Annotated in this window: 43 protein-coding genes; 6 read left to right on the top strand and 37 right to left on the bottom strand. The window is 58.5% G+C overall.

The genetic code is table 11. The features are described from left to right. Positions 1 to 213: 213 nt before the first annotated feature. Positions 214 to 945: an RNA polymerase sporulation sigma factor SigE gene (sigE, locus tag A6M21_RS09915; RefSeq protein ID WP_201721863.1), complete on the bottom strand. Its 732-nt coding sequence runs from the start codon at positions 943 to 945 to the stop codon at positions 214 to 216. Positions 946 to 977: 32 nt separating this feature from the next. Beyond that, entirely contained in the window at positions 978 to 1,892 is a 915-nt protein-coding gene (gene spoIIGA / locus A6M21_RS09920; protein WP_078060552.1) for a sigma-E processing peptidase SpoIIGA, read from the bottom strand. Between the two features lie 468 nt (positions 1,893 to 2,360). On the opposite strand from spoIIGA, the gene A6M21_RS17945 reads away from it, so the two are divergent. Beyond that, complete coding sequence (locus A6M21_RS17945; protein WP_066668295.1) at positions 2,361 to 2,543, top strand: hypothetical protein; 183 nt, start codon at positions 2,361 to 2,363, stop codon at positions 2,541 to 2,543. 109 nt (positions 2,544 to 2,652) lie between these two features. On the opposite strand, the gene A6M21_RS19275 is transcribed toward A6M21_RS17945, so the two are convergent. The 33 genes from A6M21_RS19275 to A6M21_RS10085 all read right to left on the bottom strand — a co-directional run bounded on the left by A6M21_RS19275 (position 2,653) and on the right by A6M21_RS10085 (position 39,620). Next, a complete protein-coding gene (locus A6M21_RS19275; RefSeq protein WP_282434540.1) occupies positions 2,653 to 2,775 on the bottom strand; it encodes a hypothetical protein in 123 nt (40 codons plus the stop codon). Between the two features lie 61 nt (positions 2,776 to 2,836). Next, the gene (gene ftsZ / locus A6M21_RS09930; RefSeq protein WP_066668297.1) at positions 2,837 to 3,886 is read right to left on the bottom strand and encodes a cell division protein FtsZ; all 1,050 of its coding nucleotides are present in this window, start codon (positions 3,884 to 3,886) and stop codon (positions 2,837 to 2,839) included. Between the two features lie 79 nt (positions 3,887 to 3,965). Continuing rightward, a complete protein-coding gene (ftsA, locus tag A6M21_RS09935; RefSeq protein WP_066668299.1) occupies positions 3,966 to 5,135 on the bottom strand; it encodes a cell division protein FtsA in 1,170 nt (389 codons plus the stop codon). A gap of 75 nt (positions 5,136 to 5,210) precedes the next feature. Further along, positions 5,211 to 5,552, bottom strand: coding sequence for a small basic family protein (locus A6M21_RS09940; protein WP_066668301.1), 342 nt, complete (start codon positions 5,550 to 5,552; stop codon positions 5,211 to 5,213). 23 nt (positions 5,553 to 5,575) lie between these two features. Next, positions 5,576 to 6,274: a DUF881 domain-containing protein gene (locus A6M21_RS09945; RefSeq protein ID WP_066668303.1), complete on the bottom strand. Its 699-nt coding sequence runs from the start codon at positions 6,272 to 6,274 to the stop codon at positions 5,576 to 5,578. Next, positions 6,271 to 6,993 (bottom strand): DUF881 domain-containing protein, encoded by a 723-nt coding sequence (locus A6M21_RS09950; RefSeq protein WP_066668305.1) that lies wholly within the window; start codon positions 6,991 to 6,993, stop codon positions 6,271 to 6,273. The genes A6M21_RS09945 and A6M21_RS09950 overlap by 4 nt, the downstream gene beginning before the upstream one ends. A gap of 16 nt (positions 6,994 to 7,009) precedes the next feature. Continuing rightward, positions 7,010 to 7,741: a cell division protein FtsQ/DivIB gene (locus A6M21_RS09955; protein ID WP_151191888.1), complete on the bottom strand. Its 732-nt coding sequence runs from the start codon at positions 7,739 to 7,741 to the stop codon at positions 7,010 to 7,012. A 255-nt stretch (positions 7,742 to 7,996) separates the two neighbouring features. Beyond that, positions 7,997 to 8,959 carry an ABC transporter ATP-binding protein gene (locus A6M21_RS09960; protein WP_066668307.1) on the bottom strand — a complete coding sequence of 321 codons (963 nt, stop codon included), beginning with the start codon at positions 8,957 to 8,959 and terminating at the stop codon, positions 7,997 to 7,999. A gap of 3 nt (positions 8,960 to 8,962) precedes the next feature. Beyond that, positions 8,963 to 9,961, bottom strand: a complete 999-nt coding sequence (locus tag A6M21_RS09965) for an ABC transporter ATP-binding protein (RefSeq protein WP_066668308.1) — start codon at positions 9,959 to 9,961, stop codon at positions 8,963 to 8,965. Between the two features lie 11 nt (positions 9,962 to 9,972). Then, positions 9,973 to 10,887: an ABC transporter permease gene (locus A6M21_RS09970; protein ID WP_066668310.1), complete on the bottom strand. Its 915-nt coding sequence runs from the start codon at positions 10,885 to 10,887 to the stop codon at positions 9,973 to 9,975. 4 nt (positions 10,888 to 10,891) lie between these two features. Then, on the bottom strand, positions 10,892 to 11,824 hold the full coding sequence (locus tag A6M21_RS09975; RefSeq protein WP_066668311.1) for an ABC transporter permease: 933 nt from the start codon (positions 11,822 to 11,824) through the stop codon (positions 10,892 to 10,894). 131 nt (positions 11,825 to 11,955) lie between these two features. Then, the gene (locus tag A6M21_RS09980) at positions 11,956 to 13,572 is read right to left on the bottom strand and encodes a peptide ABC transporter substrate-binding protein (protein ID WP_242868814.1); all 1,617 of its coding nucleotides are present in this window, start codon (positions 13,570 to 13,572) and stop codon (positions 11,956 to 11,958) included. 297 nt (positions 13,573 to 13,869) lie between these two features. Then, positions 13,870 to 15,123, bottom strand: coding sequence for a UDP-N-acetylglucosamine 1-carboxyvinyltransferase (murA, locus tag A6M21_RS09985; RefSeq protein ID WP_066668312.1), 1,254 nt, complete (start codon positions 15,121 to 15,123; stop codon positions 13,870 to 13,872). A 15-nt stretch (positions 15,124 to 15,138) separates the two neighbouring features. Further along, positions 15,139 to 16,050: a UDP-N-acetylmuramate dehydrogenase gene (murB, locus tag A6M21_RS09990; protein ID WP_066668313.1), complete on the bottom strand. Its 912-nt coding sequence runs from the start codon at positions 16,048 to 16,050 to the stop codon at positions 15,139 to 15,141. Next, entirely contained in the window at positions 16,047 to 17,429 is a 1,383-nt protein-coding gene (gene murC, locus A6M21_RS09995) for a UDP-N-acetylmuramate--L-alanine ligase (RefSeq protein WP_066668318.1), read from the bottom strand. Before murC ends, murB begins: the two co-directional genes overlap by 4 nt. 194 nt (positions 17,430 to 17,623) lie before the next feature. Then, entirely contained in the window at positions 17,624 to 18,733 is a 1,110-nt protein-coding gene (murG, locus tag A6M21_RS10000; protein WP_066668319.1) for an undecaprenyldiphospho-muramoylpentapeptide beta-N-acetylglucosaminyltransferase, read from the bottom strand. A 13-nt stretch (positions 18,734 to 18,746) separates the two neighbouring features. Next, positions 18,747 to 19,853 carry a putative lipid II flippase FtsW gene (ftsW, locus tag A6M21_RS10005; protein ID WP_066668320.1) on the bottom strand — a complete coding sequence of 369 codons (1,107 nt, stop codon included), beginning with the start codon at positions 19,851 to 19,853 and terminating at the stop codon, positions 18,747 to 18,749. A gap of 9 nt (positions 19,854 to 19,862) precedes the next feature. After that, a complete protein-coding gene (gene murD, locus A6M21_RS10010; RefSeq protein WP_078060555.1) occupies positions 19,863 to 21,215 on the bottom strand; it encodes a UDP-N-acetylmuramoyl-L-alanine--D-glutamate ligase in 1,353 nt (450 codons plus the stop codon). A 48-nt stretch (positions 21,216 to 21,263) separates the two neighbouring features. After that, positions 21,264 to 22,259 carry a phospho-N-acetylmuramoyl-pentapeptide-transferase gene (gene mraY / locus A6M21_RS10015; protein WP_066668406.1) on the bottom strand — a complete coding sequence of 332 codons (996 nt, stop codon included), beginning with the start codon at positions 22,257 to 22,259 and terminating at the stop codon, positions 21,264 to 21,266. A 139-nt stretch (positions 22,260 to 22,398) separates the two neighbouring features. Continuing rightward, positions 22,399 to 23,769 (bottom strand): UDP-N-acetylmuramoyl-tripeptide--D-alanyl-D-alanine ligase, encoded by a 1,371-nt coding sequence (locus A6M21_RS10020; protein ID WP_066668322.1) that lies wholly within the window; start codon positions 23,767 to 23,769, stop codon positions 22,399 to 22,401. Next, a complete protein-coding gene (locus tag A6M21_RS10025; protein ID WP_066668324.1) occupies positions 23,766 to 25,271 on the bottom strand; it encodes a UDP-N-acetylmuramoyl-L-alanyl-D-glutamate--2,6-diaminopimelate ligase in 1,506 nt (501 codons plus the stop codon). The genes A6M21_RS10020 and A6M21_RS10025 overlap by 4 nt, the downstream gene beginning before the upstream one ends. 194 nt (positions 25,272 to 25,465) lie before the next feature. Continuing rightward, a complete protein-coding gene (locus tag A6M21_RS10030; protein WP_066668328.1) occupies positions 25,466 to 27,637 on the bottom strand; it encodes a stage V sporulation protein D in 2,172 nt (723 codons plus the stop codon). A gap of 95 nt (positions 27,638 to 27,732) precedes the next feature. Then, positions 27,733 to 28,239 carry a cell division protein FtsL gene (locus A6M21_RS10035; protein ID WP_066668330.1) on the bottom strand — a complete coding sequence of 169 codons (507 nt, stop codon included), beginning with the start codon at positions 28,237 to 28,239 and terminating at the stop codon, positions 27,733 to 27,735. Between the two features lie 3 nt (positions 28,240 to 28,242). Further along, positions 28,243 to 29,226, bottom strand: a complete 984-nt coding sequence (gene rsmH / locus A6M21_RS10040) for a 16S rRNA (cytosine(1402)-N(4))-methyltransferase RsmH (RefSeq protein ID WP_066668408.1) — start codon at positions 29,224 to 29,226, stop codon at positions 28,243 to 28,245. Between the two features lie 84 nt (positions 29,227 to 29,310). Further along, positions 29,311 to 29,748, bottom strand: coding sequence for a division/cell wall cluster transcriptional repressor MraZ (gene mraZ / locus A6M21_RS10045; RefSeq protein WP_066668332.1), 438 nt, complete (start codon positions 29,746 to 29,748; stop codon positions 29,311 to 29,313). A 220-nt stretch (positions 29,749 to 29,968) separates the two neighbouring features. Beyond that, positions 29,969 to 30,772 (bottom strand): histidinol-phosphatase HisJ family protein, encoded by an 804-nt coding sequence (locus tag A6M21_RS10050; protein ID WP_066668335.1) that lies wholly within the window; start codon positions 30,770 to 30,772, stop codon positions 29,969 to 29,971. A gap of 1 nt (position 30,773) precedes the next feature. After that, entirely contained in the window at positions 30,774 to 31,850 is a 1,077-nt protein-coding gene (locus tag A6M21_RS10055; protein WP_066668337.1) for a uroporphyrinogen decarboxylase/cobalamine-independent methonine synthase family protein, read from the bottom strand. A gap of 26 nt (positions 31,851 to 31,876) precedes the next feature. Then, the gene (locus A6M21_RS10060; protein ID WP_242868815.1) at positions 31,877 to 32,044 is read right to left on the bottom strand and encodes a histidine kinase; all 168 of its coding nucleotides are present in this window, start codon (positions 32,042 to 32,044) and stop codon (positions 31,877 to 31,879) included. A gap of 17 nt (positions 32,045 to 32,061) precedes the next feature. After that, positions 32,062 to 34,119: a glycoside hydrolase family 15 protein gene (locus A6M21_RS10065; protein WP_066668411.1), complete on the bottom strand. Its 2,058-nt coding sequence runs from the start codon at positions 34,117 to 34,119 to the stop codon at positions 32,062 to 32,064. Between the two features lie 113 nt (positions 34,120 to 34,232). Further along, a complete protein-coding gene (locus A6M21_RS10070; RefSeq protein WP_078060556.1) occupies positions 34,233 to 37,028 on the bottom strand; it encodes a 1,4-alpha-glucan branching protein domain-containing protein in 2,796 nt (931 codons plus the stop codon). Positions 37,029 to 37,051: 23 nt separating this feature from the next. After that, positions 37,052 to 37,546 carry a DUF4912 domain-containing protein gene (locus A6M21_RS10075; protein WP_066668341.1) on the bottom strand — a complete coding sequence of 165 codons (495 nt, stop codon included), beginning with the start codon at positions 37,544 to 37,546 and terminating at the stop codon, positions 37,052 to 37,054. A gap of 358 nt (positions 37,547 to 37,904) precedes the next feature. Beyond that, positions 37,905 to 38,363, bottom strand: a complete 459-nt coding sequence (locus A6M21_RS10080) for a Fur family transcriptional regulator (RefSeq protein WP_066668343.1) — start codon at positions 38,361 to 38,363, stop codon at positions 37,905 to 37,907. Positions 38,364 to 38,435: 72 nt separating this feature from the next. Then, on the bottom strand, positions 38,436 to 39,620 hold the full coding sequence (locus A6M21_RS10085; RefSeq protein ID WP_161486047.1) for a D-alanyl-D-alanine carboxypeptidase family protein: 1,185 nt from the start codon (positions 39,618 to 39,620) through the stop codon (positions 38,436 to 38,438). Positions 39,621 to 39,820: 200 nt separating this feature from the next. Here A6M21_RS10085 and A6M21_RS18790 point away from each other — a divergent pair, with 200 nt between their 5' ends. From A6M21_RS18790 to A6M21_RS10100, 4 genes are all read left to right on the top strand, one after another. Continuing rightward, entirely contained in the window at positions 39,821 to 39,961 is a 141-nt protein-coding gene (locus A6M21_RS18790; protein WP_161486048.1) for a hypothetical protein, read from the top strand. A 146-nt stretch (positions 39,962 to 40,107) separates the two neighbouring features. Then, positions 40,108 to 41,289, top strand: a complete 1,182-nt coding sequence (locus A6M21_RS10090; RefSeq protein WP_066668347.1) for an MFS transporter — start codon at positions 40,108 to 40,110, stop codon at positions 41,287 to 41,289. Between the two features lie 17 nt (positions 41,290 to 41,306). Further along, on the top strand, positions 41,307 to 42,671 hold the full coding sequence (locus A6M21_RS10095) for a polysaccharide deacetylase family protein (protein WP_078060557.1): 1,365 nt from the start codon (positions 41,307 to 41,309) through the stop codon (positions 42,669 to 42,671). Positions 42,672 to 42,918: 247 nt separating this feature from the next. Continuing rightward, on the top strand, positions 42,919 to 44,469 hold the full coding sequence (locus A6M21_RS10100; protein ID WP_066668351.1) for a class I adenylate-forming enzyme family protein: 1,551 nt from the start codon (positions 42,919 to 42,921) through the stop codon (positions 44,467 to 44,469). 96 nt (positions 44,470 to 44,565) lie between these two features. On the opposite strand, the gene A6M21_RS10105 is transcribed toward A6M21_RS10100, so the two are convergent. Then, positions 44,566 to 45,711 carry a S1C family serine protease gene (locus A6M21_RS10105; protein ID WP_066668354.1) on the bottom strand — a complete coding sequence of 382 codons (1,146 nt, stop codon included), beginning with the start codon at positions 45,709 to 45,711 and terminating at the stop codon, positions 44,566 to 44,568. 213 nt (positions 45,712 to 45,924) lie between these two features. Continuing rightward, positions 45,925 to 47,106, bottom strand: coding sequence for a sulfate adenylyltransferase (gene sat, locus A6M21_RS10110; RefSeq protein ID WP_066668356.1), 1,182 nt, complete (start codon positions 47,104 to 47,106; stop codon positions 45,925 to 45,927). Between the two features lie 495 nt (positions 47,107 to 47,601). On the opposite strand from sat, the gene A6M21_RS10115 reads away from it, so the two are divergent. After that, positions 47,602 to 47,844: hypothetical protein (locus A6M21_RS10115; RefSeq protein WP_151191889.1), on the top strand; the 243-nt coding region annotated here is incomplete at its 3' end.

A 47,844-nucleotide genomic window follows, 5' to 3' on the forward strand; every position in this document is an offset into this window, starting at 1 on the left:
ATTGGCCTGCCGGCTTTATACATCTCCCCGGAAGCCGGCGGAAGGGTCTGAAGCGTACCCGTTCCGGCTGAAAAAATCTATTCCGGGGCAGTTCGCACACCGCCCCGGAATAGATTTGCCCGTCCGTTAATTCGCGGCCGGGCCGTTATCCGGTCACGTCCGGCGCCCGTGACACCACTGCCCTTCCGGGCGGTGCGCCGTTTTTGAACGCAGTTACTCCATGCGGTGAATCTCCTTCTTCAAACGCTTGATAATTCTTTTTTCCAGCCGGGAGATGTAGGACTGGGAAATACCCATCAAGTCGGCCACTTCCTTCTGTGTTTTTTCCACCCCGTTGACCAGGCCGAAACGCAGCTCCATTATTTTGCGCTCCCGTCCGTTCAGTTTCTGCAGGGCCAGGTAGAGCAGTTTTTTATCCACCTCGTCCTCAATATACTTGTAAATAATATCGTTGTCCGTACCCAGCACATCGGACAGCAGCAATTCGTTGCCATCCCAGTCGATATTCAACGGCTCGTCAAAAGACACCTCGGCCCTGGTCTTGCTGTTGCGCCGCAGATACATGAGAATTTCATTTTCAATGCACCGGGAGGCGTAGGTGGCCAGCTTGATTTTTTTGCCCGGGTCAAAGGTGTTCACCGCCTTGATCAGCCCGATGGTGCCGATGGAAACCAGATCTTCGATGCCCACACCGGTATTCTCAAACTTACGGGCGATGTAAACCACCAGGCGCAGGTTGCGCTCGATTAAAACCGTCCTGACAGCCCCGTCGCCGGCCTCCAGCTTGTCAATCAAATATGATTCCTCATCATTGCTCAACGGAGGCGGCAGGGCCTCGCTGCTGCCCACATAATGCACCGCCGGCCGGCAGCCGAGCCGGTCCAGCAACCGGATGGCCAGCAAACGCACCTGCCATTTGATTTGCCACATTTTTGGCAAGGTCATGTCGCCACCTCACTTTTATTTTTTTGACCGCATCAAGCCGCATCCATCAGAACCGGGGGCACCAATGCCCGGTAGGCGCTGCACTGATCCAGTTGCTGACGGTAAACACCCACCACCACCCGTTTTGCCTTGAAAACACGCCCGTCCCGGCAAATCTCCACCGCTTCCGGCCGCACCCCGACCAGCAGGCCGTTGTCCTGCCCCAGGGAACGGAACGGAATCAGGCGGAAACGACTGGCCCAACCGGTGGCACCCAGGCCGGCAAGCAGGGCAACCCCCTCCCCGCCTTTTTCCCAAACCTCCCGTACCGCTTCCGGAAAGGCATCCTTGAGCAGGTCGTATTCGACTACAATCACCGGCTCGCCGGTCAAAGGATCCGTCAGACTGTTTCCCGTATCCACCAGGGCATTGACCGTTACCCGCCGGCCGTTCAGTTCGATGGTCAAAGGCACCTGAAACGCTTTTCCATGACTGCTGCGGTTCAACCAGTGCTTCACCAGGCGGCAGGCACACATCCCGGCGAGCAAGGCCAGTAAAAGGCCGGGCCAGAAATAACGGTTGATGGTATCGGCCATATTTGTGCCTGCATCACCAAAGCCGCTTCCCGTGCGCAGAAAAAATATTATGCCGAACACCATGCCGCCCAGGGCAAAAGAAACCAGATAAAAGAGGCCCAGGCAGGCTGCCATCCGGCGCGGCGGAAGCGGGGCAAAGGCCCCCGCCACCATGAGCACGGAAACTAGTAACTTGACTGGCGGACTAAACAACTGGCCCAGTCCAGGCACAAACATGGCCAGTGAATACAGGCTGCCCGCCCCGGCCACGGCCAACAGGCGGGCGGTCCGTGCCGGCACCCGGCCCAACCGTCCGGTGGCCCGCAGAATGATGTAATTCATACACAGGTTTCCGGCTAGGACCTGATCTACGTAGACCACGTATCCGCTCATCAAACCCACTCCCGCCGGGATTCTAAAAACAGGCCGGCCCCGTTACCAGTGTATGGCCGAAGTAAATTCAATATGACAAGCACAAATGAAAAACCCGGTATCATTATACAATAATGGGATGGAAAAATTTGTCACGATAAATCCCCGGCACCGGATTTATTTTCCCAAAATTTCCCGCAAAAAACCGGGCTGGTTGCCCGCACCCGGTCATGGCGCCCAACACGTGAACATGGCTGCAGCAATGCGTCGCCTACCGTGCTGTTTTGGCCCACTGGCGGCCTATATCCTGCCTGACACGGGAGAATGAGCTATAATTATACTTGAAATAGCGACTGTTTTAGGAAAGGGTTTACGGAAGTGATCGACACGGGGGGGAAGTGCTCAAAGAGAAGGAACCGTTCCTGAAAGTCCATCCGGGAGGGTTTCGGCCTCACCGCCACTGAAGCCCTGTGGAAAGGGCGGCCGCTGGTGGTCACGCCCACCGGCGGACTGGCCTTCCAGGTACAGAAAGGGCGCACCGGCTTGCGTGCCGGCCCGGTGGAAGAACTGGCCGCCCGCATCGGGCAACTGCTGGACAACCCGTCCCTGGGGCGGCGGTTGGGCGCCGCCGTCTTATCCTGCCGGTATACCTGCATAACTGGCTGCATTTGAAACATTTTCCCCGGCCGGCATACCGCTTGACTACAACGCTCCGTGCCGGCCGGCAGGCCGGAAAAAATATGTAAAACGGGCTTTTTAGCCCGTTTCTTAACATTTCCCGCTACTTGTTTTCCGGTCCTTTTTCCGGATCCACCAACCGCTGCGTACCCCTGATCCGGTTCAGATCTTTCTTGCGGTTGCCCTTTATTTCCGGCATTTTGCCTTTTTTGTTTTTGCCCTGCACGGCAATCCCTCCCGGAGAACATTATGATTCCGGGTGCCCTTCCTTATACGTGAAAGCTGCATCAACGGCGGCGTAAAAAGGCTGGAATATCCAGGTCGTCATGGCTGGCAAACGGTTTTATCTCCAACTCGCCCTTGACCCGTTCCTTTTTGGCCACTTTCTGATCAAAGCCGGTGGCGATCACCGTGACCCGGACCTCATCTTCCATTCTTTCGTCAATCACGGCGCCGAAAATGATGTTTGCCTCCGAATCTGCGGCCTGGGAAATGATCTCGGCCGCCTCGTTCACCTCAAACAAACTGAGCGAAGCACCGCCGGTAATGTTCAGTAAAACGCCCCGCGCCCCTTCGATGGATGTTTCCAGCAAAGGGCTGGAAATGGCCATCCGGGCCGCTTCGGAGGACCGGTTTTCACCGCTGGCCAGGCCGATCCCCATCAATGCGGAGCCTGTTTCTTTCATGATTGTCTTTACATCGGCAAAATCCAGGTTGATCAACCCGGGCACGGCAATCAGATCGGATATGCCCTGTACGCCCTGGCGCAGAACATCGTCGGCAATGCGAAACGCTTCCACAATGGAGGTATGTTTGTCAATCACCTGCAGCAGGCGGTCGTTGGGAATGGTGATCAAGGTATCGACCTTCCCTTTCAGGTTTTGAATTCCTTGCTCTGCCTGATTCATCCGCTTGCGGCCTTCGAAGGTGAACGGCCTGGTGACCACCCCCACCGTCAAGGCGCCCAGTTCCTTGGCCACTTCCGCCACCACCGGCGCCGCACCGGTGCCGGTGCCGCCGCCCATACCGGCGGTGACAAAGACCATATCCGAACCTTTCAGGGTCTGAATGATCTCGTCGCGGCTTTCTTCCGCCGCCTTCTGACCGATTTCCGGGTTGGCCCCGGCCCCCAGGCCCTTGGTCAACTTGGCTCCGATTTGAATCTTCTGGGTGGTTTGGGAAAGTTGCAGCGCCTGTGCATCGGTGTTCACCGAAATGAATTCCACACCTTTCAATCCGGCGCTGATCATCCGGTTCACGGCGTTATTGCCGCCGCCGCCCACTCCAATCACCTTTATGCTGGCAAACTGGTCCATGTCAATTTCAAAATCGAGCATTTACATCCTCCTCCGTGGATTCCAGGTTTTTATTTTCAGTCGTCAGCACCGGTTATTGTGGGCCACCCACGGTATATGATTATTTGCGAAAAACACTTTTTCGTTCCGGTTCACTATCCGCCGCCCCGGCCGCCCCGCACGGAACGCTAAAACGCAAACGGCGGGCATACGCAGCCAATCCCCATGACGCCGCAAGGTCCGGACTATTCCACGGCGGGGGGCAATCGGGTACACCAACCCGCACCGGCATGTCCAACACCCGGGAAGCCATTTCCGGCAGACCTTCCAAAAGGACGCCGCCACCGGTCAGCACTACGCCGGCCGTCAGGGTTCGTCCGGCAGACAAGCGCAATATAGTTTGTTTGACTATGTCCAAAATTTCCTGCACCCGCAACTGGATAATTTCTGCAATTTCATGCGCAGCAACCGGCTGCTGACCGGGTAACTTCACCTTTTCCGGGCCGGCGGACAAACCGGCCCGATGCTTGATTTCCCCGGCCATGGCCAGGGAAACACGCAGCCCGATGGCCAGATCGCTGGTGATGTGCTCCCCGCCAACGGGCAATACTTCCTGATCCCAAAAACCGCCGTCACAGAACAAGGTCACCCCGGTAGTGCCGCCGCCCAGATCGACCAGCGCCACCCCGAGCTCTTTTTCCACACCCTTCAATACTGCTTCCCCGGCTGCCAGGCTGTTCAAACAAAGCTCCGCCACCCGGACCCCGGCGCACTTGAGGGCCAGTAACAACTGACCGACCAACCGGCTATCCACGGTAAGCACGCAGGCGGCCACACCCAGGTGCACGGCCGGCTTGCCCAGGGGGTTTTTAATCCCCGGCACGCCGTCCAGGATAAAATCAACCGGCACCACATGCAAGACCTGCCGCCCGGCCGGCAATTCCACCCGGCGCGCCAGATTGAGCAGATGATTAATGTCGCCGGGCATAATTGTCCTTCTTAATGTTATATCGGCCCGGCGCCGGATTACATTTATCCCATAGCCGGAAAAACCGGCACAAACGGTATCGATGCGTACACCGGCTGCTTCAGCGGCTGCATCTACGGCGCGGCGAATGGAGCGGGCCGCCGCCTCATGATCAACAACCAGCCCCTTGCGTATCCCCAGGGAGGGACAGCGCCCGATCCCGACAGGCAGATCCAGGGCGCGTTCCACACCCGGGACTGCCGTCACCATACCGGACGTCCCGATATCCAGGCCGGAAACCACAGCCTTACCTTTTCTGGCCAAGTAAGGATACCCCCTGGTTGTGCTAGCTTAAATTGTAAGTTCAACGTCTGGGGCGAATTTCCCTTTATTTTAAAACTATTTTTTTAATAAATGACGCCTGATAATGGCCAAATTTTGAAATAACCGCACGCCGAAGGCCACCACCGCCGCGAGATAAAGATCGATGCCCAACCGCTCGCCGATAAAGGCCAGTCCGGCCGCCAGCAGCGCATTGCTGAAAAAGCCGGAAATAAATACGCCATTGTCAAAGTTATCCTCCATAGCCGCCCGGATGCCTCCGAAAACGGAGTCCAACGCCGCCAGCGCGGCCACCGAAAGATACTTGGCGTAGGCCTGGGGCAAAATCAACGGCACTTGCAGGCCGATTAACACTCCCAGCGCAAGGGCGACAACAGCCACCCAAATTCCTGCCCACACATCAGGTCACCCTTTCCACTTTTTTAAGCCGGTTTGGCATAACGGAAGTTCAGCTGGCCGGCAAAGCCGGGTACGGTCAACTGATTCAATTTTTGAATCTTGATCTGTACTCCCAGATCTCGCAGGATTTCATCAATACCGCCCGGGATCTCAAGGGTACTTTTCAAATCATCCGGCTTGCCGATGGCCAGGATATGATAGGGCGGCACCACCCGGGTCAGATTGATGTCGATAAAGGGAGCCGCCAGACGGATTTCCGTAGTCGACACAATGCGCTGCCCGTTGATCGACAACGCCTCCGCCCCGGCGCTGCGCAGTTCATTGACCAGCCGCAGCAGGTCTTCATCCCGGATCACAAACAGGCTGGCCGGGCCGCCCGACCCCACCGTTTGGGGCGGATTGTCCAGGGTTACCTCGATGCCCGGCCCGGTCACGGCCACCAGCCCGGCCGCCAGGCGGGACTTGTCCAGTTCGTCCTCCATCGCCGCCACCGCTTCCGGCTGCCCCTTGGTGGACTGCTGTAGCTTGTTGTTCAAGTCATTAACATCAGACCGTAATTTTTCGTTATCTTTTTCCAGTTGGTGCAGTTCGACCAGCAGTTCCTGGGAGCGGCCGGCGGGCACACCCTGCCCGGCGGAGTTGTTGGCCCGAAATTGTATGGCGATCATCAGCCCGAGCACCAGAGCCACCAGCGAAACGGAAACAAACACCGAGCGTTTCATGCGCCGCCTCCTTCCCGGACAGCCGCCGGCCTGGCATAATCAAAGCTGATACTGCCGTTATAGGCGGGTATGTTCAATTGGGCCAGCTTTTTAATCGATACTTGAATGCCCCAAAACCGCAGTTGTTCCACCACCCCGCCGCGCATCTGCAGGGCGTTGATCATCGTGTCGGGGTTGCCGATGGCGGCAATGACGAAAGGCGGCGTCAAACGGTGACTTTGATTGGTCAAAATGGTCGGTCCGATGCAGCGTACCTCACTGGTGGCCAGCAAGCGCTGCCCGTTGATGGATACGGCTTCCGCCCCGGCCGCTTTCAATTCGTTGATCACCTTCAAGACATCCTCGTCGTGCAACACATACAGATTGGGGTTCTCCCCGGGCTGTACCGTCAGATTACTGTCGTTCAGGCTCACTTCCACGCCCGGGCCGGTTGCCGCCACCGTACCGGCCAGCAGGCGCGCTTTGTTTATTTCCGTTTTCAACGTATCCACCTGCGGTCCGGAGGCCACCCGGTTCAAACGCGCACGCAGCTGATCGGCCTGCTGCTGCAATTGATCCCGCTCCCGGCGGGCCTGGTTCACCTGGGCGGCCAGACTCTGCGTCTGCTGTACTGGTGGTGTCTGCTCAATGTCCCTGGTTAAGCGGAACTGCACCGCCAGCATGATCCCCATTACCAAACCGACCAGCGCCAACCCCCAGTGGAAACCGCGAATTTTCAAGCAGAGCGCCTCCAGTTCAACTTGAATATTTCACCACCGGCATGCCAGGGTACGACAGATCGATGTAATCAATTTTCCGTCCGTCTTTGCGCACCTTGTTCAGCACCTGCAGCAGCACCGCCCCTTTGCCGGCCATGTCGCCGGAGGTGCCCAGGCGGCATTGCACCCCGTCCAGGGTGTAAAGGATCACCTGTCCCTGCGCCGTCCGGTGCACCTCGGACAATTGCCGGACCAGTGACGGCGGCAGCTGCCGGATCGCTTTCAGTACGGCGGGCAGTTGGGCGCCTTGCACCACCTGGCCCGGCGGCGGCACACGCACATTGATCCCGGTAATCAGCGGCAGATTGCCGCTAACGCTGCCGTTCTGCAGGCACACGCCATCCCCGTCCACCTGCACAAATCCGCTGCCCCACGGCAACAGCGCCACCGGCTGCCTTTCGGTCACCCGGATCACAACCCGGCCGGGCAACTGACGTGACAACTGCACATCCTTCAACAGGGGCAATGCCTTTAAACCCTGAGCCGCCTGACCAAGGTTGATTTTGAAAATGTTTGTGCCGGCGGTAATTCCGGACGCCTTGATTATTTTGTCCGCACTCATATAATGATTACCCTGCACTGTTATTTCCCGGACATCAAACAGGGGTGAACCAAGCAGGATAAAGACACTCAGCAAAACGAGCAACACAAAAAAAATGCTTTCCCCGAGGTTGATGCGCGTCCGGCGCAGACCCGGTGTTCCGGCCAACAGCACCACTTCCAGATTTATTGTGCCCTTGCATGCACCGCAATTATTGTGCCCTTACCCGCACCGCGGAATTTATCCCGGCATTTTGCCGCTTTCCCTGAATCTACTCACCATACCAAATATTATAACAACCGGGCCGGCTTTGTCCACCGTCAAGCGCAAAATCAGCGGCAAAAAAAGGCGCCCGGTCAATTTCGAACGCCCCTGCACAAAAAACAATGCATTTCTATCACCTTGATTTCACCGGGTGAAACCTTATTCCGGCCGGTGGCAGGCCACCAGGTGCCCGCTGTTTTTCTCCACCAGCGGCGGTGCTTCCCGCCGGCAGGTTTCCGCCGCCTGCGGGCAGCGGCCGGCAAAGGCGCAGCCGGGCGGAGGGTTAATCGGACTCGGTATTTCACCCGCCAGCACAATCCGCTGCCGGGCGGCTTCCGCTTCCGGATCGGCCACCGGAATGGCCGACATCAGCGCCCTGGTGTACGGATGCCGGGGATTGGTATATAGCTCATGGCTTTCGGCCAGTTCCACCACCCGCCCCAGGTACATCACGGCCACCCGGTCGCTGATATACTTGACCATGGACAGATCGTGGGCAATGAACAAATAGGTCAGCCCCAGGCGGGACTGCAGGTCCCGCAGCAGGTTTACCACCTGCGCCTGGATGGAAACATCAAGAGCGGAAATGGGTTCGTCGCAGACGATCAGATCCGGTTCCACCGCCAGCGCCCGGGCAATACCCACCCGCTGCCGCTGGCCGCCGCTGAATTCATGCGGAAACCGCCCGGCGTGCTCCGGGTTCAGCCCGGCCATGACCAGCAGCTGTTCGATGCGGGCGCGGCGGGCCTGACCGCGGGCCAAGCCGTGGATGTCCAGCGCCTCGCCCACTATTTCCCCCACCGTCATGCGCGGATTCAACGAGGCATAAGGATCCTGAAAGATCATCTGCATGCGCCGGAACAGGGCGCGGTTTTCCGTCCGGCTGCAATGATGAATGTCAATGCCGTCGAACAACACCCGCCCGCCGGTAGGGTGGTAAAGGCGTAAAGCAGTGCGGCCGAGGGTGCTTTTGCCGCAGCCGGTTTCTCCCACCAGTCCGAGTGTTTCACCACGGTAAAGCTTGAGGCTCACCCCGTCCACGGCCTTCAAAACTTGCCCGCCACCCAGATAGAAGTATTTTTTCAAGTCCGCCAATTCTAAAATGACATCATCCGGTTGCAAGTTTTACCCCACCCTTCTGCGGTTTTGCGCTTGGGGATGCAACAACCAGCAGGCTGCGCTGTGCCCGGAGGCGGCTTCCACCATGGCCGGTTCCTGGCGGGCGCAAACCTGCATGGCCTCGCTGCAGCGCGGCCAGAAGGCGCATCCCGGCGGCGGATTGAGCAGATCCGGCGGCCGTCCGGCAATCGGCGTCAGGGGTTGCCTGGCGCGATCATTGATCCGCGGCACCGACCCAAGCAGGCCGCGGGTGTAAGGGTGCAGCGGGGAGCGGAACAATTCCCGTGCCGTACCGGATTCAACAATCTTGCCGGCGTACATGACCATCACCCGCCGGGCGAAACCGGCCACCACAGCCAGATCATGCGTGATCAGAATGACTGCGGTACCCAGCTTCTGACGTAAATCCTGCATCAGCTCCATGATCTGCGCCTGAATGGTCACATCCAGCGCCGTGGTCGGTTCGTCCGCAATGAGCAACCGGGGACCGCAGGCCAGAGCCATGGCGATCATCACCCGCTGGCGCATGCCGCCGCTGAACTCGTACGGGTACTGGCGCAGCCGCCGCTCGGGCTGGTGGATGCCCGCCAGGCGCAGCATTTCCACCGCCCGCGCTGTCATTTCCTGCCGGGTCATCCGGCTGTGCCGGCGCAGCACCTCCATGATCTGATTGCCGGTAGTCATAGTGGGATTTAAAGAAGTCATCGGATCCTGAAAAATCATCCCGATTTCATTACCCCGGATTTTTTCCATTTCCCGTTCGGACTTTTTGACCAGATTCTGCCCGGCAAAATTAATCGTGCCTTTGACGATTTTTCCCTGGGGAGAGGGGAGCAGCCGCATGATCGACTGGGCGGTGATGCTTTTGCCGCACCCCGACTCGCCGACCAGCGCCACCGCCTCCCCCCGCGCCAGGGAAAGATTCACCCCGCGCACGGCCTGCACCACACCGGCGTAGGTGGTGAAATGCACATGCAAATCACGGATTTCAAGCAAATTTTCCATAGGATTACCTCCTACCGGCGCAGCCGCGGATCCAGGGCGTCCCGCAATCCGTCGCCAAGAAAGTTAAAGGCCAGCATGGTCAGGCTGATGAACAGCGCCGGGAAGAAAAGCTCCCAAGGATAGGAGCTCAGCCCCTGAATGCCGTCGTTGGCCAGCGAGCCCCAACTGGCCATGGGCGCGCTCACGCCCAGGCCGAGAAAGCTCAGAAAGGCCTCGGTAAAAATGGCGTTGGGAATGAGCAGGGTCATGGTCACGATAATCGGACCCATGGTGTTCGGAATCAAATGACGGGTCAGGATGCGCCAGGTGCCGGCCCCCAGGGTGCGGGCGGCCAGCACGTATTCCTGCTCTTTCAGGGACAGCACCTGACCGCGGACGATACGGGCCATGTCCAGCCAGTAGGTGACCCCGAGGGCGATTAAAATGGTTTTCAGCCCCGGCTGCATGAGCACCATCAGCAAAATCACATAGAGCATGAAAGGAATGCCGTAGAGCACCTCCACAATGCGCATCATCACATCGTCCACCCGCCCGCCCAGATACCCGGACAGGCCGCCGTAAAGCACGCCGATCACCAGGCAGATGACACTGGTCACCACTCCGATGGTCAGGGAAATGCGGGCGCCGATCCAGACCCGGGTGAAAAGGTCGCGACCCAGCGAATCGGTGCCGAACCAGTAAGAACCGTTGGGAGGCAAGTTGGTCAGGGACAAATTCTGCTCGGCGTAGCCGTGACCGGACAGATACGGCCCGACGACGGCCATCAGCGCCAGAACGATGATCAGCGCCAATCCGGACATGGCCAGCTTGTTTTGCTTCAAACGGCGCCAGACGTCACTCCAGTATCCTACCGGCGGGCGTCCTAGTTCCTCCCCGGCCAGATCCGGCGTTTCCAGCGGCGCAAATAATTCCGGTTGCGTTTGCACGGCATCAAACCTCCTTGCGGCCGGCCAGCTTGACCCGCGGGTCGATGAATACGTAGGCCAGGTCGACCAGGAAATTCATCAGCATCAAAAACGCACTGTAAAAAATGGTTACCCCCAGAATGACCGTATAATCCCGGTCGGTGATGCTCATCACATAATAACGTCCCAGACCCGGAATGGCGAAAATATTCTCCACCACAAAGCTGCCGGTGAAAATACCGGCCACCAGCGGCCCCAGGTAGGTAACAACCGGGGTGATCGCATTGCGCACGGCGTGGCGCCAGACCACCAGACGCTCGGGCAATCCCTTGGCGCGTGCCGTGCGCATGTAGTCCTGCTGCAAAACTTCCAGCATGCTCGAGCGCATCAGCCGGGCGACAAAGGCCATGGGCAGGGCAGACAGGGCCAGGGCGGGCATGATCGCCTGCTGCGGGCTGCCCCACATGGCCGGCGGCAGCCAGCCGAGCCGGTAGGCGAAAACATACATCAGCAGGCCGGCCAGAATAAAGCTGGGCACGGAAAAGCCGATCGTGGTCAGCGCCATGGCCAGGTAATCCTGCCAGCTGTTGCGGCGCAGGGCCGAAACGATTCCCGCCGGTATGCCGATCAACAGGGCGATCGCAATGGCCACCGCCCCCAAAGCGGCCGAAACGGGAAAGCCGTCCCGGATAATGCCGTTGACCGTGCGGTCCTGATACTTGAAGGATGGTCCCAGGTCACCGTGCAGCAGGCTGCCCAGATAATCGGTGTACTGCCTCCACAACGGCTCATTCATATGATAATGAGCCATAATATTTTTTAGGATCTCCGGCGGCAGCGGCTTTTCAGTGGCGAAAGGACCGCCCGGGACGACATGCATAATGATGAAAGTCAGGGTGATGATCAGCCACAGGGCGATCAGCATGGCCACCAGCCGGCGGAGTAAATATTTGGTCAAAAGCAAAACCTCCCAAATTTAACCGGTGACGGGTTTACCATCAAAGAGGGTATACGGCGCTTACCCGTATACCCCCTACACCTTTTTCACTTCAACCCCGTACTGTCGAAGTTACTATTGCGCCGGGCAAATTATTGTACGTAAGCCCATTTGAACTCGGCTTCCACATTGAAGGGCGGAATGATTACGCCTTTTAGATTGGGCTTGATCAACACCGGCTGGGTATAAAAGTAAATGGGCATGATCGGCATCCGGTCCATCAGAAGCTTTTCCGCATTATGCATATCGGCCATGCGTGCCTTTGGATTACCGGCATCGGTGGTCTTGGCTTTGGTGATCAGTGTGTCGTAGCCCTTGTTGCTCCAGCCGGTCTCGTTGTTACCACCGTTGGTGACAAACATGTCCGCGAAGGTCATCGGGTCCAGGTAATCCGGCACCCAGCCGGCCCGGGCGATATCGTAATTCAGCTTCTGCATGTCGTTCAGGTAGGTCTGCCACTCCTCGTTATGCAGCTGCACGTTGATGTTCAGGTTTTTCTTCCACATAGCCTGGATGGCCTCGGCGATGGCCTTGTGCTGGTCGTTGGTATTATACATGATCGAAACATCCGGGAAACCCCTGCCGTCCGGGTAGCCTGCCCCGGCCAGCAGTTTTTTGGCCCCGGCCACATCCTCCTGGAAGTAGTTGCCGCCGTTCTGCCGGAAATCCTTACCGTCGGCATCCTTGAAGCCGGGGGGAATGAGGGCGTAAGCCGGCAGCTGACCACCCCTGGCTACATCCCGCACAATGGCTTGCCGGTCGATGGCCAGGGCCAGCGCGCGGCGCACCCGGGGATCGTTGAAGGGTTTCTTGGTTACATTAAAGCGGTAAAAGTAGGTAGCGGCCTGGGGCATGATCTTGAAGTCTGGGTTGTTCTTCAAACCGGGAATTTCCTGCACCGGCACATTATACTGGAAATCGATCTGACCGGTTTTGAACATATTGTAGCCGGTGGTGTTGTTGTCCACCAGGTAGAAATCAAGTTTGGCCAGTTTGACATTGGCGGCATCCCAGTAGTTGGGGTTTTTCACGCATTTGATCACCTGGTTGTGATCCCAGGAAACCATCTTGTACGGCCCGTCGCCAATATAGTTGGCCGGTGAGGCGGCCCAGTCCGGATGTTCCTTGACCACTTTGCTGTCTATGGGCATCAGTGTCTCGAAGGAGGTCAGGCCCAGGAACTGCGGCGCCGGCGCTTTGAGCACCACCTGCAGGGTATGGTCGTCAACGGCCCTGACGGCCACGTCTTTCGCGCTGCCGGTGCCCTTGTTGTACTCCTCCGCCCCTTTGATATACCATAACTGGTAAGCATATTCGGATTGCGTATTCGGGTTCAGCGCCCGCAGCCAGCCATCCACAAAATCGCGGGCGGTTAACGGGTCACCGTTGCTCCACTTGGCGTCCCGCAGCTTGAATGTGTATGTCTTTCCATCCGGGGAAATTGTCCAGCTTTCGGCAATACCCGGACCGGGCTTGTTGTCGGCGCCGTATCTGGTCAGGCCCTCAAACATGGCGTTGATGATGGTGGCATCCGGTATGCCGGTGGCCTTGGCCGGGTCCAGTGTCTGGGGCTCCGCTCCGACATTGAAACGGATGATCTGGTTTGAGGCGCCTTGTGTTCCCCCCTGCCCGCCGCAACCGGCCACCATCATCGCCAGTACGGCCAGCAGCCCGGCCAGCAGGAAAAATTTTTTTGATTTAAAAAACACTTTTCCACTCCTCCTTGATTGACTGTCTGGTTCTTTTGCGCATGACAAAATTGCCCGGGCGGACTTCCCGCCGTCCCCTCGCTTAGGGGGATGCCGCCCCGCCCGGCACACGCGCCTGGCATTTTTCTTTGTTGTACTGGGCCATCACCACCCGGTTGTATTGCGACTATTCAGCCAATACGGAATAACCAGTTTTATTTTCGCACAATGAGCGGTCCGGCTCAATTTTATCTCTTTTTTCTCTCGGACAATTTCTCCTCCGCTGCTTGTCCATCCCATAACTAAAAAAGAGCCACATTAACTGTGCACTCTCATTACTTTGGCCCCCAGGCCGCATAATTTCTGTTCAAACCGTTCGTAACCCCGGTCGATGTGTTCCAACCCCTCCAGCACCGTGCCGTTTTCCGCCGCCAGCGCCGCCAGCACCAGCGCCGCCCCGGCACGCAGGTCGGTGGCCTCCACCGGCGCTCCGGACAGTCTGGCCACCCCTTTGACAATGGCCGTCTGTCCTTCCACCCGGATGTCGGCGCCCATGCGCCGCAATTCACTGACGTGCTTATAGCGGTTTTCAAACACCGTTTCGGTAATTACACTGGTGCCTTCGGCCATGGCGGCCAGGGCCATCATCTGTGGCTGCATGTCGGTGGGAAAGCCCGGATAGGGCATGGTTTTGATATCCACCGCCCGGGGGCGCCCCCTGGCCAACACACGCAGGGAGTCGTCATTTGCCCGCACCTCCACGCCCGCTTCCCGCAGCTTGGCCGTTAAAGGCTCCAGATGTTCGGGGATGATGTTGGTCACCGTCACGTCCCCGCCGGTAACGGCGGCCGCCACCAGGTAGGTGCCGGCCTCGATGCGGTCGGGAATGACCACGTGCTCCACCGAATAGAGTTTTTTCACTCCTTCCACGCGGATCACATCGGTGCCGGCGCCTTTGACGCGCGCCCCCATGCGGTTGAGAAAATTTTGCAGATCCACAACTTCCGGTTCCTTGGCCGCATTGCGGATTACCGTTGTACCATCGGCCAGCACCGCAGCCATCATAATGTTCTCGGTAGCACCCACGCTGGGCATATCCAGGTGTATGTCGACACCCTGCAAGCGGCCTGCCGATGCCGAGATGAAGCCGAATTTCTCCTCAATGACGGCGCCCAGGGCGCGCAGTCCCTTTAAATGCAGGTTCATCGGCCGGGAACCGATATTGCAGCCCCCGGGAGAGGAAATCCTGGCCCGGTGAAAACGTCCCAGCAGCGCGCCCAATACCAGGTTGGACGCACGCATGCGCCGCATCAAGTCCTCACTGACTTCAGTATACTGTATACTAGAGGCGTCCACCCGGATCACGGTGCCCTCCCGTTCCACCCGCGCCCCCAGGTAAACCAGCACGTCGCACATGGTGGCTATGTCCTGCAGCCGGGGCACCTCCCGGATCACGCTGGTTCCGGCATGTAAAAGACAGGCGGCCAAAATGGGCAGGGCCGCATTTTTGCTGCCGCTTGCCCGCAGGCTGCCCTGCAGGCGGTTGCCGCCCACGATCATCAATTTTTCCATGCGATCACCTCCGCCTCAATCCTCGCCCAGAATCTGAACCTCCAACGTCAGGGTTGCACCAAAGCGGTCGTAAACCAGATCCTGCACCCGGCGGATCAGGTCGAGCACATCGCGGGCGGTAGCCGCACCCAGATTAATGATAAAGTTGCCGTGCAGCGTCGATACCTGGGCGTCACCACTGCGCATCCCCTTGGCCCCGGCCTGTTCAATCAACTGACCGGCCGCCCGCCCGGGCGGGTTTCTAAACACACTGCCGGCGCTGGGCCGGGTCAGGGGTTGGGTGGCCCGGCGTTTGGCCTGATAACCTTCCATTTCACGGCGGATTGCAGCCGGATCCTGCAACCCGCCCCGGCAGGTTGCTTCCAGCACAATCAGGGGAGCGCCCTTCAAGCAACTGGTGCGGTAGCCGAAATCAAGCGCCGCCGCCGGCAGGCGCGTACAGCAGCCGCTATAATCCATGACCAGCACTTCCTGCACCACATCCCGCATGGATGAACCATGTGCGCCGGCGTTCATCACCACGGCACCGCCCACGGTACCGGGGATACCGGCGGCAAAAGCCAGCCCGCCGACGCCGGCGTCCCGGGCGGCGGCGGCCAGGGCGCCCAGCGCGGCCCCGGCCCCGGCTGTGACAACCGCTCCCGTAATCTTGATGCCACCCAGACCGCGGCCAATTTTGACCACCACGCCCCGGATGCCTCCGTCACGCACCAATAGGTTGGAGCCGTTGCCAATGATCAGCGGCGTCAATTTCCATGCCTGCAGCAGGGCGATCAAAGCGGTCAGCCCGTCCACACCGTCCGGCTCGACCAAAATATCCGCCGGGCCGCCGATGCGCCAGGTGGTATGTCGGCTCATCGGTTCGTCCAAAAACACCCGCCCGGGCAAAATGGCGTTCAAAGCCGAAAAAAGCTCCGCCTTGCTCACACCGTTTTCTCCCGCAGGCGCCGGACCAGATCCGTGCCTACCGTCCAGATGTTGCCGGCGCCCATGGTCAACACCAGATCGCCGGGCTGCATGTTTTCCGCCAGGTAATCAACTATTTCCCGGCGGGTGGGGAAATAAACCACCCGCCGGCCATCGTGCCTTTCAATGGCGTCAATGATCAATTGCGCCGAAACGCCTTCGATCGGTGTTTCCCCGGCACTGTAAATTTCGTTGACAATGACCAGGTCCGCCTGACTAAAGGCGTCCCCGAACCGCTCTTTCAATAACGCTGTACGCGTGTAGCGGTGGGGCTGAAAGACGGCCACCAGCCGGCCCGGATGCATCAGTCGGGCCGCAGCCAGAGTGGCCTTGATTTCACTGGGATGATGCGCGTAATCATCATAAACCTGAATACCCCGCGCCTCGCCCAGTAACTGGAAGCGGCGACCGGCCCCCCGGAAGTCTTTCAAAGCCCCGGTGATTTGTGAAAATTCCAGGCCCAGCCAGCGGGACATGGCCACCACCGCCAGCGCGTTCAGTAAATTATGCCGTCCGGGCACCTGCAGCGCCAGCCGGCCCAGAGAGCGGCCCCGGTAAAACACTTCACCGGATGAATGATGACCTTCAAATATCATTTCGCCCAGTGTGTAATCGGCATTCGCCGCAGCCAGGCCGTATGTGCACAACGGTCCGGAAAAACCGGCCACCACTTTTTGTACGCCGGGATCGTCCAGACAGACCACCGCCAGGCCGCCGGGCGGCACTTTGTCCAAAAACTGACGGAACGCCTTTTTAATTTGTTCCACCGAGCCGTAATGATCCAGATGATCGTCTTCAACGTTGGTCACAATCACAGCCAACGGGGACAGCTTTAAAAATGAACCGTCGCTTTCATCGGCCTCGGCCACCAGGTATTCTCCCCGGCCCAATTTGGCGTTGCCGCCAATATCGTTCAATTCACCTCCGATAACAATGGTCGGGTCAAGGCCGTTTTTCTCCAAAACCAGCGACAGCATGGAAGTGGTAGTTGTTTTACCGTGCGCCCCGGCTACGGCGATACCTTTTTGCCGGTGCATCAACCAGGCCAGCAGGTCGCTGCGGTGGATCACGGGTAGATGTTTTACCTGCGCCGCTTCCAGTTCCGGGTTGCCGTTTTTGATCGCCGTTGATACCACCAGCATCCGGGCGCCGTTGATATTTCCGGCGGCGTGGCCGACATAACAGATTGCTCCCATGGTTTCAAGCCGCCGGGTGATTTCGGTGGCATTCAAATCCGAACCACTCACCCGGTGCCCCAGTTCAAGCAGGATCTTGGCCAGGCCGCTCATCCCCGTCCCACCGATACCTACAAAATGTACTTGTTCAGGTATTGCCTGCAAGGGCTCTCATCTCCTTCCTGCACCGGACCGCAAACACTGAAGGGAACCTTCCGCCGGGATATCATATACTATGCCCGGCCGGGAAAAGGTGTTACCCCCGGCAAACGTCCGGCAGACCCGGCTAACCGGGCAAACTTGATGACTTGTCCACCGGCCTTGCGGACGGCGCCGGCAGGCCGGTGCCCCCGGCGGCGTCAGCTCAACAATTGATCGATCAGGCCGGTAATATCGGCCAGCGCGCCGGGGCGGCCCATTTTTTTACTCGCTCCGGCCATCGCCTGCAAGCGCCGCTCATCGGCCAGCAATTGCTCAACTTCCGTGGCCAGTACGGACCCGGAAAGCTCCGCGTCCCGGATGACGATTGCGGCGCCCTGCCTTTCCAGCGCCCGGGCGTTGAATTCCTGGTGATTGCCGGTGGCGTGGGGATAGGGCACCAGCACACTGGGCAGGCCGGCCACAGTCAGTTCGGCAATGGTGGCCGCGCCGGCCCGGCAGATCACCAGGTCGGCCGCCGCCAGCGCCGCCGGCATTTCATATAAATAGGGTATAATGCTAATATTTCCACTTTGTGGGGCGCGTAAACCAGATCGGGACAGTGCCGCCATGAAAGAATCATACTGCGCCGGACCGGTAACGTGGATGAAACAGACCCCGGGGCGGCCGGCAAAGCGGGGCAGCACACCGGCCATGGCCCCGTTGATGGTCCGCGCCCCCTGACTGCCGCCGAAGCAGAGCACCAGCTTTCCCGTCACCGGCAGGCCGAGCGTCCGGCGCGCCTCTTCCCGGCTGAAGGCCAGTATTTCCGGGCGCACCGGCAGCCCGGTCAGGACCACCCGGTCACGGCGGGGGAAATACCTGACGGCGTCGGCAAAAGTTACCGCCACCCGGCTGACAAAACGGGACAGCAAACGGTTGGTCACCCCGGGCAGGGCGTTTTGTTCGTGAATCAGGGTGGGGATGCCGGTCAAAGCCGCCGCCAGCACCACCGGCCCGCAAACATAACCGCCGGTACCCACCACGGCGTCCGGACCGAAGCCTGCCAGGATGCGCCGGGCGCGGACCACCCCCCGGGCGGCCTGCCAGACGGCCGTCACATTGCGCACCGCAAGGCGGCGCTGCAGCCCCGCCAACGGAATGGATTGAAAAGGCAACCCGGCCCGGGCGGCCAGCCCGGCTTCCAGACCGCCCGTTTTACCCACGTAAAGTATCTCCGCGCCGGGATATTTATCCTGCAACCCCCGGGCGATGGCCAGGGCGGGATAAATATGCCCCCCCGTGCCGCCGCCGGTAACGACAAAACGCAATCCCCTCACCTCGTCATTTGGGTGTGATATAGCGGGAAATGTTCAAGAGTATGCCCACCCCCATCAACGTGAAAACCAGTGATGTTCCCCCGAAGCTGATAAACGGCAGTGTGATTCCCGTCACCGGCAGGGTGCTGGTGACCACACCGATGTTGATAATCGCCTGAATGGCCACACCGGCCACAATGCCGGCCGCCAGAATGCTGCCGAACGGGTCCGGGGAAGTGATGGCCACTTTCAGTCCGCGCCAGATAAAGAGGACAAAGAGTAAAATGACAAAACAGGCGCCGATGAAACCCAGTTCCTCGCCGATCACGGCAAAAATGAAATCGGTCTGCCGTTCCGGCAGGAACAGATATTTGGAATGACGTCCGTGACCCAGCCCGGCACCCAGAAAGCCGCCCGAACCAAGCGACATCAGCGAATTCAAAATGTGCCAGCCGGTTCCGGAGGGATCCTTTTCCGGATCCAGAAAGGCCAGAAAACGCCGCATGCGGTAGGGCTCATGCCAGATGGCCAGGCCGACCGCGCCCACACCCAGTACACCCATTACAGCCAGACTGCCCATTGGAGCACCGGCGGCAAAAAGCATCACCACGATGGTTCCGGCCAAAGTCACCGCCGTACCCAGATCCGGCTGCTTTAAAATCAATCCGGCCGCCAGGGCCATAATCACCAGGTAGGGCAGCATCCCCTTGCGGAAACTCTGCGCCTGTTCCGGACGGCGGGAGAGACCGTAAGCCGTAAAGACCACCAGGCACAGTTTGGCAAATTCCGACGGCTGGAAGCTCAACGGACCCAAATTCAGCCAGCGCTGCGCGCCCAGTTTGGCCACCCCGATGCCGGGTACAAGTACCGCGGCCAAAAGGGCGAAGGCCAGTATGAGCAGCCATCCGGCCCATTTTTTGAGCCGCCAGTAGTCAAAATTCATCATAAAAAACATGATCGCCAGGCCGATCGCCGCCCAGACAAGCTGACGCACGAGAAAGTAGTAAGTATTGTTGAACAGGCGAAATGCATAGTAGCTACTTGAGCTGAACACCATGACGATACCCACGCTCAACAACATGAGCACGGACAGGAAAAGAACAAAATCGGGTGACCGCCTCCGTAGCTGCATGATCTTCGCCTACCCCCTCATGGACAACACAATCTCCCGGAACAGATCTCCCCGTTCCTCGTAACTCTTGAACATATCCCAACTGGCGCAGGCGGGGGACAACAAAACCACATCCCCCGGCCGGGCCTCGTTCCGGGCCATGAAAACCGCCTGGCGGAAATCCCCGGCTTTCAGCACCCGGGTGATGCCCGCCGCCCGGGCGGCCGTCTCCAGTTCGCCGGCGCACTGGCCGAGCACCACCATGGCGCGTACTTTTTCCTTCGCCCGCTGGACAAAGGCGGTGAAATCGTTGCCCTTGTTTTTACCTCCGGCCAGTAAAACAACCGGTTGCGTATATGATTCGAGCGCCTTGATACTGGCATCCGGATTAGTTCCCTTGGAGTCGTTTACATACATTACGCCATCAATTTCAGCCACCGGTTCCAGCCGGTGGGGCACACCGGGGAACTGGCGCAGGGTATCCGCCAACAGCCGTTCCGGTACGCCCCTTTCCAGGGCGCAGGCCACAGCGGCCAGGGCGTTCTCCAGATTGTGCGCTCCCGGCAGGCGCAGATCGTTGACCGGCATTACCGGAGTGCTGTGACTGTTCATTTTTGCCATGATCTGGCCGCCCTGGATAAACACCCCTGATTTAAGCGTATGCACCCGGCTGAAAAATATGACCCGTCCGGGACAGTTGGCGGCCAGTTCCCTGACCGGAGGATCGTCGTAATTGAGCACGGCACAGTCCTTTGGACCTTGATTGGCAAAGATGCGCGCCTTGGCTGCGGTGTAACCGGCCATGTCGCCGTGACGGTCGAGGTGGTCCGGGGTAATGTTCAGTATGGCCGCCACCTGCGGGTGGAAATGAACAGTGGTTTCCAGCTGGAAGCTGGAAACCTCGGCCACAATCAAATCGGACGGGCCGAAATTTTCCACTTCCGCCACCAGCGGATTGCCGATATTCCCGGCTACCAGGGTACGCACGCCGGCATGCTTGAAGATTTCCCCGAGCAGGCTGGTGGTGGTGGTTTTCCCGTTGGTACCGGTAATGGCCACCAGCGGCGCCCGGCAAAAACGCCAGGCCAGCTCCAGTTCCCCGATCACCGGCACACCCCGCTCCCGTGCCCGGGCCACCGGGGCCATGCTCAGCGGCACGCCGGGACTGACCACCACCAGATCAAAACCATCCGGAGCCGGATAGCGGCCCAGACTCAGGCGCACCCCGGCTGCGGACAGGATCTTCAAATCACCGCCCAGGGCTGTTTCATCCTTGTTGTCCGTAAGTGTGACCGCCGCCCCTTTGGTCTTTAAAAAGCGGGCCACGGCCAGGCCGCTCCGGCCCGCCCCGATCACCAGTGTCTTAACCTGTTCCAGTTGCACCAAAGTAACCTTCTTTCCATAATTATCGGCTGTCACCGGCCGGCGTGATCAGCCCAGCCGGTACAGGCCGGCCAGGCCCAGGGCAGCGAAAAGCAGGGCAGCCGCCCAAAAAGTGAAAACCACCCGGTTCTCGCTCCAGCCGGCGAGTTCAAAATGGTGATGTAACGGGCTCATGCGAAAGATACGCCGGCCGAAAAGCTGGAATGAAATCACCTGCAAGATGACCGACAAGGCTTCCAACACATAAATGCCACCGGTAATCACCAGGAACAATTCACTTCTGGTCAACACCGCTGCCGCCCCCAGGGCGCCGCCCAGGGCCAGGGAACCGGTGTCACCCATAAATACGCGTGCCGGATGATGATTGTAGACCAGGAAACCCAGGCACCCCCCGGCCACCGCGGCCAGCACGGCGGCCACACCGGCCTCGCCCGTCAGCAGGGCGAGGCAAACCATGGCTGCAGCGGCCACCGCCGTCACACCGGCAGCCAGTCCGTCCAGTCCGTCGGTAAGGTTTACGGCATTGGCCGTACCGGTCACCACCAGCACGGCAAAGATGATATAGCCCCAAACTCCCAGTTCAATGGTCAGCCCGCCGGGAACGGAAAAGCCGCTGAACGGCAGCACTATGTCGGTGCCCCGGCCCAGGCAGGAAACGGCCAGAACTGCCAGCAGCGCGCTCAAGAGCACCTGGCCGAGCATTTTTTCACGCGCCTTCAAGCCAAGCGGCCGTTTTAAGACTACTTTAATCAGATCGTCCAACAGGCCGATGACACCAAAACCTACGGTCACTCCAAGCATGAGCAGTGTTTCCGCGGAACGGCCGGCCAGCCAGAGCCCGGCCACAGTGATGCCGGCCAGGAACATCACCCCGCCCATGGTCGGTGTACCCGTCTTTTGCAAATGGGAAGCCGGACCGTCGTCACGCACCTGCTGGCCGAACTTCAGCCGGTGCAGGACCGGAATGGCCAGCGGACCGAGCAGCACGGTAACCCCTAAAGAAAGCAACAAAGTTTCACCCAGCACGAGCCAGACTCCATCCATCATCACCAGGCCGCTTGCCGGCCAGCCCCCTTTCGTACTACTGCACAGCCGTGTTGCTCATACTTTACCGGCGCTACCGGAGCGGTTGCCACGGAAGCCGCCGCGCCAAAACAGAGCGGCGGTGAAACGCGCCGCCGTTTCAGCTTGCGCTGGTGATCCCGCGGACGATTTCTTCCATCTGCATGCCCCGGGAGCCCTTGATCAACACGGCGTCACCCTCCGTCAACAATCCGCGCAACAGTGCCACCGCCGCCGCATTGGACGGACAAAGGCTGAGCCGGCCGGCCGGCAGCCCGGCGGTCAGAGCGCCCTCGACTATATGGCGGGCCAGTTCGCCCACCGCCACCAGATAATCCGCCCGCGAAGCGGCAACCGCCCCGGTTTCCCGGTGCCCGGGTACGGCCCGCCCGCCCAGTTCGAGCATATCCCCCAGCACCGCCACCCGGCGGCGGGCGGGTGTTTCCGCCAGTACGTCCAGAGCGGCCAGGGCGGAGGCGGGGTTGGCGTTATAAGCATCATTAATGATCGTCATACCCCGGTGCCGGATTATTTCCAGCCGCATCTCCCCGCCGGCGGCCCGGGCCAGCCCATCCGCCACAACGGCCGGAGGCAAACCGAGCATCCAGCCCGCCCCGGCGGCCGCCAGGGCATTCTCCACATTATGCCGGCCGGGCAGGGGGAGATAGACCTCCACCTGTGCACCGGCCAGCAACAGGGTAAAGCGGCTGCCCGTCCCCTCCGCGCGGACGTCCACGGCCCTGATGTCGGCACCGGGCGCGGTGCCGAAAAACAACACCTTCCCCCGGCAGCGGGCGGCTTCCCGCTCAATGAAAGGGCTTTCCCGGTGCAGCAGGGCGAAGCCGTCCGCCGGCACGGCATCCAAAATCTCCCCTTTGGCCCGGGCGATATTGTCCACCGAACCCAGCCGCTCAAAATGCGCCTCACCGATATTGGTGATTACCGCCGCCGTGGGCCGGGCCACCCGGCACAGGGCGGCAATCTCCCCCGGTCCGCGCATGGCCATTTCCAGCACCACCGCATCGCAGCCGCCGTCCATCTCCAGCAGGGTCAGGGGCAGGCCGATTTCATTATTCCGGTTGCCTGTGGTTTTCAGGGTGCTGAACCGTCCGGACAGCACCGCTGTAATCATATCCTTGGTGCTTGTTTTACCGGTGCTGCCGGTAACGCCGATCACCGGCACCCGGTAATTATCCCGGTTGTAACGGGCCAGTTGCTGCAGGGCGGCCAGGGTGTCAGCCACCTGGATCACGGCCGCCGGTCCGGCGATTTCCACCGGACGATCCACCACCACCCCGCACGCGCCGGAATCCACCGCCTGTTGAACAAACTGATGGGCGTCGTAACGTTCCCCGCGCAGGGCGAAAAACAACTGGCCGGGCGTAAGCCGCCTGGTATCCGTACATACGGAGGCCACTTCCCGGCCGGCATCCCCCCGGCACAACCTCCCGCCCGCGGCCCGGGCCGCCTCGCCCAGGCTCATTTTTTTCATATCCGCCCATTCCTTCCCCGGGCGCGCATAATCTGCTCCAGCGCCCGCATCGCTTCCTGCCGGTCGTCAAAAGGATGTTTTTCGGTACCGATGATCTGGTAGTCCTCATGTCCTTTGCCGGCGATAACCACCGTATCGCCCGGTTCAGCCGCCGCAACGGCGTAAAAAATGGCCTCGCGCCGGTCCGGGACAATCCGGTAGCTATTCTTGTCCAGCACCCGGGACAGGCCTTCCTCCACATCTGCTATTATGCGCAGGGGGTCCTCCGTGCGCGGATTGTCGGAAGTAAGCACCGGCAAATCGCTCAAGCGGGCGGCAATCTCCCCCATCAATGGACGCTTGCCCCGGTCCCGGTCGCCGCCGCAGCCGAAAAGAGTGATCAGCCGGCCGCCTGTAATCTGCCGGGCTGTTTTGAGCACGTTTTCCAGCCCGTCCGGAGTATGGGCATAATCCACCACCACGGCAAAATCCTGCCCCCGGTCCACCAGTTCGAAACGGCCCGGCACTCCGGACACTTCCTGCAATCCGGTGATAACATGTTCCAGGGGGATGCCCAGCGCCCCACCGGCCGCCAGGGCGGCCAGGGCGTTATAAACATTAAACAGACCGGTCAACTTCAGCCGCACTTCTCCCCGCCCCCAGGGGCTGGTCACATGAAAATGCACCCCCCGCGGGGTAACTTGAATTTTTTCCGCCCGCACGTCGGCCGGACCATGCATACCGTAGGTCGTCACCGCCGCCCGGGTAACGTTGATGATCCGCTCCGCCCGGGGATCGTCCCGGTTGATTACCGCCGTCCCGGGCCGTCCGCCGTCCGCTGCGCCCAGGGAGGCAAACAGGCGGGACTTGGCGGCCAGATAATCATCCATGTCATGGTGGAAATCCAAATGATCCTGGGTGATGTTGGTAAATATACCCAAATCAAAATCGCAACCGGCCACCCGGTTCAGGGCCAGGGCGTGCGAACTGACTTCCATCACGGCCAGCGCCACTTTTTCGGCCACCATTTCCGCCAGCAACTGTTGCAGGTCCAAGGACTCCGGAGTGGTATGCTCCACGGGCAGCACCCGGTCGCCGATACGGTTGGCGATAGTACCGATCAAGCCCACTTTCAGTCCGGTGGCGCGTCCGATGGCCGCCAGCAGGTGGGAGGTGGTGGTCTTGCCGTTGGTTCCGGTTACGCCGGCCATTTTCAATTGCCGGGACGGATAGCCGTAATACCGCGCCGCCAGCAGGCCCAAAGCCAGGCGGGAATCGGCCACCCGCACCCAGGCCGCGGGGGCGGGAACTGCCACCGGCTTTTGTATCACCACTGCCGCCGCGCCGGCAGCCACAGCCTGCTCGATGAACCGGTGCCCGTCGGTTTGGAAACCCTCAATGGCCACAAACAAAAAACCCGGCCTGACCCGCCGGGAATCATAAGCGATACCCGGCACCGGGATGTCCTGGCGTCCACCGCAGGCCAAAATTTTTTGTCCCTCGACCAGTTTACTGAGTAACAACCCAAATCCTCCTTACGGATGAGCACAAGCAAAACCGGCTGCGGTCATCCCTCTAAATCGTTATACTATCACCAGTGCAACGGCAATGCAATAAGCAAGCGGGGCGGTAAAAACAGACAACAGGCTGTTTTTACCGCATTGTATTATATTACCTGGATCATAGTATGACCCTATTTTAATCAAACTTTACCATCTTATGGCTTTTCTACAAAATCCTGCCGGGATGGAACGGCCATGGCCGGCGGGGCCGGTCCGGGCGCGGGCCGGAATTCCACCTGCACGGCGCTGCCGCTCCTGATCCGGGTTCCCGGTTGTGGTTGCTGGCTTGCCGCCACCCCCAAACCGGTGGATTGCAGGTATAATCCCATGCCGTCCAGCAAACCGGCCGCTTCGGGCAGGGTCAGTCCGCTCAAATTGGGCACGGTCACCAGGCCGGCGGCTTCCGGCGGCGGCTGCATATTCAACACCACCGTACTGCCGCTGTTCACCACCGCCCCGGCCATGGGCGTCTGCCGGTAAATCAGCGGTCCCTCTCCCACCACCTGAAAGGCCAGACCGGCCTCACGCAATATTTTTTGACCACTTTCCAGCGGGAAGTTGACCACGTTGGGCACCGTCACCTTGACCTTTGGTTCTTCGTAAACAAAGGGAGCGGGCGGCTTTTGCACAGCCGGATCTTCCGGCACACCCAGGTAATGCAGAACATCTTTGGCCACGGCGGCAAATACCGGCGCCGCCACCTGACTGCCGTAATAGTTGCCCCCTTGCGGTTCGGCCACCATGACCAGGGCGGCCAGACGCGGATTGCCGGCCGGGGCGAAACCGGTAAAAGAGGCCACGTATTTGCCGCTCACATATCCGCCGCCCGCACCGACCACCTGGGCGGTACCGGTTTTACCGGCCACCCGGTACCCCTCCACAAAAGCGTTCCGTCCGGTCCCCTTGGCCACCACGTTTTCCAGCAGCCGGCAAACCTCCTGCGCCGCCTGCGGGGACAGCACCCGGCGTTCCACCTCCGGCGCAAATGTTCTGATTACATGGCCGCCGGGATCGCGAATCTCCTTGACCAGATGCGGCCGGAGCAGTGTGCCGCCGTTAGCCACCGCCGAAGCTGCCGTGAGCAACTGGATCGGGGTGACGGCAATGGACTGTCCGATGGCCATGGTGGCCAGGTTCAAGTTGGTGGCCTTCTTCTCCGGAATAATGATCCCGCCGGCCTCACCGGGCAGGTCAATGCCGGTCGGACGGCCGAAGCCAAATTCCTGGATATAGCGGTAGAAGCGGGGTATGCCCAGACGCAGGCCCACCTCGACGAACCCCGGGTTGCAGGAGTTCATGACCACCTGCTCAAAGGTTTCACTGCCGTGACCACCGTCCGCCCAACACCGGATGTAGCGGTCGGCCACTTTGATGTAACCCGGATCGTAAAACTGATCCGTCGGCTTGACCACGCCTTCCGCAATGGCCGCGGCAGTGGTGACAATCTTGAAAGTGGAACCCGGTTCGTAGTTGTACCAGATGGCCGGGTTGCGGTCCCAGACACTGCGGGGGGCTTCCGCCCAGTCATTGGAGTTGAAGGTGGGCCGGCTGCCCATGGCCAGGATTTCACCGGTTTTGGGATCCATGACGATGATCACGGCCAGCCTGGGCTGGTATTTGGCCACCACCAGATCCAGTTCCCGCTCCACAATTTGTTGAATGGTCTTATCCAGGGTAAGTACCAGGCTGTCCCCCTGCCGGGGCGGTACGTACTTTTGCATCGGATCGTCAATTTGCCGGCCGCTGGCATCCTGTTCCACCATAATCCGGCCGTTTGTGCCCTGCAGTTCGTGGTCGTAAGTCTTTTCCAGGCCCATCAGGCCCTGGTTGTCTATGCCGGTGAATCCCAGCAGGTGCGGGGCCAAAGTTGGATAGGGATAAAAGCGCTTGCTCTCTTCAACGAAATGGATGCCCGGCAGGTTTAACGCCTTGATTTTTTTCACCGTGCCGTCATCAAGTTTGCGGGCCAGCCATTCATAACAGGATTTGCGGCTGAGTATGCTGAACAAGCGTTCTTTGTCCATACCAATCAACGGGGCCAGTTGGTCCGCCTCCGTCCGTGGCTCTTTAACCAGATAGGGAATGGCGTACAGGGAGGAAACGCTGACACTGGTCACCAGTTCGGTGCCGTTGCGGTCGTAAATATTCCCCCGCCTGGCCTCCACCGGGATGTCCCGCATGCGCGCCTCTTCAGCTTTCTTCTGCCAGGCGTCCCCCATGACAAATTGTATCCAGACCAGGCGGACAACCATCCCGGCCAGGGCGAGGGCAAAAAGCATAAAAAGCCAGGTCAGCCTTTTGCGGGTGAGTACGTTGGTAGTACGCATGGTACGCTCCTCCAACCTTTACCACCCGTGAAAAAGGCGCTGCCCTGGCCGGGGAAGACACCATTTTCCGGACGTGCCGGATTGTATTCAACTATTTAACCCGGGCGCGTCCTTCCCTCGCGATGGCCGACCAGTTCCGCCAACGCCTGCAATACCCAGTTGCGATCCTTTGCCGCCGGCACACGTACCACACCGGCCGGCTTCGTCCGGGACGGCGCGGCAGCGGCGCTGCCGGATGGCTGCGGGGTGGCTTGTACCAGCACCACGTTTTTGTTATCGGGCTTGACCATACCCAGGCGGGTGGTGGCCACCTGCTCAATTCGCTGCAGGGAAGATAGCCCGGCCACCTGTTCGGAAAGCTCCCGGGTTTCTACATTCAGGTCGCCCAAATTTTTCTGCAGGCTGACTATCTGACACCCCGTAGTCATGATCTGGGCATGCAAATAGCAAACAGCGATACCGGTAAGAAAGGCCAGCAGGACAAGGCCGGTCAGGGCCAACTGCCTGCGGCGCGGCAGGGTATTGGGCCGGGGGTCCGGAACCGGACGGCGCTTTTCCCCGGGTGGACTTTGATGATAGGGTTGTTCCCTTGCTACAATCAAAGCTTATGCACCTCCCGGCTGGTTTAGAACAAGCCCTGTTTTTTCCGCCGCCCGCAGCCTGGCGCTCCTGGCCCGGGGATTATCCGCCGTTTCTTTTGCCGACGGTTCCGCCGGATACGGGACGACCAGCCGCAGTACGGGGACGCGGCCACAGACGCAGACCGGGAATTGCGGCGGGCAAATACAGGGCGAAGACAGTTCCCGGAACAATTTTTTCACCACACGGTCTTCCAGCGAGTGAAAGGTGATGACGCAAATGCGGCCGCCCGGCCGCAAGAATCCAACCGCTTCCCGCAGGGCGCCCGGCAGTATTTCCAGTTCCCTGTTCACTGCGATGCGCAGCGCCTGAAAGGTGCGCCGCGCCGGATGGGGACCGGTACGCCGCGCGGCGGCCGGGACGGCTTTTTTGATCAGCGCAACCAGATCGAAAGTGGTTTTTAGGGGCCGGTACCGCCTTTCCCGGACGATAAACGAAGCAATGCGGGAGGCCCAGCGCTCCTCGCCGTAATCCCTGATTACAGCGGCCAATTCCCTTTCCGGCAGTGTATTGACCAGCTCTCCGGCCGTAACCCCGCCTCCGGGATCCATACGCATATCCAGCGGGCCGTCATGCAAGTAACTGAACCCCCGTCCGGCCCGGTCCAGTTGTGGTGAACTGACGCCCAGATCGTAAAGCAGGCCGTCGACCTGCTCCACTCCCAAACCAGTGAGCACCCGGGGCAAATTGACGAAATTTTCTCTAAACAGGTTGAGCCGGCGGGCATAGGGCGCCAGGCGATCCGCAGCCGCCGCCAGGGCGTCCGGATCCTGATCCAGTCCGATCAACCATCCGTCCGGACCGGTACGGCGCAAAATGGCCAGGCTGTGCCCGGCCCCGCCCACGGTGCAGTCCACATAAACACCGCCGCTTTTCAGGTTCAATGCGGCCAGCACTTCTTCCAGCAACACCGGCTGGTGTGCAAAACCATTGCCTGCCGGAGAACCCATGCCATCCAAGTCCACCGGATACATCTCCTTTGATCCGGTCCGCCTGTACCTGTCCGTTACCTGTCCGGAAGGGAACAGGTCATTTTAGATGCCCAGGTCGAAGTCCACAATCTTTTCGGCAATCTGCTCGACCGAACCGGCCGCCCGGTCGTTATAATCACGCCAGCGCCCGGCGGACCAGATCTCCACCCGGGAGGACACGCCGATAACCACCACATCTTTTTCCAGGGCAGCATATTCCCGCAGGTTGCCTGGAATAAGTATTCTGCCCTGCTTATCCACTTCACATTCACACGCGCCGGCAAAGAAAAAACGCACAAAGGCCCGGGCATCAGCCCTGGTGAAGGGCAAGGAGCGCATTTTGCTTTCCAGTGCCGTCCATTCCTGAGGGGGATAGGCAAACAGGCACCCGTCCAAGCCCTTTGTCAATACAAATTTGTCGCCCAGGCCTTCGCGGAAGCGGGCTGGTATAATCAATCTTCCTTTGGCATCAATGGTATGCTGGAATTCTCCCATAAACAACGGCGGTCACCCCACTGCAATCCACGATGCCTCCACTTTAAACCACTTTCACCCACTTTATTCGCGACCGGGAAGAAAATTCCTGCCGGTAAATAAAAAAAATTCCGGGCCGCACCCGGATTTTCAATTCAGATGTTCGTTTCCGGACCTTCGCGTGTCGCCCCTCCGGTACGGCCATCTCCCTTCGGCGCGCCACTTTCACACAAACGTCTTTAAGCGGTTATATTTTAATCATCCGGCGCCGGCGGCCTTTAAACACCGCCACCTCCCGGTAACCGGCCTGTTGCAGCCAGGACAGCGCCGCAGCCATTCCCCGCCCCACCTGCTGCGGCTGGTGGGCGTCGGAACCGGTGGTCGCCGGTACCCCGTACCGCCGGCAGATTTCAAGCATTTTCAGTGCCGGATAGATTTCCCGTGCCGGCGCCGCCAGGCCCGCGGTATTCACTTCCAGGCAGATGCCGCTGTCAGCCAGTACACGGGCTGTTTCTTCATACAGAGGGGTCAAATCAAGCTGTGGCCGGCAACCGAATTTTTTAATCAAATCCGGATGGGCCAGCACATCGAACAGGCCGCTGGCGGCGGCACGCTGCAGCAGGGCAAAATATTGCCGGTAAAGTTCATCCACGTCCCTTCGGGCGTATTCGTCCACCAGCGCCGGATTGTCAAAACCCCACCCGTCCAGGTAGTGTACCGAACCGATGACATAATCAAAGGGGTATCCGGACAGCAAACCGGCCAGTTGTCCTTCAAAACCCGGTATGTAGTCGGCTTCAATGCCGAGGGCGAGATCCAGGGCCGGGTTTTCATCCTGCAGTTGCCGCACCCGGAGCACATAACGGGGCAGTTCCTCCGGGTCCATGGCCAGGCCGCGGTCACGCTGTTCCGGCGGCAGCCAGTAGATGGGGATGTGGTCGGCAAAGCCGCCATGCGTAATCCCCGCCCGCCGGGCGGCGGCCACGAATTCCTCCATCCGTCCGCCAGCGTGGCCGCAACGGCGGGTATGCCAGTGCAGATCGGGTAGCAACCTAAATTTCCCCTTTCTGAACCTTATGTGCCACTTCCCGGTTGAGCGCATAGATACGACCGGCCAGTTCCCCGGGCAAAAGGCCGGTGCCGCAGGCCGGTGTGATTATAGCCTGGCGTTGCAGCAACCCGCGGTCCACCCCCCGCCGGCACAGCCCGTCCCAGTACCCGGACAGCCTTTTTAGCAAGCTGTTTGCGTCCTCGCAGTATGCTTCTTCGGCCGTGGGCACCACTCCCCAGGCCAGCACGCCGCCCTGCTGTAAAAAGGCATTCAATTCCCGCGCGTAGGGGAACAGTGAAGCACCGAAGTTATAGGCATCCAGGTTGATAATATCCAAATCGCATCCGGTGAGCAAGGACCAGTCTACAGCCGCGCACGAATGCACACCGGTCAGGGCGCCGGCCCGGCGGACGGCCTCAAAGACGGCATTCAAATCATCCCGGATCATCTGCCGGGTCACAGTAATGTAATTGGACTGGCCGTAAACACTCACCGCCGGTTCATCCACAAAGATAATCGCCGGCCGGCCCGCGCCGGCCAGGGTTTTGGCCTGCCACAGGGCGTGCATGGCCAGTGTTTTAACCACCAGTTCGCGGAGTTGCTCTTCGTAATAGGCCAGCCGGCCGGCGCGGTTTTTTAACTGAAAGGCAATGGTCAACGGACCGGCCAGGTGCCCTTTGAAATAGTGTGCTTCCCCGGTTCCGTGACTGCGTATATAGTCCAGGAAGGCATAAAAGCCCGCCGCCGCCTCCCGGGGAAAGGCAAAGGCCTGCAGCGCCTTCTCATCGCCGGCTTCGGCCGCCAGATAGGTGGTGTAAAAATCCGTCAACCGTTCCGGCCAGGCGGGATGGCTGTCATCAAAAAAGGCGCGCCCGTCTTCAATACTCAACAGTCCGGCGGCCAGCAGCGGGTTGAGGAACTGAAAAACAAACCCTTCCCGGCCGCCCCGCCGGGGCAGTTGCGGCCAGTGGGGGATTTGCGGCAGATGGCTGAAGATCAGCGGCAGCGCCTGTCCCGGTTCGAGATAGGGCAGGCTGCCGATGCCGGTGGCCAGACCGCCGGGAGCAAAACCGGCCATCAAAATCACTCCTTCCCGGAAAAATATTACTTCGCCCGTGGCGTTCCTTCCGCCTCCGCCTGCAACCGCTCGAGGGCTTCCTCCAGCTCTTCCAGTTCCTGCAGCATGTGCGGCCTTACCGAGTGGGCCGGCAAACGCCGGCGCAAGTCGGCAATGCGCTGCTCCAGTGTCCTGATTTCCTCTTCCCGGGTCATTTTGCCCATCCCCCTTGTTAATAAACCTGGCGGTTGACTGGGTTGTCAATCACCGCACAAACATCGCCCGTCAGTTCACGATATTTTTCCAGATATTCAACCACTGCGATTACAAAACTGCCGTGTGACCAGGTCAACGGCGCAACCGAGAGCGGCTCCCCCGTTTCCGGATGCACCTGTTCGGGCATGACGCCGGTATCCAGGGCATAAACCGCGGCCCAATGAATCAGGGCCAGGGCCGGTTTCAGTTCATCCACCGCACCGGCCACCGCAATGTACCAGCGGGCCAGCCAAAGGGTGGAAATAATCCAGGGATTGCCGGGAATGCGCTCAATATCGTCGCTGCGCCGGAAATAATAGTCGTTCTTGTAGCGGGCCAGCCCGCCGATACCCGTTTTGATCCACAATCCCTGTTCAATGGCCCGGACTGTCGCCTTCACCCGGGGATCGCCGGCCGGCAACAGGCCGAAAAGGAAAACGCCCATGGTGCTGCTTTCCAGAGTATCGTCACGGCGCAAATTCCAGTCTTCCCTTTCCACCAGTTCACCCTGTTCATTGCTCCGGCGCAGGTCCACATCTTTACTTTCCGAGATCAACCCGCGCACAAAACGGCCCAACTTGTGGCTGTAAAAATGCTCCTCCACTCCCGTCTTGATTTGTTCAGCCCGGGCGCGGTAGCCGTTGGCCCGTCCAAATTCACAAAACAAGTCAGCGAAAGCGGCGGCCACCGTCAGGCTTCCGTAAACGGCCGCCGCCGTAAAAGTGAAGATGCCCCATCTTTCTTCCCACAAATCATAACTTTCCAGGGGCAGGTTGAGCTGATCGTCGATGTAACCGGACATGAAATCGGCCATCGGCCGCACCAGGCTGCGGTAGTAATCGTGGGCAAACTCCAGGTCCTGGTAATACTGGTAGTATTCCCAAAGCGCCAGCAGCACCAGTGCCGTTTCATCCTCCTGAATGGGCAACTGCCTCCCTTTCAGCCAGGGATGCCAACTGGAACCAACCGTGCCGTCGGGATTGTATTTATGTAAAAGATAGCCGCCATCGGTAAGCACATTGGCGCAAAAGGCAAAAAACTCCTTGACCATGTGGCCGTAGCCGGCACGGATCAATGCCCGCGCCACCAGCGCCCCGTCCCGCGGCCACAGGTAGCAATAATGATCCCGGTTGGTTTGCATAATATCACTGTCGGCGGCGGCAATGATGGCCCCGTGATGATCCACGTGCGTACGAATAATCAGCAGGCTGCGGCGGTATATTTCCGCCACCCGCGGCGGCAGATCGGCAAAATCCGCCGGCACCCGGGCAAGCCAGTGACGCCAGTAGGCGTCGATCCGGTACAACAGGTTTTCCGGGCCGTTTTGCAACACCTGGGAGTTCAGCTGACGCACTTCCTGCAAATTGTGCCCGGCGGCAATCCAGTAAAAGATCTCCTTTTCCTCGCCGGCAGCCAGGCAAAGCTTGAAGCCGATGGTGCTGTCCACCGACCCCTGGGCAATCGGATTGCCGGTCAAATCGCCGTCCTCGGCATCCCGCCAGGTGCCCTCGGCGCCGGCAAAGCGCTTGATGCCGGTGGCGAACATGTCAAAACGGTTTTGACCGCAAAGACCGTTAACCATAAAATAACGGTTCTTTTTATAATGATAAATGGTATGGGTCTGGGGATCGTACAGGGCGGTATCCCCCACCTCAGTCTCGTCAATGGAAAAATCCTGGGTGAAAAATACCCGGATTTCCCGTTTCCGCGCGGCACAATTTTTTACCTTCAACCGCTTCAAATAAATGTTATCGTGATAGTGCACACCATCCCGGCTCTCCAGTTCGATTTCCAATCCTTCGTGCCGGGCCGGCGTAAGCGCAATCAAAGAATCTTCCATGTATCCCGGGTGCTTCTGCCAGGCCGGTTCGTTCAACCAGCTGAATTTACCCTCCACCCAGAAACCCATCCGGTTTCTGTAGCCCATGATATGATTCCATTGTCCGACATATGGATAATAAAAGTCCCGCATGCTCAAGTTGGGACCGAAAGTGACCAGAATATTGCCGTTCCCGGCAACCAGCGGCCGTGTCATATAATCCCCCCGTTTACATTTTAACATTTTTTTCGACCCGGCGAAATATAAAATAAAGCCGCCGCTACCGGACAGTGTCCGGTCCCGGCGGCACACGCATTTCAACCGGCCATTCAGCGCTCACCGGCCTCACGGTAAACATCCCTGGTTTCCGTGGCGATGTAATACCAGTCATAGCGGGTGATAATTTTACGCCAGGCCTTCTGGCACAGCTCCTGCGCCAGAAGCGGATTGGCCAGCAACTCGGCGGTGTAATGACCCAGCATGCCGGCGTTTTCCGGCGGCACCTTGAAACCATCCACACCGTGCTCCACTATATCCTGCAAACCGCCGGTGTCGGTCACGATCACCGGCACCCGGGCGGCCATGGCTTCCAAGGCTACAATCCCGAACGGTTCATACAAACTGGGGAAAACAGCCACCCGGGCTTGCTCCAGCAAACGGTTGCGCCCCAAATCGTCAACAAACCCGGCGAAGGACACCCGGCCTTCAAGCGCCAATTCCTGCACGCGCCCCTGCAGGTGGTCCTGGTAGGGTCCCCGTCCGGCCACCACCAGCCTGGCCCCGGGCACCCGTGAAAGGACGGCGGGAAACGACTCCAGCAGGACCTGTACCCCCTTTTCCGGTACCAGACGCCCCATAAACAATACGGTGGGGACTCCGCCGCGGGTGTCCAGATCCGCGCAATCCGGCTCCCGGCTGCGCCCGGCGAGCAAGTTGGCCGGGTCGACGCCGTTTGGAATAACACGCACTTTGCCATCCGGCAGGCCGAACAGGCCGGTTACCTCTTCAGCCATATAGTTGCTGCAGCAGATCACCCGCACCGCTTCGTTGGTCAACTGCGCTTCCCGGGAGTGGATGTGGCGCTGCAGGGCGGTGTGAATGCCGTGGTTGCGCCCGTGTTCCGTGGCGTGAATAGTGGCCACCAAAGGCACGCCGTACCGGTCCCGGATCTGCAGGCCGGCCTCCCCGACCAGCCAGTCGTGGGCATGCACCAGATCCGGACGTCCCCATTGCTCCGTCACCCGGTCCGACAACGCACTCATTCCCCGGTTCATCTGCCCCACCCAGGTTAGAAAGTCAGCGGCCGTAAGCTGTTCCGGGGCCAGACGGTGCACATGCACCCCCTGTTGCAGGGAATAGGCGTCTTCCCCCGGCACCGGACAGGTAATCACATGCACCTCGTCACCATGACGGATCAGTGCCCGGGAAAGGTCGTAAACATGCCTGGCCAGGCCGCCCACCGTCCCCGGGGGATATTCCCAGGACAGCATGAGGATCCGGAAATGTGCGCGGCCGGCGCCGTAATCCCGGTAGCGTCCCTGCCGGTGCCGGCTGTAGATCGAAAAATCCAACCCGGGGAAAATATTGTCCGCATGTTCCAGTTCGTTTAAAAAGACTTCTTCAATGTTCCCCTGCTCAATCTGATCAGCCAACCGGTTAAACCGGTACACATGCTCACGGATCCTTTTTTCCGCATACTGCACCACTGTACCGACCTTGATAATAAAAGCCCAGTCGCTGCTCTGGGCCAGCAGGAGTTCCCGGGCGGCCTGGTTTAAGGCACGGCGTTTCAAGCCCTGCGCCCCGGCATGCAAATCGGCCAGGTCGACCATCCGGCCCTCGGCATGATGCAGGTGCCGGTAGATCCAGTCATTTCCGGGGTTCAGCCAGACCAGGCTGTACCCGCCCTCCCCCCAACTGCTCATCGGCAGTTCCACAGCCTGCAACTCGCGGTGCTTTTGCAGGTATTCGCCGGGAGTGGTCATGCGCACCGTATCCTGTTCGGCGTATATCTTGCGGCACAATTGATCAACCCATTGCGGCCCCTCATACCACCAGTGGCCGAAGAGTTCCGCGTCGTAAGGGGCCACCACCACCGGCGGCAGGGACATGTGCCGGGAATGAAAGGCAACCTGCTGCCGGCGGTTGAAAAGGAAGTTGGCCGCGTGTTCGGCCGACCGCCGGGCGGCCGCTTCCGGCCGGTAAATTTCCTTGTGCGGACCCGGTCCGGTGATCCGGTAATACTTGAAACCGGTATCCACCCGGATATTACCGGACGGCAAAAATGGTTTCAAATAGTCCAGCTCGAGATCATAACCAATATCCCGGTAAAATTCCCGGTAGTCATAATCACCGGGGTAGCCGGCCTGCCTGTCCCAAACCTGGCGTGAACTCTCCGGATCCCGGGCGAAAACAGCCACTCCCGAGCGACAGGCCGCGGGCGCCAGCACCCCGTTCACAGGTGCCGGGTCGGCATGCAGCAAACCATGGGTGTCCACGAAGAAGTAGTGCACGCCAAATTCCTTCAGCAATTGATCCACCCCGGAGGTATAACCGCATTCCGGAAGCCACATACCGGCCGGGGGACGGCCGAAATGCCGGGTGAAATAGTCAACTGCCGTGCCAATCTGGGCACGCATGGCCTCTTTGGTCCGCATCAGGGGCAGGTAGCCGTGGGTGGCGCCGCAAGTAATCAGTTCCAACTTGCCCAACGCCTGCAGGGCGCTGAAGGCCTGAATCAAGTTGCAATCATACTTTTCCGCGAACATCCGCCGGGCGCCCTTTAATTTTCCCAGGTAAAACAGGGCCAGGGAACGCAATTCCGCATCCTGCGCGGTACGCTGGTATTCAGATTCACCCAGGCGGATCATGGTATCCAGGTAATCCAGGTAACGCCGCTGCAACAAAGGATCGGTAAACATGGTTAAAAGCGGCGGGGACAGGGAGAAGGTCAACCGGAAATCCACCCCGTCCCCGACCAGACCTTCAAATACTTCAATCAGCGGCAGATAACATTCGGTCACCGCCTCAAAAAACCAGCGTTCCTCCAGATAGTCCGGACGCTCCGGATGACGTACGAAAGGCAGGTGCGCATGCATGACCAGGGCCAAATAACCGGTAGACAATGTGCTGCTCCTCCGTTCATTAGTTAGTTATGCTCCTGCCGCCGGTAAAAATCGATCGACCCGGGCAGTTGTCCGGTTGCAGTTTCCTGTGCCGGCGCCGCGGCGACAGTCAGATCCACGGCGACCAGTGCATGTTCACCGGGGCGGGAAGACAACCCGACCCGCGGTGTCTGCACCCGGTTGGAACGCAAAATAGGATAAAAAACGTGATCAGAACCGTAATAACCCAGTTCGCTGCAATAACTGCGGCCTGGTGACAAATCGCAAAAGTACCAGTCGCTGGTAAAAGGGGGCAAATTGATTTCCGTCCACAGCTTTCCCTGCCCGTCCAGCCAGCAACCGGGGCCGTTTCCGTTTATTTCGTAAAGCCTGAGGTGCAGGCCGCCATATCCGGCCACGGCAAGCCACTGCCCGTTGGACAGTTCCCAATAAGCAAAAATTACCTCCGGGTTTTGTACCAGTAATACCAGCGTGTTTTCCTGGTAAGCGCCCGGCAGGCACACATTTTCAGTGATCATTTATGACACCCCCCACTAATATATAACATGGCACAAAGTCTGCAATGGCGGGATGTTAACCCGCCAAAAAGCCAAATATGTTATATAATTCACAATATATAATGGCACATTAACCACAATAGTATTGATTATTACTGTTTTGAGCAAAAAATACCCACTCGTATTTCATGTGTTTTCTCCTTCTGCTTTTTTCGCAACATTTCGACCTTACAACTGCTCATCGTCCAGGTGATACCAGTAAGTCCAGCTAATGTTATCTTATCACAAATCATTCTAAACTAAAATTAATTTTATGTAAAGATTTTCACATTATTTTTAATAAATAAAATACCGGCCTGCCAGATAAAGTCAGCCGGTTTTAAGGCTGTTTATTTTTTTGCTGCTTGCAATCACGGCAATAACCAAAAAATTTAAGCTCGTGATCTGTGATGGTAAAGTCATAGGCACTGGTAACCCGGGATTCCAACTCCTCCAGCAGATCCTCGTTTACTTCGATAATTTTACCGCAACCGGTGCAAATCAGGTGATGGTGGTGGTGGCCTTCCCCCGGCTCCCCTCCGAACTCATAACGTTTGCGGCCGTCACCGAAATCAATGCTGTGGATTACGTCCAGATCCTGAAATATTTCCAGCGTACGGTAGACAGTGGCCAAACCAACATCGGGCACCCTCCGCTTGACCAGGTTGTAAACTTCTTCCGCACTCAGATGCTTGTCCTTGTTTTGCAGAATAACCCGGAGAATATGCTCCCTGCGGGGGGTTAACTTATAATCGCCGGCCCGGAGTTTCTGCTCCACCTCGCAAATAATTTTATTCAAGCGGCACACCCCGCAAAACTACTTTTCCGTAAGTATAGTGAACTTATGGCAAAATGTCAAACATTAAAACCATCAGCGTAAATATCTCGGCAGGCGCACGCGGGAACGCCGGCGGCCCAAAACACGCAGGCGTAAAACAAGCAAGACAATCGCCGTACCCGCCGCCCAGACCGGCCAGCGCGTTTCCACCCTGCGGTTTACGGCCTGTCCGGTCACCAGGTCCACCCGTCCCAATTCCCGGCCGTGCGCCAAAAAGATCAACTGGCCCACTTTTTGTCCCGCCGCCAGCGGCGCCTGCATATTTTGCTCCATAACCACTTTTTGTTCCACCTGCCCCTGTTCTTGCCCTCCGGCAGGAAAATCATAGTAAAACGGGGCGGCGGTAAGAACCGGCGCCGGTCCGGCGCCATAAGGTACGGACAGGGAGGTGATTCTTTGCCCCCGGCCGGCCAGTTGTTTAAGCTGAAAAGAAGAAAAACCATAGTTGAACAGGGCTTCGGTATCACTGTATATGGCCGCGCCCTGACTGTCCAGCACCACGGTAATCAATTCCCGCCCGTTCCGCTGCGCGGCGGCCGCCAGGCACTGACCGGCTTCCACCGTATAGCCCGGCTTAACCCCGATGGTTCCGTCGTACAGGTGCAGCAACTTGTTATGGTTCCAGAGGTATTCCTGCGGCGGCCCCTTGCTGCGATCGGCATCCGCGCGGGAAATGTTCCGGTGGCTGGTATCCACGATTTTCCTGAATTCGGCGTTCTGCATGGCATAACGGGTAATGACGGCCAAATCCCGCGCGGTGGTGAAATGCTGCGGATCCGGCATGCCGTCCGGATTGACGAAATGGCTTTCCCGGGCGCCGATCTGCCGGGCTTTTTCATTCATCAGGGCGGCAAAACCGGGCACCGAACCGGCAATATGATCGGCGATGGTTACCGCCGCATCATTGGCGGAGGAAAGAAGCATGGCATAAAGCAGGTCCTTGAGGGTCAGCCTTTCCCCTTCCTGCAGGCCGATGGCCGACCCGCCCGCTGTTACAGCCTCGCGGGGTACCGTAACCTGATCACTGAGTTTGCCCCGTTCAAGAGCAATGACAGCGGTTAAAATTTTGGTTGTGCTGGCGGGGAACATGTGCGCGTCGGGGTTTTTAGCGTAAAGCACCTGCCCGTTTTGCGCGTCGATCATGATGGCCGACTTGCCGGTTATCTGCGGTCCGGATGACGCTTGCACGGGTACGGCCGGAACAAACAAAAAAGACAAAACTAACGCCAGCATAAGGCCTGTCCAATATGGGCGCATGATTACCTCCTGCTCAAGGGCTAACTTATTTTATCATAAAATGCCATTTTACAGTAGACCCAAGTTGTCGTTAAATAATTCCAGACCAACCGCTTTCCCGCTGCAGTATTTTTTTCTGTTTGGGGGCAAAATAGCATAAATTTTAAAGGAGGCTGGTTTTTATGGACGCTAAAACCCAGGGTATGGAAGTGGCCCGTTTGACCGATCCCCAACTCAGTCAGTTGCAGGAAGCAGAAAAAAAGCTGAACGCCGGCCATCAGGCACACGAAATTTACCTGCTTGCACTTACCAGACAACCATAGAACAAGAACCTGCCACGGTCCGGCTGGTGCAAACCCAACCGGGCCGTTTTGTGTTCGCCCGGCCCGGAGGCTTTTCCCGAACTTTTCTTTTCCGTCTGTTTTGCGGTATAATAAAATTGCAAAAATAAAGGGGGCGATAAAAACCTTTGTTATCCATTTCATTGTCGCGCAAGGACTGGGTATTGCTCCTGGTTTTGTTTGTAACGGAATTCGCCCGGGGAGCGTTTTATCTTTCTTTCCTGCCCATTTACGCCGTCAATTTTCTTGGTCTTTCGGTCACCGCGGCCGGCTTTGCCGTATCCGCCCATTACATGACCGAGACCATTTCCAAAACAGCCGCCGGCTGGTATTTTGACCGCTCGGGCCGGCCGGTGTTGCTGTGCGGGTTGTTGCTCAGCCTGTTTTCCCTGCTGCTCATGAAGACCTGGCCGCTGCCCGCGGTGCTGGTGCTGGCCTCGGCGCTGTTCGGACTGGGCGTGTCCCCGGTTTGGCTGGGCGTGATCAGCGAGGTGGCCCCGGTGGATAGCCCGGACCGCGCCTCACGCATCGGCATGGTTTTCAGCGCCTGGCTGTCCGGGGCGGGCTGCGGTTTTGTAAGCGTCAACTTCATCCTGCACCGGGGCTTTGAAACAGCCTTCTGGATGATTATCCTGCTTTGGCTGGTTTCATTAACTGCAACCTGGCTTTTCCTGCCCAACACCACTGCGTCCCCGCCGGCGGGGATTAAGTTCGGCGGCCTGCTGGAATCGCTGAGCTGTCTTGCCGGCAAAAACGGCCTGATGCGTGTGCTGATTCCCGGCATGTTCCTACAAACTTTTTCCGCCGGGATGCTGCTGCCTGTGTTGCCGCTTTTCGCCCGGAACCAGCTCGGACTGGATTCCGCCCAGTACGGGCTTTTGTTGACGGCCGGCGGGGGGACGGCGGTGATTTGTTTTATGCTTTTGGGCTGGCTGGTTAACCGGGTGATGCTGAAAGCACTGCTGGCCGCGGGCTTCGGGTTGAGCGCCACGGCCCTCGGCCTGCTGGCCAACACGCACAGCGCCGGGAGCGCCTTTTTCCTGGCTGCGCTGCTTGGTTTTTCTTATGCGCTGGTCCTGCCGGCCTGGAACTCCCTGCTGGCCCGGGTCATCCCCCCCGACCGGCAGGCCACGGGATGGGGACTGTTTGCCACCGTGGAGGGACTGGGCGTGGCCGTCGGTCCGGCATTGGGCAGTCTGGTCGCGCACAGCCTGGGCAATATGGCCACCCTGCTGTTTACCACCATCATTCTCTCCGGTATTGCCGTTTTTTACATTTTCTATCCGCTGGAGAATGTGTTGATCAAATAACCTGGAGACGAATAGATATGACAGGTGCTATGTTTAAATTACTCACCTTCCTGCTCGGCCTTTACGCCTTGCTGCCCACCGCCCTGGCCCGTTTGTGCCACGTGGGCGTGGTCTGGCGCGTACCGAAAGGCGGCGGGCGGGTGGCCATTACTTTTGATGACGGTCCGGATCCGGTGTATACGCCGCAGGTGCTGAAAATATTGAAACAATACAACGTCCGGGCCTGCTTTTTTGTTTTGGGGGAAAGGGCGCTTGCCTTTCCCGAACTGGTCGCCCAAATTCATACCAAAGGCCACGAAGTGGCCTGCCACGGATACAAGCACCGCATTCCCTGGTTGCTGGGCCCCCGGGCCACGGCCAGGGACGTCCGGGAAGCAAATGCAGTGCTTACCAGGATCACCGGACAACAACCCCGTCTTTACCGTCCACCGTGGGGGATGTTCAACATTTTCTCCCTCCTGTACCGGTGGATTGACGGGCAGCGGGTCGTGCTCTGGTCATTCATGAGCTGGGACTGGGGACGGCGCGCCACTCCCCGGACAATTGCCCGCCAGGTGCTGTCCCGGGTCGCCGATGGCTCAATCCTGGTGTTTCATGACAGCGACGGCACACCGGGAGCGGCATCCGGAGCCCCGGTAAAAATGCTGGCGGCATTGCCGCTGGTGCTCTCCGAGTTGCAAAAAAGGGGGTTGAAAATAACTTCCCTGGCTGAAATGACCGCCGGCCGGAACCACTTTTCCTGCAGTTTGCAGGAACGGGCGCAAAACTGGTGGATGCGTTTTGACAATTTTATTATCCGTCACCTGTCCATCGAAAATGTCGATTTGGACGGCAAGCCGTCCCTTTTTCGTCTGGCCCGCCGCCGTTACCGGGGGAAACCGCTGACCCTGCCGGACGGCGTGGTGCTCCGGGCGGGCGACCCGGTTGGTGAACTGCATTTGAACAACAACCTGTTGCGGGAAATCACCGCCCGGGGACGCACCCCCGAACGCATCGCCCTGCTGACCTTGAAGGAATTGCGTCGCTCCCTGCCCGCCCTGGCCGGTTATGTCCGGCAAACGCCCCGCTACCGGGACATCAAGGCACTGCTCGGCTTGACCATGCTTCACCAGGGCACGGAACGTCTGGGCTTTATCAAAATAGAGCTGCCGTCCGGACTGCGCCGGATAGCCCGCTGGTACCAGGGATGGTTGCTGGTACTGATGCACCCGGAGGGGCGCCGGCGGCTGACCGGCCGCAAAGACAAATTAACACCCAAACTGGTCGTGATCAGCCGGGCGGAGTTGCTGCGGCGTTACCTGCCGGCCGGCAACGGATCAGCGGCTGAAAATAATAAACAAAAGCAAGACGACGGCGGACAACAGGGAAAAGGTGAACAATAAAAAAAACACCAGATCTATGTGCAGCCTGCCGACCCGTATGCGCGGCCGGTTGTATTGGTGTCCGGACATGGTTCAACACCCCGTGTTTATTCTACTTTCTGCCGGCCGCGCTGTCAATTTGCACATAATAATGTATTGCCGTCGAAATCCCCGCCGGAAGAAGGAATTTATCAGGCCTTTAGAGAATCTATAACTTTATATGTATTTATACAATTTGCCCCGGGCGCGGTTTTAAGGAGGTAATAAAATGACTTTGGCCCGTCAGCTTGCTGAAATCGGCCGGACATATCCCCAGGGTGAAGCGCTGGTTTATCAGGATAATAAAATCACCTATGCCGAACTGAATGATCAGGTCAACCGGTTGGCCAGCGGATTAAAAACCCTGGGGATCAAGCCGGAAGACCGGATACTCCTGGCCCTGGGGAACAGTCCCGAGTTCGTTGCGTCCTTTTTCGCCATCATACGCTGCCGGTGTGTCGCCATACCGGTCAACCCTGAGTATACCATTCACGAACTTTCTGTTATTGTTGCGGACGCCGCTCCGGTCGCTGTTGTCTGCACCCCGCAAAACGCCAGTATTTTCATGCAGCTGACCGAAGAACAATCCCGCCCGCTCAAGATCATTGTCACCCGCAGCACGCACATGGAGCCGCCCCTTTATGACTATCACTCCCTTTTGGCCGCTCCGGCCGGAAATGACTGTCCGCCGGGCCAACCGGACGAGGTGGTCGAAATCCTTTATACCACCGGAAACACCGGCAGCCCCAAGGGGGTGATGCTCACCCGGCAAAACCTGCTCAGCAACGCCCTGACCTTTGCCCGGGTGTGCCGTTTGGACTGTGACGACAGGTCGTTGCTGGTGGCGCCTGTTTTTCACCCGGCGGCGCAAACCTGTATTTTACTGGCCACATTGTTTTCCGGCGGCACGGTGGTGATCCGCGATGGATGGGAAGGGGCGCGCACATTGCTGGAAACGATTGAAAAAGAGCGGATCACCTTCTTTTTCGGCCCGCCGACCATGTATGCCCTGATGTTGAATGTTTCCGACGCCGCCCGTTACAATCTGGCTGCCTGGCGCATCGCCCTGTCCGGCGGCGCCGCCCTTTCACCCCAACTGTTTCATGCCTTCGAGCAAAAGTTCGGCCTGCAGATTACCGAGGCTTACGGACTCACCGAAACCTCCCCGGTGGTCAGCATCAACCCGTTGGACGGGATGAAAAAGCCGGGTTCCATCGGCCGCGCCCTGCCGGGAGTGGAAGTGAAGGTTTTTGATTATGAGGACCGCGAACTGCCTCCCGGACAGGTGGGGGAAATTGTCGTACGCGGTCCGAATGTAATGAAAGGATACCTGCACCAGGAAGAGGAAAACCGCTGGATTATGCGCAACGGCTGGTTCCATACCGGGGATTTGGCCTATATGGATGATGAAGGGTATCTGTTTATTGTCGACCGCAAAAAGAATGTAATCATCCGGGGCGGACTGAATATCGACCCGCGGGAAGTGGAAGAGGTGCTTTATACCCACCCCCGGGTGTTTGACGTAGCTGTGATCGGTGTCCCGGACGCGGTCATGGGCGAGGAAGTGATGGCTTTCGTGCTGCTCCGGGATGGTTCAAGCACTGTCGAGCCCGGTGAGCTGCAGCGGTATTGCGCCCAACGCCTGGCTGAATATAAGATACCCAAGCGTATTCAGTTCGTGGATGATCTGCCGAAAACAACTTCCGGTAAATTGTTCAAGCGGGAACTGAAGCGTATGCTGGTCAACTATTACGAACATAACAACAACGCCCCTTCCTGAGTGGGAAGGGGTGTTGTTTCTTTCAAGCACCTGCCGGGTGGTTTTGACGCCGCCCGTATTGGCGGTGTTTGACGTGACGCATTTGTCCCAAGGCATCTAGCGGGCCGGCGCCTGACCCACTGTCAGGGGCATGTAATGGGGACTGCCGTTGCGGTAGACCTGGAGTACCATGCGTTGTCCGACTTTGGCGCCCGACACGGCGTCGGCCAGATCCTGCGGCGAGTTGACCGCCTTGCTGTCAATTTTCACAATCACATCCCCCTGCTGCAGTCCGGCGTTAGCCGCCGGGCTGCCCGGCACCACGCCCACCACCAGCGCACCCCGGGTGCCGGCGAGGCCGAGCGCGGATGCCACCTGCTGGTCCACGGACTGCATCTGCACTCCCAGCCACGGATGGGCCACCGTTTCCCCTTTCATCAATTTGCTCAGCACATCCTGCACCGTGCTGGTCGGAATGGCGAAACCGATGCCCTGTGCCTGGGCCACCGCCGTGTTGATGCCGATTACCTGCCCGCTTAAATTAATCAGGGGACCGCCGCTGTTCCCCGGGTTGATCGAGGCGTCGGTTTGCAGCAGGTTTTTATACTGGCGGTTTTCCACCTGGATCGGCCGCCCTTTGGCGCTGATCACACCCACGGTAACGGTATGATCAAGTCCATAGGGGTTGCCGATGGCGATTACCCAGTCGCCCACCCGCATCTGGTCGGAATTCCCCATGGCCAGCGTGGGCAACGGTTGACTGTCGTTTACTTTCAGCACGGCCAGATCCAGATCGTAATCCGACCCGACCACTTTTGCCGGCAACGGCTTGGACTGTCCCTGAATGGTGACGCTGATCTTTTGCGCCCCGTCAATGACATGGTCGTTGGTCACAATATAGCCGTCCTTGGAAATAATGAAGCCTGATCCTATGCCGCGCTCAACCTGGGGACGCGTCCCGAAGCCGCCGGGGACACCACCGAAAAACTGCCGGAAAAAGGGATCGTTGAATAAAGGATTGTTGCCGCCGCTGTTGCTTACCACCACCGTGTCGATCTTGACCACCGCCGGTCCGGCCTGTTTGACAATGTCCGCCACCGTACTGTTGCCAATCGGCGCCGCGTCGGCAATTTTGGGCGTCAGCGGATCACTGCCCGGTTTTAAACCCAGCCTGCCGGCCAGAGCGCAACCGCCTGTAAACATGATGCCGGCCACAAAAGCTGCCAGTGCCGTAAACAGAATCGATCGCTTCCAATTATGCATGCTTTTCCCCCCTCTAATTGCTTCCAAAACAGCATAACCCAGTAATTTTACAAATTCAACGCAATAATGTTAAATTTCTATTACAAATATCAGGATGGGCATATTTACGCGGCACGGCTCCCCCTTTATTTTTTCTTTATCGCAGGCGTTAAATCCTGCCGGAAAAAAATAAAACCCCGTCCCGGCCGGGACGAGGCTTTGGAGAAGGCAAGGTTATTTGCCGTTCAGGCTCTGATAGTATTCCATCAAGATCTTCAGCACTTCCGGACGGCTGAACTGCGGCGGCGGCATTTCCCCGGCGCTCAGCATGCCCCGCAGCTTGGTGCCGCTGATGCTGATCCGTTCGCTCGGATCGTGCTCGCAGGTTTTTTCGGTGGTCATGCCGTCGCACTTCTTGCAGTAGAAGGCGGCGGTAACTTTAATCGGCTGACAGAGAATTTCACCGGGCTCGAACTGGTCAAACAGTTCCTGCGCCTGGTAGGCGCCATAATAGCTGCCCACACCGGCATGGTCGCGGCCAACCAAAAGATGGCTGCAGCCGAAGTTTTGACGGAAAATGGCATGCAGGATGCCTTCACTGGGACCGGCATAGCGCATTTCCATCGGATAAACACGCATCACCACGTTTTTCCGGTTGAAGTAATTGGCGAGCAGCGCTTCATAGCACTTGAGGCGGGTTTCCGCCGGAATGTCGCCGGGCTTCAGTTTGCCTACGATGGGATGTATCAGCAGGCCGTCGCAAACTTCGTTGCCGATTTTGCACAGGAATTCATGGGAACGGTGCAGGGGGTTGCGGGTCTGGAACGCGGCCACCGTACTCCAGCCCTTGTCTACAAAGATGGCGCGGGTCTGCGACGGCGTGGCGTAGTAGCTACCGTATTTTTTGGCGTAACCCAGCTGGCTGAATGTAACCACAGAACCACCGACATTGACTTCACCCTGGGACATTACTTTCTGCACACCGGGGTGCTCCATGTCATCGGTGAAGAAAACCTCTTTACATTCCCTGGTTTTATCATATTCGTACTTGTCGCCCACGGTCAGAATGCCGACGTAAGTATCTGTTTCATCATCCACCAGGGCTACTTCCATCCCCTCTTTAAGGGTTGCCGCCTGCTCCCTGGTCACCGAAAGGGTAATCGGGATGGGCCAGGCCAAACCGCTGGTCAAATGCTTGGTGCCGACAACACTTTCATAATCGGCTTTGTTCATGAAACCAGTCAGGGGACTGAATGCGCCCATGCCGATCATCAACAGGTCGGAGGTTTCCCGGGAACTCATCCGGATTACGGGCAGGCTCTTGGCCTTGGCCAAATATTCCGGGCGTTGATTTTCCGGTACCAGAACAGGGGTCAGTTTTCCCCCGTGGGGGGCGACTAAACCTTTTTTTGTCATTAACAACAGGCCTCCTCTTTTGATTTCCCGGGTTCAAACCGGACGGTTGTGATAGCGCATGCTATCACTTGCCATCCAAAACCACCCGGGTGAAAAGTTTTATTTCCTACTCTCCCCAAAAACAAACAAAAATACAAGCAACCTATCCGGACCGGGCGGCCCGGACTTTCCGGACGGTCACCTCCCACCCCCTTAAAAAACTTTTCTATATTATCCTTAAATAACCTTCGACATAAAAACGTATCTTCCTTTTTTTTTATTGAAAAAGCACGGCGCATTGATTTTCCTGGCCTGCCAGAAGGATCCACCGGTACGTTTGTTTAACATAATGAAAGGATTGTGATGGTGAGGGCTATCACAAATATATTAACACGGATTCGCCCGGTTGGCAAGTATGTACTGTCCATCCAGTGTGAAAAGAATGCACGGGACGAGTAAATATGCAGCCGGATGTTAATAATATACGCAACTGATGCAAAGGATGATGCCGTTTCCGTGGATGCCAAGGAAAAGAAATGCCGCTGGTATGTTCTGTCCGGGGTGCAGATAGAAGAACTGCCGGTAAAACCGGACCGTCAGGGCGTGATTGAAAGCCTGCCCCGCCGGTCCGGCAGGCAGAGCATCATATTGGGCGTATGGTATTTAAGCCGGCAAGACGTACCGGTATTCCTTTGTGATTTTCACCGCCTGTACATCTGCATCGAGGCAACGGGGCAATGGCGGGTAAAAACCATGCCC

It is taken from the genome of Desulfotomaculum copahuensis (assembly GCF_001655685.1).
GTDB classification, from domain to species: Bacteria; Bacillota; Desulfotomaculia; order Desulfotomaculales; family Desulfovirgulaceae; genus Desulfotomaculum_G; species Desulfotomaculum_G copahuensis.

Bases quoted from the DNA above. Each gene is read 5' to 3' on its own strand.
- A6M21_RS18790 (WP_161486048.1), top strand. From the start codon at position 39,821: ATGGACGCTAAAACCCAGGGTATGGAAGTGGCCCGTTTGACCGATCCC.
- A6M21_RS09965 (WP_066668308.1), bottom strand. From the start codon at position 9,961: ATGGAAAATTTGCTTGAAATCCGTGATTTGCATGTGCATTTCACCACC.
- A6M21_RS09945 (WP_066668303.1), bottom strand. From the start codon at position 6,274: ATGAAACGCTCGGTGTTTGTTTCCGTTTCGCTGGTGGCTCTGGTGCTC.
- A6M21_RS10095 (WP_078060557.1), top strand. From the start codon at position 41,307: ATGACAGGTGCTATGTTTAAATTACTCACCTTCCTGCTCGGCCTTTAC.
- ftsW (WP_066668320.1), bottom strand. From the start codon at position 19,853: ATGCAGCTACGGAGGCGGTCACCCGATTTTGTTCTTTTCCTGTCCGTG.
- sat (WP_066668356.1), bottom strand. From the start codon at position 47,106: ATGACAAAAAAAGGTTTAGTCGCCCCCCACGGGGGAAAACTGACCCCT.
- A6M21_RS10100 (WP_066668351.1), top strand. From the start codon at position 42,919: ATGACTTTGGCCCGTCAGCTTGCTGAAATCGGCCGGACATATCCCCAG.
- A6M21_RS10055 (WP_066668337.1), bottom strand. From the start codon at position 31,850: ATGGCCGGTTTTGCTCCCGGCGGTCTGGCCACCGGCATCGGCAGCCTG.
- A6M21_RS10030 (WP_066668328.1), bottom strand. From the start codon at position 27,637: ATGCGTACTACCAACGTACTCACCCGCAAAAGGCTGACCTGGCTTTTT.
- A6M21_RS10065 (WP_066668411.1), bottom strand. From the start codon at position 34,119: ATGACACGGCCGCTGGTTGCCGGGAACGGCAATATTCTGGTCACTTTC.
- rsmH (WP_066668408.1), bottom strand. From the start codon at position 29,226: ATGGGTTCTCCGGCAGGCAATGGTTTTGCACACCAGCCGGTGTTGCTG.
- A6M21_RS10020 (WP_066668322.1), bottom strand. From the start codon at position 23,769: ATGAAAAAAATGAGCCTGGGCGAGGCGGCCCGGGCCGCGGGCGGGAGG.
- A6M21_RS10060 (WP_242868815.1), bottom strand. From the start codon at position 32,044: ATGACCCGGGAAGAGGAAATCAGGACACTGGAGCAGCGCATTGCCGAC.
- murA (WP_066668312.1), bottom strand. From the start codon at position 15,123: ATGGAAAAATTGATGATCGTGGGCGGCAACCGCCTGCAGGGCAGCCTG.
- sigE (WP_201721863.1), bottom strand. From the start codon at position 945: ATGACCTTGCCAAAAATGTGGCAAATCAAATGGCAGGTGCGTTTGCTG.
- spoIIGA (WP_078060552.1), bottom strand. From the start codon at position 1,892: ATGAGCGGATACGTGGTCTACGTAGATCAGGTCCTAGCCGGAAACCTG.
- A6M21_RS10105 (WP_066668354.1), bottom strand. From the start codon at position 45,711: ATGCATAATTGGAAGCGATCGATTCTGTTTACGGCACTGGCAGCTTTT.
- A6M21_RS10075 (WP_066668341.1), bottom strand. From the start codon at position 37,546: ATGATCACTGAAAATGTGTGCCTGCCGGGCGCTTACCAGGAAAACACG.
- ftsZ (WP_066668297.1), bottom strand. From the start codon at position 3,886: ATGCTCGATTTTGAAATTGACATGGACCAGTTTGCCAGCATAAAGGTG.
- mraY (WP_066668406.1), bottom strand. From the start codon at position 22,259: ATGGATGGAGTCTGGCTCGTGCTGGGTGAAACTTTGTTGCTTTCTTTA.